Genomic DNA, 57671 nt, shown 5'->3' with positions numbered 1-57671 from the left:
GCCGCTCGCCGAGGTGCTGGCCGAACCCTTGCGCTGGCCGACATACAGGGTGATGCCGAAGCCCTGGTCGCGGTTGAACTCGACCGTCTCGACCTCGCCCTGGCGCACCGTGGTGGACAGTCCCTGCTCCAGCGACACCGCCACTTCACAGGCGCTGGCGCCCTGGCGACGCGCCTCGGCGATGATCTGCTCGACCTGCGCCTGCAGGTCCGGCAGGGCCTGTGGGCCCACTGCTTGTGCTGAACTCATGTTGCACTCCAACGACGGGCGGCCGGTCCGCTGCGGACAGGCCCTCCCTGACTGGTTATCATGGCGGCGTTTCCACTCGGACCGCCCCCATGGCTGATTCATACGACGAAGACTTCTCCGGCGAGAAGAGCAAGACCCAGATCAAGCGCGAGCTGCACGCCCTGCAGGATCTCGGTGCTCGCCTGACTACCCTCAAGCCCGACCTGGTCGCCAAGCTGCCGATCACCGACGGCCTGCGCAAAGCCCTGGCCGAAGCTCCGAAACACACGGCCAATGCCGCCAAGAAACGCCACGTCCAGTTCATCGGCAAGCTCATGCGCGACCAGGACATCGAGGGCATCCTCGCCCTGATCGACCAGGTCGACAGCTCCACCCGCGAGTACAACGAGCGCTTCCACGCCCTCGAGCGCTGGCGCGATCGCCTGATCACCGGTGACGACACCACCCTGGAGAGCTTCGTCGCCGAGTACCCGGACGCCGACCGCCAGCACCTGCGCAGCCTGATCCGTCATGCCCAGCACGAGGCGGCGCGGAACAAACCGCCAGCCGCTGCGCGCAAGGTCTTCAAGTACATCCGCGACCTGGACGAGGTCCAGCGCGGCCTGCGTTAAACCTTCCTTCCGGCCAGGATCACCGGGCGCGTAACGCGCCGGCGCCTCAGGCGCCGGTGCCACCCACGGTGATCGCGTCGATCTTCAGGGTCGGCTGGCCGACACCCACCGGCACCGACTGACCATCCTTGCCACAGGTTCCCACGCCGCTGTCCAGGGCCAGGTCGTTACCCACCATGGACACCTTGCTCATCGCCTCCGGGCCATTGCCGATCAGGGTTGCGCCCTTGACCGGCGCGGTGATCTTGCCGTCCTCGATCAGGTAAGCCTCGCTGGTAGAGAACACGAACTTGCCGCTGGTGATGTCGACCTGGCCGCCGCCGAGGTTGGCGCAGTAGATGCCCTTCTTCACCGAGCGGATGATTTCTTCAGGGTCACTCTCGCCGGCCAGCATGTAGGTGTTGGTCATGCGCGGCATCGGCAGGTGCGAGTAAGACTCGCGGCGGCCGTTGCCGGTTGGCGCCACGCCCATCAGGCGCGCATTGAGCTTGTCCTGCATGTAACCCTTGAGCACGCCGTTCTCGATCAGCGTGGTGCATTGGGTCGGCGTGCCTTCGTCGTCCAAACTCAGCGAGCCGCGGCGCCCGGCCAGGGTGCCGTCGTCGACGATGGTGCACAGGCTCGACGCCACCTGCTGGCCGATACGGCCGCTGTAGGCCGAGCTGCCCTTGCGGTTGAAGTCGCCTTCCAGGCCGTGGCCGACCGCCTCGTGCAGCAGCACGCCGGACCAGCCGGCACCCATCACCACCGGCAGGGTGCCGGCCGGCGCGGGAATCGCCTCCAGGTTGACCAGCGCCTGGCGCAGCGCTTCACGGGCGTAGCCCATGGCGCGCTCTTCGCCGCTGCCGTCGCGCTCGAGGAAGTAGCGGTAGTCGCTGCGCCCACCGCCACCATGGCCACCACGCTCGCGGCGGCCGTTTTGCTCGACGATCACGCTGACGTTGAAGCGCACCAGAGGGCGAATATCGGCGGCCAGGCTGCCGTCGTTGGCGGCCACAAGGACATGATCCCAAACCCCGGCCAAACTGACGGTGACCTGCTTGATGCGCGGGTCGAGGGTGCGGGTGAAGGCATCGATGCGCTTGAGCAGTTCGACCTTCTCGGCGCGTTCCAGCACCTCCAGCGGGCTGTCCTGGGCGTACAGCGCGGTCACCGTCGGGCTGGCGAAGGCCTGCACCTTGCCCTGCTGGCCCGCGCGGGCGATCGAGCGCGCGGCACGCGCCGCCTGGCCCAGGGCCTCGGCATGGATGGCGTTGCTGTAGGCGAAGCCGGTCTTCTCGCCGGACTGGGCACGCACGCCCACGCCCTGGTCGAGATTGAAGCTGCCTTCCTTGACGATGCCGTCTTCCAGCACCCAGGACTCGGAGACCTGGCTCTGGAAATACAGGTCGGCGGCATCGATGCCGGGCCCCACCACTTCCGCGAGAATGGCCGGCAACTGCTCGATGGAGAGGTTGCCGGGGCTCAGCAGGTGACCGCTGACGCGGCCGAGGATCTCGTTCATGACTGCTCCGTTGGCGCCGGAGCCGGTTGCTCGGGCGCGATGAATCTTCTGTGGCGGGCCACCGGCATACGCTGGCGGATCGCGTCCTGCTCGGCCGCATCGCGGCTGGCCAGCAGCACGGCCTCGCCAAAGGGCTGCTCGGCCAGCACGCGGCCCCAGGGGTCGATGATCGCCGAGTGGCCAAAGGTCTCGCGGCCTCCCGGATGGCTGCCACCCTGCCCCGCCGCCAGCACGTAACACTGGGTCTCGATGGCACGGGCGCGGGTCAGCACCTGCCAGTGGGCCTCGCCGGTGACGGCGGTGAACGCCGCCGGGGCGCTGATCAGCTCGGCACCGGCCTCGCGCAACCGGCTGTACAGCTCGGGGAAACGCAGGTCGTAGCATACCGTCAGGCCGAGCTTGCCGACCGGCGTATCGGCCACCACTACCCGCTCGCCGAAGGCGAAGTCATCCGACTCGCGATAACGGCCGCGGGCATCGGCCACGTCGACATCGAACAGGTGCAGCTTGTCGTAGCGCGCCGCGCACTGGCCCTGGTTATCGATCAGCAGCGAGCAGGCGTGCGCCTTGGCGTCGGCCTTGCCCTCCGGTGGCAGCGCAATGGTGCCGGCCACTATCCACAAGCTGAGGTCGCGGGCGGTGCATTTCAACCAGGGCAGGATCGGGCCGTGCCCCTCGGCCTCGGCGCGACCGAGAGCGGCGAGGTCGCGGCGGCCCATGGCGGCGAAGTTTTCCGGCAGCACGGCGAGCCGCGCGCCGGACTCGGCGGCCTGCTGCAGCAGGCGACGAGCGGCGGAGAGGTTGGCCAGGACATCGTCCTGGCTGACCATCTGGATTACGGCGAGGGACATGGAAGCTTCCGTCCGGTGATTACCTGCATGCTACCGCAAGTCACTCAGCGCGGCTTCTCGAACGGCTTGTCGAAGGTGATCTCGGGGTCGTGCCAGGGGCCGCTGACCTTGTACTGCACGCTGGCGAAGCGGGCGACACGGTCGCCCAGCAACTTGTCGGCAACGAACAGCGCACCGCCTATCGCTGGCGCGCCGACGATCAGTGCCGCCAGCGGCAGGTTGTTGGTCACCGGCAGGGTCACCAGCAGGCTCGCATCGATCTGGTTGCGCGCCATGTCCAGCTGGCCGTTCATCTCCATGGTGCTGGAGGGGCCAACCACGCGCAGCGGCTCGCGAGTGTCGAACACGCCGTTCTGGCCGACCAGCAGGGTCTTGGTGGTGTCATAGCTGAAGCCCTTGCCGAGCAGGTCGGAGAAGTCCAGGCGCAGGCGGCGGCTGATCGAGTTGAAGTTGAGCAGGCCGAAGACCCGCAGAGCCGAGGCCGAGCCCTGCACTTCGACGAACTGGCCCTTGCGCAGGCTGGCGTCGAGGCTGCCGGAGAAACGCTTGAGGCCGAACCAGGCCGGCGAGCCCGGCCAGCGACCATCGACATCCAGGCGGAAGCGTTCGCTGGTGGCGCTCGGCGCATAGTCCCAGGCACTGAGCACATCAGCCAGGTTCTTGCCCTCGATGCGCCCCTTGTACCAGCTGCTGCTGGCCCCCGGCGCGCCCTCCCAGCCCATTTCGCCGCCCAGCTTGAGACCCTTGAGATCGAGGTTCAGCTCGCTGAAACGCGCGCCCTGGGGCGTCGGCCGGGCCTTGAACGACCAGGCACCGACCAGCGCATCACCCTGCATGACCTTGGCGATGCGCACGTCGAGGGCGGGAATCTGCCGTGGGTCGACGGCGCCGAGCAGGTCGGGCTTGTCCGGCTCTGGCTCCGTCTCGGCGGCCTTGTGTGGCTCGGCCGGCGGGAAGCTCAGACGCGCCAGGTTGATGTCGATCGGCGCACCTGCCGCATCCGGCAGGCCGATGCTGCCCTCCAGCAACGCGCTGCTGAGGTCCAGCTGCCAGCCCGCCTGGGCCCGGGCCAGCTTGACGCCGAGATTGTCGACCTGGGTACCGAAACCGTTGAAGCGGCCGATGGCCAGGTCGGCGCCACGGAAGAATTGGCGATTCTGGCCATCGCCGGCCAGGCTCACGTAGGGCTTGGCCGCCGTTTGCCAGGCATTCCAGTCCAGCTCGGCCAAGCGTCCGTTCACGCGCAATCCCGCGTCCGACGGCAGCTTCGCGGGGTCACCGCCCAGGCGCAGCTCACCACGCCCCTGCAGGGTCTGCCCCGGTGCAGCAGCCAGGGCCAGGCTGGCCACGTTGCCGTAGTCCAGCCAGTAGCGCCGCTCCGCGCCTTGTAGGGTCATGCGCCAGCTGGTGTTGCGGGTCTCGTTGGCAGCCTTGGCGAAGGGCGCCGGCAGCTCCACGGCAAGGCCCTTGAGATCGGATTCGATGCGCAGCTGGCTGTCACTGCCGTCCAGCGCCAGGTTCAGCTTGTAGGGAATCTCGCCCTTGAGCGGCAGCGCCTGGGTCACACCGAGCCAACCGGTCAGTTGGGCCAGCGGAATCTTGCCGCTGGCCTCGATGCGCGTGCGCCCGGTACCGCGCGCGCCCTCGGCCAGGGCGCGGCCACGCACCGCATGCCCCAACACCTGAGCGCGGATATCCGGCGAACTGAGGCCGGATGCGGTGTTGAAGCGGAAAGCGCCCTTGAGCTGGCTGAGCGCCAGCTTGGGCGTGGCGATCTGCAGCTGCGCGCCTTCGGTGGCGAAGTCCACCTGCACCTGGGGCTTCGGGCCCTTGGCCAGTGGAATGTCGAGCTTCAGCTTGCCACTCAGCGGCCCCTGGCCTTGCCAGCCGGCGAAGATCTCGGCCGTGCCGATGGGCGCCTCCTGGAGAATCTTCAGCGCATCCGGCAGGCTGCTCTCCAGTTCGCCATCCAGCGCCATGCGTGGCGGCTGGCCGTGGGCCGCCTTGGGAATATTGGCCGTCACCTCACGCACTCGGCTGTCGAGTATTACACCCTCGGGCACCCGTACATCGACGCCATCGTCCTCGATCAGTACCTCGCCACGGGCCTCACGCAGTGCCGGCCAACCCGGCTGGAAGGCCAGTTCGGCGCCATCCACCTGGAAATACAGGCTGATGCTGCGCGCCGCATCTTCGGCGCCCTTGGCCAGCGAGCCCTGGTACTGGAACCAGCCATCTTCGATGTGCCCGGCGCGAATTGCCGTCTGCAGCCACTCGGCCAGGGCCGGGCTGAGGCCGGGCGAACGGGTCGGCAGATACTTCTTGGCCGGCAAGGCGTTGCCGTCCTTCAGGCCGACGCGCAGGTCCATGTAGTCCTCCAGCGCCGGGTCCTTCATCAGCCGCACCATGAAGTCGCCGGCGACATGCCCCTCATCGCCTTCCACCTGCAGGTAGGGGCTATAGAGGGTGAAGGCCTCGTCGGTGAGCTGCCAGCGCAGGGTGGCGCCGGCCTGGCGGTAGTGCCACATCTCGGGGAACAGGTTGGGGAAGTGCAGGCCGAAATTCTCGCTGGCCATCAAGCCTTCACCACCACCGAGATCGCCACGCACACTGCCGCTGACATTCTCCGCCGCGGGAATCCCGTTCCAGGCGCCGATGCCGACCTTCTCCAGGTTGACCGAGAACTGCACGCGCTTGGCGTCGGTCAGCTGCGGCAGGTAATCGATCTGCAGATTGCGCAGGTCGCCCCGCGGGTGCAGCGCGCCCAGCGCCTCCGCGGCCTTTTCCGGCAACGGCGCCAGCGCCTGCAGCACCGGGGTCAGCGGCGTCAGGTCGAGATGATCGGCACTCAGCCGCCAGCGCTCGACCTGGCCCTGGGCATCCAGCTGCTGGCGCAGGGCCAGCTGCACTTCACCCCAGCGGGTCTCGCCCAGGCTCAGGGCCAGGGCGTCGACAAGAAGATCGAAGCCATCGTCGCGGCGCTCGAAATAGGCACTCAGACCGAGATCGTCGACCTCGACCGGCGCACGCTGGGCGAAGGCGCCACGCACTTCCGGCGCATGCAGGCGGGCGGCGCCCCGCTGCACGGCGCCATCGGCCCAGTCCAGCCAGAACTCGCCGCCAGCCTGGGCCTTGCTCAGGCTCCAGTCGCGCATCAGCTTCTTCGGCAACCAGGCCGCCCAGTCGCTCTGCGGCAGGCTCAGATAGGCCTCGGCACGGCTCGCGCGCCAGTCCTTGGGCGCCAGGCGCACCTGCAGGTTGAAGGTCAGAGGCTGGCCGTCCGGCAGACGCAGGCGGCCGTCCAGGCGCTGGCGCACCTTGCCGCTGCGCAGCGTGATGTCGATGTAGGTGAGGCTGAGCGGTTCGCCGCCCTGCGGTTCGAACGTGAGCTGGCTGCCGAGCAGGGAGACCTTGCGCACCATCTTCAGGCCGTCGATCAGGCGCTGCGGGTCCAGCGGCCTGGCCGGGTCGCGCTGCGGCAGTCCCTCGACCGCCCAGTGCCCTTCGGCATCCTCGTGCAGACTGAGCTGCAGCCCCTCGACCTGCAGGTTGGCCAGGCGCGGCTGGCGCGCCAGCAGGCTGTCGAGCACCGCCGGTACCACACGCACCTGGTCCAGGCGCACGGCACTGTCGCCCTCGCCGAGCAGCACGTCGTGCGCGGTGAGCACCGGCGACAGGCCTTGCCAGCTGCCTTCCAGGCTGCCGATCGACAGCGGCATGTTCAGCGCATTGGCGGCGCGCGCCTGCACCTCGTCACGGTACTCGGCAACCAGCGGCACCAGCTGGCGCCCCAGGCTGACGTAAAGCGCGGCCAGCACCAGCACCAGGGCACAGAGCCCCAGTCCCCAGCGCAGCAATCTGCTCAGCAGGCTGGCGAGCATCGACCTTCAGCGCCCCGGCTCAGAGCAGCACGACATCGTACTGCTCCTGGGAATACATACTCTCTACCTGGAACTTGATGGTGCGCCCGATGAAGGCCTCCAGGTCGGCGACATTGCCCGACTCCTCGTCGAGCAGGCGGTCGACCACCTTCTGGTTGGCCAGCACCAGATAGCCCTCGGCCTGGTAGGCACGGGCCTCGCGCAGGATCTCGCGGAAGATCTCGTAGCAGATGGTCTCCGGCGTCTTCAGCTTGCCGCGGCCCTGGCAGGCGCTGCACGGCTCGCACAGCACCTGCTCGAGGCTCTCGCGGGTGCGCTTGCGGGTCATCTGCACCAGGCCCAGCTCGGTGATGCCGATGATGTTGGTCTTGGCGTGGTCGCGCTCCAGCTGTTTCTCCAGGGTGCGCAGCACCTGGCGCTGGTGCTCTTCATCTTCCATGTCGATGAAGTCGATGATGATGATCCCGCCGATGTTGCGCAGGCGCAGCTGGCGGGCGATCGCGGTGGCCGCCTCGAGGTTGGTCTTGAAGATGGTCTCTTCGAGGGTGCGGTGGCCGACGAAGGCTCCGGTGTTGACGTCCACCGTGGTCATCGCCTCGGCCGGGTCCACCACCAGGTAGCCGCCGGACTTGAGCGGCACCTTGCGCTCCAGGGCACGCTGAATCTCGTCCTCGACGCCGTACAGGTCGAAGATCGGCCGCTCGCCGGGATAGTGCTCCAGGCGGTCGGCGATCTCCGGCATCAGCTCGTCGACGAACTGGGTGATCTTGCCGAAGGTCTCCCGCGAGTCGATGCGGATCTTCTCGATCTTCGGGTTGACCAGGTCGCGCAGGGTACGCAGGGCCAGGGACAGGTCCTCGTAGATCACCGAGGGCGTCGGCGCGGTCTTCATCTGTGCGGCGATCTGTTCCCACAGGCGGCGCAGGTAGCGGATATCGACCAGGATCTCGTCGGCACCGGCGCCTTCCGCCGCGGTACGCAGGATGAAACCACCAACTTCCTCGATGCCTTCGGCGGCCACGCAGTCGGTCACAACCTGCTTGAGGCGCTCGCGCTCGGCCTCGTCCTCGATCTTCAGCGAGATGCCGACGTGCGCGGTGCGCGGCATGTACACCAGATAGCGCGAGGGGATGGACAGGTGGGTGGTCAGGCGCGCGCCCTTGGTGCCGATCGGGTCCTTGGTCACCTGGACTATCAGGCTCTGGCCCTCGTGGACCAGGGCGCCGATGGACTCCACCGCACTGCCTTCACGGGTGGAGATTTCCGCCGCATGGATGAACGCCGCGCGCTCCAGGCCGATGTCGATGAAGGCCGCCTGCATGCCCGGCAACACCCGCACGACCTTGCCCTTGTAGATGTTGCCGACGATGCCGCGCTTCTGGGTGCGCTCGACATGCACCTCCTGCAGCACACCGTTTTCCACCACCGCCACGCGCGACTCCATCGGCGTGATGTTGATCAGGATCTCTTCGCTCATGCGTCCTACTCTGCGCGTCGCGACTGCTGGCCAGGGGCCGCTGCCACTACTGACTATCTGTGGGCCGGCAGGTCAGACCTGCCAGCACGAAATCCCGAACTCCTCCAGCAGCTGTACGGTTTCGCACAGCGGCAGGCCGACCACGGCCGAATAACTGCCCTCGAGCTGGCTGACGAACACCGCCGCCAGCCCCTGGATACCATAGCCGCCCGCCTTGTCGCATGGCTCGCCGGTCGCCCAGTAGGCTTCCGCTTCGCCAGCGCGCAGCGCCCGAAAGCGCACGCGACTGGCCACCACCCGCGACTCGACCCTCTGCCCGGCGACCAGCGCCACGGCAGTCAGCACCTGATGCTCACGGCCGGACAGGGCGGCCAGGGTGGCCAGCGCATCGGCGCGATCCAGCGGCTTGCCGAGAATGCGCCCATCGAGCACCACGGCGGTGTCCGCACCCAGCACCACGGCATCGGCAGCAGCCGGCAACGAGGCCAGCCCGGCCAGCGCCTTTTCCCGAGCCAGGCGCTCTACATAGCGCTCGGCAGGCTCATCGGGCAAGGCCGTTTCATCAATCGAGGCGATTAGCGTGACGAAGGGCACGCCGACCTGCGCCAGCAACTCGCGCCGGCGGGGGGAACCCGAAGCCAGGTGAAGCGTGGCCATGCTGAGGTCTCCGGGTCAGGTGGGATGGCGTGTCAGCGAATGGCGAAACGCTGTTGCAGCCCACGCAGGATGGCGAACACCCAGGGCCAGAGCAAGGCGCTGATCAGCGCCGGCAGCACGAAGGCCAGGGTCGGCGGGCGGTTGCCGGTGAGGGCGTTGAGCCACAGCTGTACCAGCTGGGCGATACCGAGCACCACCAGCAGCACCAGGCTCTGCTGCCACATGGGGAACATCTGCAGGCGGCGCTGCAGCGACAGCACCAGGAAGATGATCAGGGTGAGGATCAGCGCGTTCTGCCCGAGCAGCGTGCCGAACAGCACGTCCTGCACCAGTCCCAGACACCAGGCGCTCACCATGCCGATGCGATGCGGCAGGGACAACGCCCAGTAGGACAGGAACAGGGCCACCCACAGCGGGCGGCCGACTTCCATGAACTGCGGCATGGGCGCGACGCTGAGCAGCAGTGCGAGGATCAGACTGGCCCAGATCACCCAGGCATTGCGCGCTCTGACCTGGACCATCACTGATTCTCCCGGGGTGCGGCAGGTGCCGGCGTTGCAGCGGGTTGGGCCGCCGGTGCGGCCGGAGCGGGTTGCGCCGGCGGGTTAGCAGGGGTTGCAGCGGGAGCAGGCTGCGCCGTTGCGCCATGGCTGTCGGCGGCGGCCTCACGATCGGCCGCCTCCTGTGCCTCGGCGGCCTCGGTGGCACGCTCCTCGGGGGTCCGTTCGTCGGTGAACACCAGCAGCATGTAGCGGCTGCGGTTGAGCGCCGCTGTCGGGACGGCGCGCACGATGGCGAAGGGCTGGCCGGAGTCGTGCACCACCTCGTTGACCGTGGCCACCGGGTAGCCGGCCGGGAAACGCTGGCCCATGCCGGAGCTGACCAGCAGATCGCCTTCCTTTATATCCGCCGTGTCGGCCACGTGGCGCAGCTCCAGGCGCTCCGGATTACCGGTGCCGGAGGCGATGGCGCGCAGGCCGTTGCGGTTCACCTGCACCGGGATGCTGTGGTTGGTGTCGGTGAGCAGCAGGACACGCGCGGTATAGGGCATCACCTCGACCACCTGACCCATCAGGCCACGGGCATCGAGCACCGGCTGGCCGAGGAACACGCCGTCACGCTCGCCCTTGTCGATGAGGATGCGATGGGTGAAGGGGTTGGGGTCGACGCCGATCAGCTCGGTGACCAGCACCCGCTCGTCCACCAGCGCGGCGGAGTTGAGCAGCTCGCGCAGGCGCACGTTCTGCTCGGTGAGGGTGGCCAGCTTCTGCAGGCGGCCCTGCATCAGCAGCGCCTCGGCCTTGAGCTTCTCGTTCTCCGCCGACAGTTCGCTGCGGCTGGTGAACTGCTGGGTCACGCCGTCCCACAGCGTCACCGGCAGGCGCGCCAGGCGGTAGGCCGGCTCGGTGATCACGCCGACCTGGGCGCGCAGCGGCTGGAGCACTTCGAAACGCGCATCCACCACCATCAAGACGGCCGAAAGCACGACCAGCACCAGCAGTCGTACGCCCAGCGAAGGTCCCTTGGCAAATAGCGGTTTGATGGCAGCTACTCCCGGCTGACAGCTAGAAAACACAAAGCCGGAAGGGTCACTTCCGGCTTCGGCTCACCACAGGAATCATCACTCGGTGGACAGCAGGTCCATGGAGTGGCGATCCATCATTTCCAGGGCACGGCCACCGCCACGAGCCACGCAGGTCAGCGGGTCCTCGGCGACGATCACCGGCAGGCCGGTTTCCTGGGCCAGCAGCTTGTCCAGGTCGCGCAGCAGGGCGCCACCACCGGTCAGCACCAGGCCACGCTCGGCGATGTCGGAGGCCAGCTCCGGCGGGGACTGTTCCAGGGCGCTCTTCACGGCCTGAACGATGGTCGCCAGGGACTCCTGCAGAGCCTCCAGCACTTCGTTGGAGTTCAGGGTGAAGCTGCGCGGTACGCCTTCGGCCAGGTTACGGCCACGCACGTCGACTTCGCGGACTTCGCCACCGGCGTAGGCGGTGCCGATTTCCTGCTTGATGCGCTCGGCGGTGGATTCGCCGATCAGCGAGCCGTAGTTGCGGCGCACGTAGGTGATGATGGCTTCGTCGAAGCGGTCGCCACCGACGCGTACGGATTCGGCGTAGACCACACCGTTCAGCGAGATCAGGGCGATTTCGGTAGTACCACCACCGATATCGACGACCATCGAGCCGCGAGCCTCTTCGACCGGCAGGCCGGCACCGATGGCAGCGGCCATCGGCTCTTCGATCAGGAACACTTCACGGGCACCAGCACCGAGGGCGGATTCGCGGATGGCGCGACGCTCGACCTGGGTGGATTTGCACGGCACGCAGATCAGCACGCGCGGCGACGGCTGCAGGAAGCTGTTCTCGTGAACCTTGTTGATGAAGTACTGCAGCATCTTCTCGCAGACGCTGAAGTCGGCGATCACGCCGTCCTTCATCGGACGGATGGCCGAGATGTTGCCCGGGGTACGGCCCAGCATGCGCTTGGCTTCGGTACCGACGGCGACCACGGATTTCTGGTTGCCACTGCTACGAATGGCGACCACGGACGGCTCGTTGAGGACGATGCCGCGCTCGCGGACATAGATCAGGGTATTGGCGGTGCCCAGGTCGATCGACAGATCGCTGGAAAACATGCCACGCAGTTTCTTGAACATGGGAAAGAAGCCCTAAACAGAGCGCGATGAAAAACGCTGGGTAAAAAGTGCGGCAAACTCTATCAACGAGCCGCCTTTTGGGCAAGGCGCCAGATATGCTAAATTGCCTGCTTTTCCGGGCCTTAGGGCCCAAAAATCGCGGCATCTGACCGCCACGCGCGGCATCCGTTCCCCCGCCCGTTTTCTGGAGACTCACGATGGCGCTCGAACGCTCCGACGTGGAAAAAATCGCCCATCTCGCCCGCCTGGGCCTGAACGAGGCGGAAATTCCGCAGACCACTGCCACCCTCAACAACATCCTCGGCCTGATCGACGCCATGCAGGCGGTCGACACCACCGGCATCGAGCCGCTGGCCCATCCGCTCGAGGCCACCCAGCGCCTGCGCGCCGACGTGGTGAGCGAAAAGAACCAGCGCGACGCCTACCAGGCGATTGCCCCGGCCGTCGAAAGCGGCCTGTTCCTCGTGCCGAAAGTCATCGAATAAAAGGAAAGGCCTGCTCATGCATCAACTGACCCTGGCCGAGATCGCTCGCGGCCTGAAGGACAAGACCTTCTCCTCCGTCGAGCTGACCGAGAGCCTGCTGGCGCGCATCGCCCAGCTCGACCCGCAGCTAAACAGCTTCATCACCGTCACCGAGGAGCTGGCCCGCGCCCAGGCGCAAGCCGCCGACGCCCGCCGCGCTGCCGGCGAGAATGGCGCCCTGCTCGGCGCACCGATCGGCCACAAGGACCTGTTCTGCACCAATGGCGTGCTGACCAGCTGCGGCTCGAAGATCCTTTCCGGCTTCAAGGCACCCTACGACGCCACCGTGGTCGACAAGCTGGCCGCCGCCGGCACCGTGACCCTGGGCAAGCTGAACATGGACGAGTTCGCCATGGGCTCGGCCAACGAATCCAGCCACTACGGCGCGGTTAAGAACCCCTGGGACCTGACCCGCGTACCGGGCGGCTCCTCCGGCGGTAGCGCCGCAGCCGTGGCCGCGCGCCTGCTGCCGGCCGCCACCGGCACCGACACCGGCGGCTCGATCCGCCAGCCAGCGGCGCTGACCAACCTCACCGGGATCAAGCCGACCTACGGTCGCGTCTCGCGCTGGGGCATGATCGCCTACGCCTCCAGCCTCGATCAGGGCGGCCCGCTGGCCCGCACCGCCGAGGACTGCGCCCTGCTGCTCGGCACCATGGCCGGCTTCGACCCGAAGGATTCGACCAGCGTCGACCAGCCAGTGGATGACTACCTGGCCGCCTTGCCCCAGCCGCTGGCCGGCCTGCGCATCGGCCTGCCCAAGGAATACTTCGGCGCCGGTCTAGACAGCCGCATCGCCGACGCCGTGCTGGCCGTGGTCGAGGAGCTGAAGAAGCTCGGCGCCAGCGTCAAGGAAATCAGCCTGCCGAACATGCAGCACGCGATTCCCGCCTACTACGTGATCGCGCCGGCCGAGGCCAGCTCCAACCTGTCGCGCTTCGACGGCGTGCGCTTCGGCTACCGCTGCGAGAACCCGGTCAACCTCGAAGACCTGTACAAGCGCTCGCGCGGTGAAGGCTTCGGCGCGGAAGTGAAGCGACGCATCATGGTCGGCACCTACGCCCTCTCCGCCGGCTACTACGACGCTTACTACATCAAGGCCCAGCAGATCCGCCGCCTGATCAAGAACGACTTCGTCGCCGCTTTCAATGAAGTCGACCTGATCCTCGGCCCGACCACGCCGAACCCGGCCTGGAAACTCGGCGAGAAGAGCGCCGATCCAGTCTCGGCCTACCTGGAAGACATCTACACCATCACCGCCAACCTCGCCGGCATCCCGGGCCTGTCCATGCCCGCCGGCTTCGTCGACGGCCTGCCGGTCGGCGTGCAGCTGCTCGCCCCCTACTTCCAGGAAGGTCGCCTGCTCAACGTGGCGCACCAGTACCAGCAAGTGTCCGACTGGCACACTCGCGCCCCGGCCGGATTCTGAGGAACACGCACATGCAATGGGAAACCGTGATCGGGCTTGAGATTCACGCTCAGCTCAGCACCCAATCGAAGATCTTCTCCGGCAGCGCCACCACCTTCGGCGCCGAGCCCAACACCCAGGCCAGCCTGGTCGACCTGGGCATGCCCGGCACCCTGCCGGTGCTCAACGCCGAGGCCGTGCGCATGGCCTGCCAGTTCGGCCTGGCCATCGACGCCGAAATCGCGCCGACCAACGTCTTCGCCCGCAAGAACTACTTCTACCCGGACCTGCCGAAGGGCTACCAGACCAGCCAGATGGACCACCCCATCGTCGGCAAGGGCTTCCTCGACATCACCCTGGAAGACGGCACCGTCAAGCGCATCGGCATCACCCGCGCGCACCTGGAAGAGGACGCTGGCAAGAGCCTGCACGAAGACTTCCACGGCATGAGCGGCATCGACCTGAACCGCGCTGGCACACCACTGCTGGAGATCGTCTCCGAGCCGGACATCCGTTCGGCCAAGGAAGCCGTGGCCTATGTGAAGGCCATCCACGCCCTGGTGCGCTACCTCGGCATCTGCGACGGCAACATGGCCGAAGGCTCGCTGCGCTGCGACTGCAACGTCTCGGTACGCCCGAAAGGCCAGGCCGAGTTCGGCACCCGCGCCGAGATCAAGAACGTCAACTCGTTCCGCTTCATCGAGAAGGCGATCAACCACGAGGTGCAGCGCCAGATCGAGCTGATCGAGGACGGCGGCAAGGTGGTGCAGGAAACCCGCCTGTACGACCCGAACAAGGACCAGACGCGCTCCATGCGCAGCAAGGAAGAAGCCAACGACTACCGTTACTTCCCCTGCCCGGACCTGCTGCCGGTGGTGATCGAGCGCAGCTTCCTCGATGACCTGCGCAGCCAGCTGCCAGAACTGCCGCCGCAGAAGCGCGAGCGCTTCGAGAGCCAGTTCGGCCTGTCCACCTACGACGCCAGCGTATTGAGCGCGAGCCGCGAGCTGGCCGACTACTTCGAGGCCGTCGAGAAGACCTGTGGCGACGCCAAGCTGGCCGCCAACTGGGTGATGGGCGAACTGTCCAGCCTGCTCAACGCCGGAAACCTTTCGATCGAGCAGTCGCCGGTTTCCGCCCAGCACCTGGGCGAGATGATCCTGCGCCTGAAGGACGGCACCATCAACGGCAAGGCCGCGAAGACCGTGTTCGCCGCCATGGCCGAAGGTGAAGGCTCGCCAGACGAGATCATCAAGGCCAAGGACCTGGTGCAGAACACCGACAGCGGCGCCGTCGAGAAGCTGCTCGACGACGTACTGGCAGCCAACGCCGAGCAGGTCGAGCAGTACCGCGCCAGTGATGAGGCCAAGCGCGGCAAGATGTTCGGCTTCTTCGTCGGCCAGGCGATGAAGGCCGCCAAGGGCAAGGCCAACCCCGGCCAGGTGAACGAACTGCTCAAGAAAAAGCTCGAAAGCTAAGAGCACAACGACGCCGGGGAAACCCGGCGTTGTTCTCTCCGGGAGCCGCCATGCGCAAGATTGCGACTTTCCTTCTGCCGCTGATGCTGCTGGCCGGTTGTGCCGGCCAGCCCGTAACCCCGCGCCCGAGTGCGCCAGCCGCGCCGCCCGAGCCGCAGGCGGCGCCGGTGATCAGTGAGCCGAGCAAACCCGTCGCCAAGCCCCAGGCGAAGCCAGGCTACGTCGCCAAGGGCAAAGCCTCCTACTATGCCGCGCGCCATCACGGCCGCCGCACGGCCAGCGGCGAACGCCTGAGCAACCACGACCTGACCGCGGCCCACCGCGAACTGCCCTTCGGCACCCGGGTCAAGGTCACCAACCTGAGCAACGGCCGCTCGGTGGTGGTACGCATCACCGACCGCGGACCGCATACCCGCGGCCGCCTGATCGACCTGTCGCAGGCCGCCGCCAAGCAACTGGACATGCTGCGCGCCGGTGTCGCCCAGGTACGCATCGAGACTGTGGATAACTGACGGAGCCTTCCATGAGTGACAACGCCAAAGCCGGCGAGCAGGTTCGCCGCGAAGTGATGGGCGACGCCTTCGTCGACCGCGCGCTGAACAACGCCACCGAGTTCAGCCAGCCGCTGCAGGAGTTCGTCAATGAACACGCCTGGGGCGGGGTCTGGACCCGCGGCGTGCTGGAGCGCAAGACCCGCAGCCTGATCACCCTCGCCGCGCTGACCGCGCTGAAGTGCCCGCAAGAGCTGAAGGGCCACGTACGCGGTGCACTGAACAATGGCTGCAGCGTGGAAGAAATCCGCGAGGCGCTGCTGCACTGCGCCATCTATGCCGGCGTGCCGGCGGCCATCGACGCCTTCCGCGCCGCGCAGGAAGTAATCGATGCCTGGCAGGCGCCTCAGGGATAACTGAAGCGCTTCACCAGCGTCAGCTCGCCCGGCGCACGCATCGGGATCAGGAAAGACTCCTGCTTCTCGTTGGCCGTGCCCTCCTCGCTGATCAGCGTCACCTGGGCGGTGGTCAGCTCCTGGGCCGGGTTGCCGCCATCGCCGTAACCGCCGCCGTAATAGTTGACGTAGACCAGGTACTCGCCCTTGAGCGGGGTCGGCGAGGCGATCATCTCCGGGCCGAAACCGCCGGTCACGTCCACATCCAGCGCCGCGCCGTTGGCCAGGGCGCGCTCGCCATACCAGGCGTGGCCGCCATCGGGTGTTACCAGGTGCAGGTCGAGGTCGGTGTTGTCGCTGTCCCACGACAGCACCACCCGCAGCCGCGCCGGCGTCTCGCCGCTGCCGCCGTTGTAGAACTGCACGCGACGCACCTGCTGACCATCGGGGCTGCGCACCTCGACATTGTTGCTGCCGGCCGGGAACACGAACGGCCGGTCGAAGCCGCCCTCCTCCTGCACCTTGAGCGGCATGCTGATGCCATTGACCACCAGGCGCGCCGGCGCGCCGCTGGGTGCCTTGTCGGTGGCGCTGATCTGCCCGCGGATACGTGCGCTGTCGCCCTGGTAGGGCGCGCTGTTCACCGCCGAGGCCGGGTAGTTGACCTCCTGCATGAAGTGCGCGCCCTCGTCCGAGCCGGTACGCCAGCCGGCGCGCGGCGTATCCAGAGTGATCCCGGCGAATGCGCCGAGCGGCATGGCGCAGGCCAGGAAGGCGACGGGGTAGAAACGATGATTCATGGCTGAGCTTCCAGCAGCAGATGGCGGGCGAGGCCCTCGATATAGGTTTCATCCTGGCCGCTCGGATGGGCGTCGAAAGCCAGGTGCAGGTATTCGTGGGTCAGGTCGAGGCGATCCTGCAGCGACTGCAGGCCACGCACGTAGATGCGCCGACGCTCGCGATCGACATGCGGATTGCCGCTGTACAGGCGGCACACGGCGAACTCGGCGGTCTCGGCGTAGCCCGGCTCGCTGTCCAGCAGCTCGCGCCAGCTGCGGCGCTGTTTGTGCAGCCAGTCCTCAGCGGCCGGCAGCGGATGGCAGGCGGCCACCGGCCGATCCCAACGGCTCAGGCTTGCACGCGGAAAGGCACGGGCGAGGATGGCGTCGTAGCGCAGACCGGCCTGCGCCTGCTCGACGGCCTGGCTCCAGGCCAGGCGATTCGCGCCAGGCTGGTCGGCGTGATAGGTGACGGGGCTGCCGGCCAGCACCAGGTCGGCGGTCCAGGCAGCGATCTCACGCGCGGCGGCACTGGCCGGGCGCGGCGCCATGCGCTGCTGGGCGCTGCTGTCGCGGATCGCCAGGCACTCGCCACGGCGTTCACCGTTCTGCAGCAGATAGCTGCGGATGCTCACCGCCAGGGCCTTGGCCGCCTCGGCCGGCTGCGCCGTCGCCTCGCGATCCAGTACCCGCGCCACGTATTCCTCGCGACTCAGGCGCGCCACCAGCCGCGGTTGTTCGCCAGCGAGCAGGAACAGCTCACCCTGGCTCTCGATCTCCAGGGCGTTGCCATTGGCGAACGCCACCCGGTAGTGCCCACGCAATGCGCCGGACTGATTCACCGCCCCGCCATCCGCGCGACTGAGCGCGCGCAGCGGATAGCGGTCGAACAGCGCCACCTCGACGCAGCCGCCCGGCTCCGCTGGCCATGGCGCCGGCAGTACCTTGCCGAGGGCTTCGGCATGGTGCTTGAGCACGCCCTGACTGGTACCAGACCCACCAGCCCAGAGCGGCGTGCCGTCGGCCAGCCAGCCGGCAAAACCACCCTGGCGCGCCAGGGCGTCGCCATCGGCCAGCCAGCTCCAGGTCTTCACCCGCAGGCGGCTGCCGAGCGGGCCAAGCAGAGAGCCGTCGGCGGCGCTCACCGATACGTCGAGCAGCACGCGGTGCGCTTCGGCCTGGGCCGGCAGCGTTGCCAGGCTGTCGAGCAGCTCGCCTACCGCCACCCGGCGCTGCGGCTGCAGGCCGTCGAGATCGAGCAGCCAGTTCGGCGCACGGCGCGCCTGCCAGTAGTCGCGCCACTCACCGGCCTGCAGGCCGAGGCGCTGCGGCGCGAAATACAGGCCGCAGGAGCGCACCAGAGCCTGGTCGCGGTCGATACGCTCACCGGCCTTGCAGCAGTACACCTCCTCGCGATCCTGACCGGTGCAGGCGTAGCCCGGATCAGGCAGGCCGCGGTCGACCTGGTAGGCGTAGACGAACAGCTTCCACAGGCTGCCCAGCGGCGCCTCCAGGCTCGCCGGCAGCGGCTCGCGGGAAAGCAACTGCTGCTCGTCCAGGCGCAGCAACTCGGCGCCCTGCGGCGCGTGCCAGGCCAGCTGCAACGGCGCCGGTCCAGCCGACGCCAGCAGCGGCGGCAACAGCGCCAGCCAGGCGAGTGCGCGCATCCTTACTCGACCTTCAGCTCGGCCAGTGCCGGCTTCTGCTCGAAGGCCTGGGCCTGCGGGTCATACATGCGCGAGTAGCGCGCCGGTGGCAGGTGGAACTCGCCTTTCTGCGAGAAGCGCACCAGGTGACGCAGCACCAGCTTGCCCTGCAGGCTGTCCACCGGCACCGCGTAGAGCAGCTGGCCCGGCTCGTGACGGGCCTTCTCCAGCGGCGCCGCCTCTTCCGAATCCAGACCGCTGACCTGCAGGCCCCAGGTGGTGCGCTCGACATCCGCGCCCGGCGGCAGCGGCACTTCCAGCAGGCCGTAGCGGCGCGGCGTCTCGGCCTCGCTCTCCAGGGTGATCTCGTCGAGATACAGCTGGTCGCCGGAGATCGGGCCATCGCCCACCTCTTCGGCGCTGAAGCTGAATGCCGCCTCACCCGGCACCAGGCGCAGCAGGCGACGACTGACCTTCACCTGCAGCGGCCCGCTCGGCGGCGTGGCGGCGCTGTCGTAGCTGACCGCCGCAACCAGCGGGCTGCCCAGCTCGGCCGGCAGTTCCAGGGCGCTCGGCGGCTGGCTGCCCTGCCACTGCCACCAGGTCTCGCCGCTGGCGCCTTCGCGAGCCTGCCAGCCGGCACCGGGTTGCGGTACGGCAACCGCCGGGGCATCGCCCAGGCGACGCTGCAGCCAGGTCAGCGCCAGGGCGCGCTCCAGGGTGGCCTGGGCCGGAGTCAGACGCTGCAGCAGCGCGTTGATCTGCAGCGGATCGACCGGACCGCGGGACAGGCGCACCGCCTCGGCGAACGGATGGGTGCTAGCCGCGACGCGCTCGCGTGCAGCTGCCAGGCCGACGGCGAAGCGCGGCGGCAGGCCGATCTTGCTGCCGGCCATATCGGCGGCCAGCACGCGGGCCAGGTCGAGGCCCTGGCGCGAGTCAGGGTAGGCCATCACCAGGCTGGTCTCGCCGGCGTCGTCCAGCGTCACGTCCTCGCCTTCGGCGGCGTCGGCCAGGTCGTCGAGCAGGCCCTTGAGCAGGGTCTCGGTGGGCAGCTGCATCTCGCGGGCGAAACCGAGGATCAGCGCGCGCTGCAGCAACGGCACGGCCGGCGCCTGCTGGGCGTAGATGTCCAACACACGTTGCCAGTGCTCCGGTGGCAGCTCGACAGCCAGGGCACGGCTGGCATGCCAGTCGGCGTAGTAGGCGTAGGCGGTAAGGAAGGCATCGGGATTCTCGCCCTCGCCCCACCAGGTGAAGGTCGCTTCCGGGCCGGCCATCTGCACCAGGCGCAGGCGGCTGTTCTGCATGATCAGGCGCAGGCGTTCGCCGATGCGCGCCTCCCCCTTGGCCAGCGTCGGGTAGGCCAGGCTCAGCGGCAGCAGGCGACTGGAGGTCTGCTCGACGCAGCCGTAGGGGTATTCCAGCAGGTCGTCGAGGGCCGAGCGGAACAGCGCCTGGGTGCCGTCACCGAGGCGCAGGCGGATGTTGCCAGCGTCCGCCGGCAGGCTCAGCGGGTTGCTGCCCGGGTTGAGCGCCATGTTCTGCACATGCAGGCGCTGCCAGCCTTCGCCGGCGACGCGCAGGCCGACGACCAGGGCGTCGATCGGCTTGCCGTCCTGCACCAGCTCGGCAGTCAGCTCGCCGGCGGCCAGGGCCGTCGGTGGCAGGGACAGGTAGTTGGCGCCACGCGCCAGCTCCACCTTCTGCCGCTGTTCCTGGCCGGCGAAGCGGGTGACCAGCTCGGCCTCGGTCTCCTCCTCGCCCTGGTTGAAGGCGAACAGGCCCAGTTGCGGTTTGTCGCCGTCACGGAACAGGGTCGGCCCGCTCCACTTCAGGTACAGCGGCTTCTCGGAACGGATGAACTGCTTCTTCTGCCCTACTTCGCCGCCGTCGTTGACCGCACGCACGGTGATGCGCCAGCGGGTCAGCGAGTCGGGCATGCGGAAGCTGAAGCGCGCCTTGCCGTCAGCATCGGTGACCAGGTCCGGCTGCCAGGCAGCGGTATCGACTTCCTCGCGGCGCGGCCGCTCCAGCACCTTGACCCCACGCTCGCTGCGGTTGGCCCGCCCCGGCGCGGTGGCGTCGCCCGGCAGGGCCACGTCGTAGCTGATGAACGACAGGCTGGCGCTGGTGCGCACGTTGTTGCGTCGCGGGTGGTAGAAGAACTGGTCGATGCCCGGGGCGATCTCCGGCTGCAGGGCGTAGATCATCTCGTCCACCACGCTCACGGTCAGGCGGCTGGCGGCCGGCTGGCCCTTGAACAGGGTGGCGAGGTCGACGGTGACCGTCTCGCCCGGTGCGTAGAGCTCCTTGTCGGTGCTCACAGCGATCTCAATCTGCGCCTTGGCCACCTTGATCCCGGCGTTCTGGAAGCTGTAGTCGCCGCCCTTGGTGTAGAGCACCGAGAAGGTCAGGTTGGGCGCGAAGTGGTCGTCTACCGGGATGCGCGCGCGGTACTGGGTGTCGTTGAGCTTCTCCAGCTTGAGCCAGTCGCCGCCGCTGGACAGCAGCGCGGTGGCCTCGACCTTGTCGCGCTCCAGGCTCAGCAGTGCATCACCCACTGGCTCGGGGAAGGTGATCAGCGCCAGGGCCTCGTCGCCCGGCTGGTACTGCTCGCGGTCGAACACCATCTCGACGGTGCCGGCAACCGCCTTCAGCCCGCTGCCGCTGACCGAATGACCGGTGGCGCCGAGGATCAGGCCGTGTTCGTCCTTGAGGGTGATGTTGTAGGTGCCGGGATGTTCGAAGCTCAGGCTGAAGCCCTGCTCGTCCTCGCCCAGGCTGTCGCTGTGCTTGCTCTGATCTTCCAGGCGTATCCACTCGTAGCTGGCCGGCTTGAGTTCGGTCGGCTGCTCGCTGCGGTAGCTGAACTGCACGGCCTCGCCGGCCGCGCTGAAGCGCTGCGGCGCTTCCAGGCGGTAACGGGCGGCGCCGCGTTCGATGAGAATTTCCTTGCTGGTCTTGACCCGGTAAGCGGCGCCATCACTGGCGAACACGGTCAGCAGGTAGCGGCTGGGCTTGTCGGCGGCTGGCAGCTCGAAGGCAGCGCGGCCCTTGTCATCGGTGGCCAGTTCGCTGCTGGAGAGTTCCACCGGGAACTGCCCGAGGTACTGCAGCTCGTTGTCGATCATCGACAGCTGCTGGGCGCGCAGGCTCAGCTGCAAGCGCGCGCTCTTCACCGGCTTGCCGTCCGGGTAGAGCAGCACCAGGTTGCCGGTGACCTTGTCGCCGGTGCGGAAGTCCGGCTTGGCCAGGTCGAGGGCGATCTCGAAGTGCGGCTTGATGTAGTCGGCGACGCGGAAGGCGCTGCTGTACAGCTGGTCGCGATAGAGGAAGCGCAGTTCGTATCCACCGGCCACGGCGTTGTCCGGCAGCTGGAAGCGGCCCTGGGTGCCGGCCTGGGTATCCAGATTGAGGTCGAGGGTCTGCAGGGTGGTGCCGTTGGCGTCGAGCACCGCCAGCTTGATCGGCGCGGCCTCGGCAGCCTTGGAGTCACGCGCGCTGGTGAACTCGCGGCCGACGATCTTCACTTCGACCCAGTCGCCGGGGCGGTACAGCGGGCGATCGGTGAAGGCGTAAAGCTTGGTGTCATAGATCTCGCTGTCGTAATAGAAGTTTTCCGAGACGAACACGCCGCCCTCGGCGTCCTCGCCAAGCAGGTAGGAGCGCTCCGGGCTGGCGTGCTGCAGGCGCAGCAGGCCCTGGCCGTCGGTGCTGCCGCTACGCATCACGCCCAGGCCGTCGGTCCATAGCACCTTGGCGCCGGCCACGGCGCTGCCTTCATGCTTGCGTGCGGTCCACACCAGCAGCTCCTGGCCGGCGATCTTGCTCACCGCCACGGTGTTGGAGACGAACAGCACGGTGGTGGCGCGGTACTTGCCGACCAGCGCCTCGACCAGGTACAGGCCGGGCTTGAGCTTGCCCAGCGGGATATAGACGTTGCCCGGGTTGACGGTGACGAAGGAGCTGGACGAGCCAGCCAGCTCGACGCCCTTGGGCGGCTGGATGGCCTTGGCGTCCCACAGCGGGTAGCGGAACTGGGTCACCAGCGGCACGCCTTTCATCGGCGCATACTGCGGCTGGGCCTCGAAGGGGGTCGGCGCCTTGATCGCGTCGCCCATCTTCAGCTCCGGCGCTTCCTCGGTCACCTGCACCCGCGACTCGTAGGAGAAGGCCCGCTGCATCACCCGACGCGACTTGCGGTACCAGTTGTCCCACAGGTAGGCCAGGGTGTTGGACAGCCCCTCGCCCTTGTACTGCCCCTCGGCTACCACCCGGTGCAGGTTCTTCTGCCGCTTGAGGAACTCCAGCGGCTGCTCGATGCGGTACACGCGCACGTCCACGCCGCCGTAGGGTTCCATCATGTAGCGACGGTAGTCGCGGCCCGGCGCCTCCAGGCGCACCTTGGCCACCTCGTCGCTGGCGAAGCTGCTGTCGGCCAGGAGGAAGAACGACTGCCCCGCCACCGGCGTGTAGCCGCTGGGCTCGACGCTGTCGTCGGCCTGGGCGGCCAATGGCAGCACGACGGCCAGCAGGGCCGTGGCGGCGAGACGCAGCAGGTGCATGGGCCGGCTCTTCATCGAACGAGTCATCGGCTGAGAAAATGCAGCCGGTAGACGCCAATGAAGTTGGGGTTGGATGCGTCGGGAATCCATCGGGTGTCCTTCCATGTCATCAGTTGCTGCAGGCTCACGGAGCGCATGCCGTTGTCGGTCGGGGTGGTAGTGCCGGTGTGGTAGACGATGTTGCGGCCCATCCAGATCATCAGGTGCTGGTCGTCGCCCTGATCGAAGAAGATCAGGTCGCCGGGGCGCGCCTGGTTGAGGTCGCGGCCCACCAGGGTGCTGTTGAACTGGATCAGCTTGATCGCGTTGACGTAGGGGCCGAGCTTGCCGCCGCCCTGCTGCCACTGCTGGGCCAGGCCGCGCTGGGCCTCGCTCAGCTGCGGTTCCGGCGGCAGGTAGCGATTGCTCAGGCCGTTGGCGTGCAGCCACTTGGCGTCGTGGACCTTGAGCGCCTCGTTGGCGGCGAAACGCACCAGGCCGGCACAGTCCTGCTGGTGCCAGCGCGGGCTGGGACCCTGGCGCAGCTGCTCCTGGGCGATGCGCACGAACCAGGCGCGGAACACCTGGGACTGCTGCACGTCCAGCGCCGGCGCCTGCTCGATGGCGAGCGCCGGCCCGCCCAGGGCGAGCAGCAACGCGCCGATAAGCAATCGTTTCACAGGGCGCGCCATTGCAGGGGCAGCCATTGCCAGGCCTCGTCAGCCTCGGCGTCGGCCGGCAGGCTGAGGGCGTATTTGCCATGGCCGGACAGCGAACGCAGCTTGGGCAGCAGGTTGGCCTGGGCCGCGTTGCGGAACACCGGTTCGATGTCTTCCGGCAGGCTGTCCAGGGTCTCGCGCTCGAGCAGCGCGGCCAGGCTGTCCGGCGCCAGGTAGGCCGGCACCAGGGCATTTTCCGGCAGCACTTCGGCCAGCGGCGGGAAGCGCTTGTCGAGGGTCTGCAGCGCCTTGTCGAGCAGGCGGTCGTCCAGCGAGAACAGCAGAGTCGAGCCGTGGCGCGCCAGACCGATGCGGAAGAAGCCGCGCGAGGCCAGGGCGTCTGGCTGTGCAGCCAGGTCCGCCGGGTACTGGCCGAAGTTGGAGCCGACCTGGCGCTGCCACTTGTGCAGGTCACCCTGGGCGCTGTCCTGCACCGGGAAGCTGCCGCCCTCGGCGTAGGGCTCCCAAGCACCGATCAGGCTGTCGAACAGTTTGCCCAGCTCGGCGTCAGTCTGCGCGCCGGGCTTGTCCTTGAGGGTGCCGACCAGCAGTGGCGAGTGCAGACGCGAATCCGGGTACCAGCACAGGCCGGCGCTGCCGCTGAGCTGGCCGGCCAGTTCGGCGGCAGCCTTGGGCTCGGCGCCGACCTTGGTCAGCAGGCGCTCCGGCAGGCCGGGGGCCACCGGCAGCGCCACGCAGGCGCTGGCGCCCATGGGCATGGCGCGCCACACCGGGGCGAAGTCGAAGGCGCCTTGGCCCTCCACCTCGTCGAGGGCCAGGAAGCTGCCCCAGCCCTTGTCGTTCAGCTCGAAGCGCAGGCCGGCGAAGGCCGGCAGGAAGCGCCGGTAGCCCAGGGCGAGGAAGTCCGCGCCAAGGGTGACGCGCTGCTGCAGCGCGCCGCGCTCGGCCAGGCCGAAGCGCTCGGGGAACGGATGGTGGCCGGCCAGCAGGGCCTCGGCGGCCTCCACCGAGACCTTGGCCATGCTCGGCGCCGGCGGCTCGGTCGGGATCACCTCGCCGTTCTCATCGGTGGCGACCGCCGCTTCGGGGTCCACGGCGGGCACCTCGACATCATCGTCCGCCGCCTCGGGCTCGGGGACCGGGCCGAACAGCATGTCGGCGCTGGACATCAGCAGCAGCTGGTCGCCGTGCGAGGCGAACAGGATCGAGCGGTCGCCGTTGTAGCGCAGGCTGTAGAAAGGTACCGATTCGCCATCGACGAGGAACTCGCCGGCCTGGCTCAGCTGGGTGTCGTCCAGCGCCACCTTGGCCAGCGGCTCCAGCACCTTGGCCAGGCCACCGCGCTGGATCAGCACCACGAAGTGGCGCAGGCGGCCACCGGCGTCGCGCCACAGGGCCACTTCAGCCGGCTGGTCGAGCAGTTCGTCGAGCAGGTTGTCGCGCAGCTGCAGGTCATGCTCGTAGATGATGCGGCGCAGGCTGCCGGTCAGGCCGAGGCGGTCGGCGTTGTTCTCGTAGTAGAACACCAGGTCCTCGGTGAGGGTGTCGCGCAGCAGCGGCACCTTGAGCACGTCCTTGGGCAGGCGGCCCAGCGAGGCGCTCTCGATCAGTACGTCCGGGCGCGCCAGGTCGAGGCCCAGATGGTTGGCCTCGACCAGCTGGCGCTCGCCCTGCGGCTCGTACTTCAGCCAGGCGAACAGGCCGGCGGCCGTCACCGGCAGGGCCACGGCCAGGCCCAGCAGCAGCGGGCGCCAGCGGCGCGGGCCCGGCTTGGCAATGGACTCGACGGGAGTGGTGTTCTCGCTCATAGGTAAAGACTCCGCAGGAGCGTTCAGTAGTTGAAGGACTTCACCGGCAGCAATTCGCCGATGGTGCGCAGCGGCACGACGAAGGTCTCGCGCCGCTCGTTGACGGTGTTCTCGTTGAACACCAGGCTGATCTGCGAGGTGATCACCTCGTTCTGGTTGCTGCCGGCCTGGAAGTTGTAGCCCTGGCTGCCCAGGTTGCCCCAGTAGTTGACGTACACCAGATAGGTGCCGTGCAGCGGCGCGGTCATCGTGAACATCTCCGGCCCGGGGCCGTCGACGCTGTCCACATCGAGGCCGCCGCCGTTGCTCATCACCGGGTCGGCCCAGAAGGCGTGCTGGCCGTCGGGGGTGATCACGTGCAGGTCGAGCTCGGCCTTGGGATCGTCCCAGCCGAGGACGATGCGTACCCGCGCCGGGGTCTTCAGGTTGTTGGCTTCATAGAACTGCACGCGACGCAGCGGCTTGCCGTCGGCGCGCAGCTCGACGCTGTTGGAGCCGGCGCCGAAGTTGTAGGGGCGGACGAAGCGGCCTTCGGCGTCGGTATACAGTGGGAGAGGATTGCCGTTGACCGCCAGGGTGTGCGGCTGGCGCAGGCCCTGAGTGCCTTCGAGCTTGCCGGCGATCAGGCTGCGGCCACGCTGGCCGCCACGATCGATGGGCGGCGTCGGGTAGGCGACGCGGGCGTCGGCAGAACGGTCCAGCAGGCCGTCATGACGCCAGCCGCCGGTGGGACCTTCCAGATTGGCAGAGGGGTCTGCGATGGCGACAGACGCGGGGAGCGTCATGAGTGCCAACAGCTGCAGCAGGGTGCGCATGATTAATCCTTTAACGGCGCGAGGCAGATAGGCTAGCGGGCCGCCCCTTGCCAGGCAATCGGCGCAGTGACCGGCCGTCCGGAGATTGGCGGCGGATCACATTTAAGTCTGGATCCAGCCACCCCACTGCAGCACGAACAGGCCAATGTTGGTGGTGACCACCGCCAGCAACGTGGTGATGACGATGATCGCTGCCGCCAGTTCGTGGTTGCCGCCGGAGGCGCGGGCCATCACGTAGCTGGCCGCCGCCGTCGGGCTGGCGAAGAACAGGAAGAGGATCGCCAGCTCGGCATTGCGGAAACCCACGAAGAAGGCGCCGGTGGTGCCGAGGATCGGCAGCCAGAGCATCTTCATCAGGCTCGCCCCTACGGCCACCGCACCACTGGCACGCAGCGAGGCCAGCGAAAGGGTGCCGCCGATGCAGATCAGCGCCATCGGCAGGGTCAGCTGCGCCAGGTACTCGCCCGAGGTGGTCAGCCAGGCCGGCAGGCGTACCTGCCAGTAGGCGAAGGGAATGGCCGCCAGCACGCCGAGGATCAGCGGGTTGCCGAGCACCCCCTTGAGGATGCTCCAGGGGCTGGCCTTGGAGTTGGGGTTGTACACCTCCAGCACGATCACCGAGAGGGTGTTGTAGCTGAGGATCACCACCCCGCCGAGGATGCCGCCGAGCGACAGGCCGTAGTCGCCATACAGGCTGGTGGCCAGGGCCAGGCCGACGATGCCGTTGTTGCCGCGGAACGCGCCCTGCACGTAGATGCCACGGTCGACCTGCGGCACGCGCAGGATGGCCCAGCCCCAGGCCAGCAGGAAACCGAGCACGGTGGCCAGCAGGAAGTAGCCGAGCAGTGCCGGCTGCAGCGCGGCGTTGAGGTCGGCATGCAGGATGGCGAGGAACAGCATGACCGGCATGCTGACGTTGAACACCAGCGCCGAGGCGGTGTTGATGAAGTGGGTGTCGATCAACCCGAGGCGCTTGAGCGCCACGCCGAGGAACAGCATGGAGAACACCGGCGCGGTGATGGCGAGGGTCTGCTGGAAGACGGCAAGCATGGCGGGCCCGACTACATGGTTAGGAGGCTAATGATAGCCGCTCCAGTCGGGAAATTGCTTTCTACAGGCTTTCAGCGGGGCAAATAGCCCCGCCGGAGTCTGGCTTCAGAGCCTGCTCAAAGGCTCGTGAGCTAGAGCCAAACGGTGGAGGAAATAGTCGAGGGTGCGGAGTTTACGAGTAGTAAATGAGCAACCCGAGGCTGTTTCCAACGCCGTTTGGCCGACGCGCAGCAGGCTTTGAACAGGCTCTCAGCGCCGAACCGGGCGCTTCTGCAGCTTGCGCTGCAGGGTGCGCCGATGCATGCCGAGGGCACGGGCGGTGGCGGAGATGTTGCCATCGTGCTCGGCCAGCACGCGCTGGATGTGCTCCCACTGCAGGCGGTCCACCGACATCGGGTTTTCCGGCACCAGGGTGGTGAGGTCGGCATGCTCGGAGAGCAGTGCGGTGAGCACGTCGTCGGCGTCGGCCGGCTTGCACAGGTAGTTGGTGGCGCCACGCTTGATCGCCTCCACCGCAGTGGCGATGCTCGAGTAGCCGGTGAGGATCACCACGCGCATCTCGGCGTCCAGCTCTAGCAGCTTGGGCAGCAGCACCAGGCCGGAGTCGCCCTCCATCTTCAGGTCGAGCACGGCGTAGTCGGGCAGGTCGTCCTTGGCCAGCACCAGGCCCTCTTCCGCCGAGTTGGCCACGCTCACGCGCAGGCCGCGGCGCTCCATGGCACGGGCCATGACACGGGTGAAGGTGGGATCGTCGTCCACCAGCAGCAGGTGTGGCTGTTCTTCCTGCTCGTTGAGCTGTTCGTCAGACATGTTGGGCTCCCTTGGCCAGCCTGGGCAGACGCAGTTCCGTCAGCGTACCGCCCTCTTCATGGTTGTAGAGTTTCACCGAACCGCCGGCCCGCGTCACGCTGGCCTGGCTGAGGAACAGGCCGAGGCCGAAACCCTTGCCCTTGGTGGTGAAGAACGGCCGGCCGATCTGCTCGGCGATGGCCAGCGGCACGCCGGCACCGTGGTCACGGATGCCCAGATCGATCCACTGTTCGTCCCAGTCGAGACGAATGTCGAGCTTGTCCGGGCAGGCGTCGGCGGCGTTGTTGAGCAGGTTGAGCAGGGCCTGGGTCAGGTCGGCCGGCGGCTGCAGGCGCGGCACCGCGCCGGAACCCAGGCACTGGAAGCGGTAGGTGGCCTCAGGGCGCATCAGATGCCAGCGGTTGAGGGTCGCCTCCAGCCACTGCACCACGGTCTGTTCATCCACAGCCTGGCGGCGCTCCGCCTCGGCGGCGCGCACCAGCTGCTGCAGGGTGTCCTTGCACAGCTTGACCTGCTCCTGCAGCAGGGCCAGGTCGTCCTGCAGCGCCGGCTTGTCGCGATATTCCTGGCGCAGCTCCTTGAGCAGCACGCTCATGGTCGCCAGCGGCGTGCCCAGTTCATGCGCGGCGCCAGCGGCCTGGGTAGCCACGGCCAGCAGCTGCTGATCGCGCATGCCTTCCTCGCGACGCAGCGCCTGCAGCTCGTCCTGACGGCGCAGAGCGCCGGCCATCTTGACCACGAAGAAGGTGATGAAGGCCGCCGACAGGGCGAAGTTCAGCCACATGCCGAACAGGTGCAGGCTGATCAGCATGGCCTCGTGCTGCACGTTGTTCAGGTGCAGCGGGTGGTACCAGATCAGCAGTGCCGTGTAGCCGGTCAGCGCCAGCCCGGCTAGGAACATCGAGTAGAACCAGGGCAGGGTCGCCGCGGCGATGGTCAGCGGCACCAGGTAATAGGAAACGAACGGGTTGGTCGAGCCACCGGAGAAGTACAGCAGCAGGCTGTGGATCACCAGGTCGCAGGCCAGCTGCACCGTGTACTCCAGCTCCGTGACCGGCCAGGGGCCGCGCAGGCGCAGGGCGGTGAGCAGGCACAGGCCGAGCGACACGCCGAGGGTGATGCACAGCGGCAACCAGGGCAGCGGCAGCAGGTCCGACAGATAGGCGATGCCCACCGAGCCGGCCTGGGCGGCCAGCACCAGCAGGCGGATCAGCGTCAGGCGCCAAAGGTTCTGGCGGCTGGCGGAGAGCAATTGGACGGGGGCGTACATGGAAGTCTGTGGCATGCCGCGAGTATAACCAGAGGTCCGGGGTGACCGTCTGCATGCGGCAACGCGACGCAGCGCGCAAACATGCGGCAACAATGGCCGCGAAAAATCTGCGAACCAGGCTTAACCCGAATAGTCTGCCCCCCTCGTCAAAGATCAGGACAACCACCCGCAAGGAGTTCCCATGCACGCATTCAACCGTCTCGCCGCCACCATCGCCCTCGGCCTGGCCACTGTCGCCAGCCTGCCGGCCATGGCCGACGAGCCACGCTACAACCAGGTGTCGCTGCGCGCCGAAGTCAGCCAGGAAGTGGCCCATGACCGCATGTACGTCACCCTCTACACCGAGGCGCAGAGCGATGACCCGGCCGAGCTGGCCGTCAGCGTGACCAAGACCCTCAACGCCGCCATCGACAAGGCGCGCAAGGTGCAGGGCGTGAAGGTCAGCCTGGGCAGCCGGCAGAGCTACCCGGTGTACGAGAACGAAGGCACCAAGATCAGCGCCTGGCGCGAGCGCGCCGAGCTGCGCCTGGAAAGTGCCGAGTTCGCCCGCCTGTCGCAGCTGTCCGCCGACCTGCTCGGCGAGCTGAAGATGGCCGACATGAGCTTCGCCGTGGCCGAGGACTCGCGCAAGACCAGTGAGGACCAACTGATCAAACAGGCCGTCGAGGCATTCAAAGCCCGCGCCCAGCTGGCCACCGATGCCGTCGGCGGCAAGGGCTACAAGCTGGTCAGCCTGAACCTCAACAGCGGTGGCTTCCAGCCGGTGATGCCGATGCGCGCCATGGCCATGGATCGCGGCAGCTTCAGCAAGAGCGAAGCAGCACCGCAGATCGAGGCCGGCACCAGCCGCGTGAGCATGAGCGCCGATGGCGTGATCGAGGTGCAGCTGCCCTGATAGGCAGCGCGGCGCCACTGCGGGCGGCAGTGGCGCCTCCCTCTTCTGTCTGTGGCAGGACAGGCATTCTCTGCAACGAATTGCACCTGCATCACAGCTTCTACACTCAAGGGCGCTCTTCGCTTGTCCACGGCACATGCCGTGCATAGCCTCACCCGGTGCCGGCATGGTGCTCAGGGATAAAACCAAGAACGAACATGAGGTCAACATGCGCAATCACGCCGCCCTTCAGGCGCTTCTCGCGGCCGGGCTGATCGCCGCCGCCCCGCTCGCCAGCGCCGCCAGCAACCTGGTGTTCTGCTCAGAAGGCAGCCCCGCCGGCTTCGACCCCGGCCAGTACACCACCGGCACCGACTTCGATGCCGTGGCGGAAACCATGTTCAACCGCCTGACCCAGTTCGAGCGCGGCGGCACTGCCGTAGAGCCGGGCCTTGCCGAGAAGTGGGAAGTCACGCCCGATGGCCTGACCTACACCTTCCACCTGCGCCAGGGCGTGCAGTTCCACGCCACCGACTACTTCAAGCCGAGCCGCGCATTCAACGCCGACGATGTGCTGTTCACCTTCCAGCGCATGCTCGACAAGCAACACCCGTTCCGCCAGGCCTACCCGGCCGAATTCCCCTACTTCACCGACATGGGCATGGACGCCAACATCGCCAAGGTCGAGAAGCTCGACGAACACAGCGTCAGGTTCACCCTGAACAGCGTGGACGCCGCCTTTATCCAGAACCTGGCGATGAGCTTCGCCTCGATCCACTCCGCCGAATACGCCGAGCAGCTACTCAAGGCCGGCAGGGCCGCCGACATCAACCAGAAGCCGATCGGCACCGGCCCCTTCGTGTTCAAGCGCTACCAGAAGGACGCGCAGATCCGCTTCACCGGCAACCAGGCGTACTGGAAGCCGGCGGACGTGAAGATCGACAACCTGATCTTCTCCATCAACACCGACGCCTCGGTGCGCATGCAGAAGCTCAAGAAGGGCGAATGCCAGGTCAGCCTGCTGCCGCGCCCGGCCGACCTCGAAGGGCTGAAGAAAGACCCGAACCTGAACATGCCCTCGCAGCCGGGCTTCAACCTCGGCTACATCGCCTACAACGTGCAGCACAAACCCTTCGACCAGCTCGCCGTGCGCCAGGCGCTGGACATGGCGGTGAACAAGCAGGCGATCATCGACGCCGTGTACCAGGGCGCCGGCCAGCTGGCGGTGAACGGCATGCCGCCGACCCAGTGGTCCTACGACACCAGCATCAAGGACCCGGCCTACGACCCGACCAAGGCCCGTGAGCTGCTCAAGGCCGCCGGCGTGGCCGAAGGTACCGAGATCACCCTGTGGGCCATGCCGGTGCAGCGCCCGTACAACCCCAACGCCAGGCTGATGGCCGAGATGCTGCAGGCCGACTGGGCCAAGGTCGGCATCAAGGCCAGGATCGTCAGCTACGAGTGGGGCGAGTACATCAAGCGCGCCAAGGGCGGCGAGCACGACGCCATGCTGATCGGCTGGAGCGGTGACAACGGCGACCCGGACAACTGGCTGGGCACCCTGTACGGCTGCGATGCGGTCGACGGCAACAACTTCTCCAAGTGGTGCGACAACGACTACGACAAGCTGATCAAGCAGGCCAAGGCCAGCACCGACCAGGCCACCCGCAGCGAGCTGTACCGCCAGGCCCAGCACATCCTCAAGGCCCAGGTGCCGATCACCCCGATCGCCCACTCCACCGTCTACCAACCGATGCGCAAGACCGTGCAGGACTTCCGCATCAGCCCGTTCGCCCTCAACTCCTTCTACGGTGTGAGCGTGGGTAAATGACCCCTCGGGTAGCGGGCCGCTGCGGCCGCCCGCTGCTCGCGCACAAGGATCGATTCATGCGCAGTATCCTCATGCTCGTGGCGCTCGGCGTCAGCCTGCCGCTATTCGCCCAGCAGTCGCTGGTGGTCTGCTCCGAGGCCAGCCCGGAAGGTTTCGACATCGTCCAGTACACCGCCGCGACCACCGCCGATGCCTCGGCCGAGACGGTCTACGAACGCCTGGTGCAGTTCGCTCCCGGCAGCACGCGCATCGTCCCAAGCCTGGCCGAAAGCTGGGAGATCGGCGCCGACGGCCTGACCTACACCTTCACCTTGCGCCAGGGCGTGAAGTTCCATGAAACGCCCTGGTTCAAGCCCACCCGCGAGCTGAATACCGACGACGTGCTGTGGAGCTTCGAACGCCAGCGCGACAAGGAGCATCCCTGGCACGAACTGGCGCCGCGCGGCTTTCCCTATTTCGAGGCCATGGGCTTCGCCGAGCTGATCGACAAGATCGAGGCGCTCGACGAGCACCGCGTGCGCTTCACCCTCAAGCACCCCGAGGCGCCCTTCCTCGCCGACCTGGCCATGGGCTTCACCTCGATCTATTCCGCCGAGTACGCTGAACAGCTGCTCGACGCCGAGACGCCGGAGAAGCTCAACAGCCAGCCGATCGGCACCGGCCCGTTCGTCTTCGAACGCTATGCCAAGGACGCCCAGGTACGCTTCGCCGGCAACCCGAACTACTGGGGCGGCAAGCCACCGCTCGACCGCCTGTTGCTGGCCATCACCCCCGACCCCAACACCCGCGTGCAACAGCTCAAGGCCGGCGCCTGCCAGGTCGCCGTGTTCCCGCGCCCCAGCGACGTGCCGGCGCTGCGCGAGAACAAGAACCTGCAGGTGCTGGAGCTGGACTCGCTGCTCACCGCCTACGTCGCCATCAACACCCGGCACAAGCCGCTGGACGACGTGCGCGTGCGCCACGCCATCAACCTGGCCTTCGACCGTCAGGCCTACCTGCGCGCGCAGTACGGCGAGGGCAACGCGACTCTGGCGGCAGCGCCCTACCCGGCCACCCTGCTCGGCTACGACGAGCGCCTGCAACCCTGGCCACGCGACCTGGACAAGGCACGCAAGCTGCTGGCCGAAGCCGGCCACGATAAGGGCCTGAAGCTGTCGATCTGGACCCGTCCCGGCGGCGGGCCGACCAACCCCAACCCGGGCATCGGCGCACAGATGCTGCAGGCCGACCTGGCCGCCATCGGCATTCAGGCGGATATCCGCGTGTTCGAGTGGGGCGAGCTGATCAAGCGCGCCAAGAACGGCGAGCACGACCTGGTGTTCATGGGCTGGGCCGGCGACAACGGCGATCCGGACAACTTCCTCACCCCCAACCTGTCCTGCGCCGCCGCCGCGAGTGGCGAGAACCAGGCCGGCTGGTGCAACCAGGAATTCGACCAGCTGATCCGCGAGGCACGCCGAATTGCCGACCCGGAGCGGCGCGCGGCGTTGTATCGTGAGGCCCTGGCGATCTTCCAGCGCGAAGCGCCGTGGATCGCCCTCGCCCATCCCAAGCAGTTCGCCGTGCTGCGCAAGGATGTCGAAGGCTTCGTCCTCAGCCCGCTGGGCTCGAACAATTTCGCCCATGTACGGCGAACACAACCATAAGAAACCTGTTCCAAGCTGCGTGCACCGGAGGCCGGCCTCGACACGGCCGGCGCGCAGCGGACCTCGAACAGGGACTAAGCCCGAACAGGGCAACGACCTGATGATGCGGAGTACCACCACGCGATGCTGTCCTTTATCGCCCGACGCCTGGCGTTGCTAATCCCGACGTTCTTCGGCGTCACCCTGCTGACCTTCGCGCTGATCCGCCTGATCCCCGGCGACCCGGTGGAAGTGATGATGGGCGAGCGCCGCGTCGATCCGCAGATGCATGCCGAAGCCATGCACCGCCTGGGCCTGGACAAGCCGCTGTCGGCGCAATACCTGGACTACATCGGCCAGCTGGCCCGCGGCGACCTGGGCCAGTCGCTGCGCACCCGCGAGGGCGTGTGGGACGAATTCCTCACCCTGTTCCCGGCGACCCTGGAACTGTCCCTGGCCGCGCTGCTGTTCGCCGGCACCCTGGGCGTGATCGCCGGGGTAGTCGCCGCGCTCAAGCGCGGTTCGCTGTTCGACCACGGGGTGATGGGCCTGTCGCTGACCGGCTACTCGATGCCGATCTTCTGGTGGGGCCTGCTGCTGATCATGTTCTTCTCGGTCTACCTGGGCTGGACGCCGGTGTCGGAGCGCATCGACCTGCTCTACGACATCGAACCCAGAACCGGCTTCATGCTGATCGACACCCTGCTCAGCGACGAGGAAGGCGCGTTCAAGGACGCCCTCATGCACCTGATCCTGCCGGCCATCGTGCTCGGCACCATTCCGCTGGCGGTGATCGCGCGCATGACCCGCTCGGCCATGCTCGAAGTGCTCGGCGAGGACTACATGCGCACCGCCCGCGCCAAGGGTCTGTCACCGGCACGCGTGGTGTTCGTGCACGGCCTGCGCAACGCGCTGATCCCGGTGCTCACCGTGTTCGGCCTGCAGGTCGGCAGCCTGTTCGGCGGCGCCGTGCTAACCGAGACCATCTTCTCCTGGCCCGGCATCGGCAAGTGGCTGATCGAGGCCATCGGCGCGCGCGACTACCCGGTGGTGCAGAACGGCATCCTGCTGATCGCCTGCCTGGTGATCCTGGTCAACTTCGTCGTGGACATCCTCTACGGCCTGGTCAACCCACGCATTCGCCACCAGCGCTAAGGAGGCCCGGACATGACGCAATCCAACGCTTCGCCGGTCGCCGACCAGGCCCTGCTCTACCCCTCGCCGCTCAAGGAGTTCTGGCAGGCCTTCCGCCACAACAAGGGCGCCGTCGGCGGCCTGGCCTTCATCCTGCTGATCGTGTTCTGCGCGCTGTTCGCCCCCTGGGTGGCGCCGTTCGACCCCAGCGAACAGTTCCGCGACGCCTTCCTCACCCCGCCGGCCTGGCTCGAGGGCGGCCAGGCGCGCTTCCTGTTCGGCACCGACGAGTTAGGCCGCGACCTGCTCTCGCGGCTGATCCACGGCGCGCGCCTGTCGCTGCTGATCGGCCTGGCCTCGGTGGTGCTGTCACTGATCCCCGGCGTGCTGCTGGGCCTGGTCGCCGGTTTCTTCCCGCGCCTGCTCGGCCCCTCGATCATGCGCCTGATGGACATCATGCTGGCCCTGCCCTCGCTGCTGCTGGCGGTGGCCATCGTCGCCATCCTTGGCCCCGGGCTGCTCAACACGGTGATCGCCATCGCCATCGTCTCGCTGCCGTCCTACGTGCGCCTGACCCGCGCCGCGGTGATGGGCGAGCTGGGCCGTGACTACGTCACCGCCGCCAGACTGGCCGGCGCCGGCCTGCCGCGACTGATGTTCGTCACCGTGCTGCCCAACTGCATGGCGCCACTGATCGTGCAGGCCACCTTGAGCTTCTCCTCGGCCATCCTCGACGCCGCCGCGCTGGGCTTCCTCGGCCTCGGCGTACAGCCGCCGACTCCCGAGTGGGGCACCATGTTGGCCTCGGCGCGCGACTACATCGAGCGCGCCTGGTGGGTGGTGACACTGCCGGGGCTGACCATCCTGCTCAGCGTGCTGGCGATCAACCTGATGGGCGACGGCCTGCGCGATGCGCTGGACCCGAAGCTGAAGCATGCGCAGTGAGGAGCCGCCGATGAGTCTTCTCGAGATCAACAACCTCAGCGTGCGCTTCGGCGCGGCGGATGCCGTGCCGGTGGTCGACGGCCTCGACCTGGCCGTGGACGCAGGCGAGGTGCTGGCCATCGTCGGTGAGTCCGGTTCCGGAAAATCGGTGACCATGCTGGCGCTGATGGGCCTGATCGACACCCCCGGCATCGTCCGCGCCGACAGCCTGCGCTTCGCCGGCCACGACATGCTCGCGCTCAAGGGCCGGCAGCGGCGCAAGGTGATCGGCAAGGACCTGGCCATGGTATTCCAGGACCCGATGACCGCGCTCAACCCCAGCTACACGGTCGGTTACCAGATCGAGGAAGTGCTGCGCCAGCACCTCGGCCTCAAGGGCCGCGCCGCCCGCGCACGCGCCCTGCAGTTGCTGGAGCGGGTGGAAATCCCCGGCGCCGCCAGCCGCCTCGACGCCTACCCGCACCAGCTCTCCGGCGGCATGAGCCAGCGCGTGGCGATTGCCATGGCCATCGCCGCCGAACCCAAGCTGCTGATCGCCGACGAGCCGACCACGGCGCTGGACGTGACCATCCAGGCGCAGATCATGGAGCTGCTGCTCGGCCTGCAGCGTGAACAGGGCATGGCCCTGGTGCTGATCACCCATGACCTGACGGTGGTCGCCGAGACCGCCCAGCGCGTGTGCGTGATGTACGCCGGGCAGGCGGTGGAAGTCGGCAGCGTGCCGGCGCTGTTCGACGCACCGACCCATCCCTATACCGAAGCACTGCTCAAGGCGATTCCAGAACACAGCCTGGGCGCCGCGCGCCTGGCCACCCTGCCCGGCATCGTGCCCGGCCGCTACGACCGCCCCGCAGGCTGCCTGCTATCGCCACGCTGCCCCTATGCCCAGGCGCACTGCCGCGAACAGCGCCCGGCGCTGGAGGCACATGAGCGCGGCGCGGTGCGCTGCTTCTATCCGTTGAATCTGAGCGCGGAGGTCGCCTGATGAGTATCGTCCTCGAAGCCCGCGAGCTGACCCGCCACTACGAGATCTCCCGCGGTCTGTTCAAGCCCAGCGCCCTGGTGCGCGCGCTCAACGGCGTGTCGTTCTCGCTGCAGGCCGGCAAGACCCTGGCAGTGGTCGGCGAATCCGGCTGCGGCAAGTCGACTCTGGCCCGCGCCCTGACCCTGATCGAGCAGCCGACCTCCGGCAGCCTGCAGATCGCCGGGCAGGAAGTCGCCACTGCCGGCAAGGCCCAGCGCAAGCAGCTGCGCCGCGACGTGCAGATGGTGTTCCAGAACCCCTACGCCTCACTCAACCCACGGCAGAAGATCGGTGACCAGCTGGCCGAGCCACTGCTGATCAACACCGGCCTGTCGCGTGCCGAACGCCGCGAGAAGGTGCAGGCGATGATGCAGCAGGTGGGCCTGCGCCCCGAGCACCACCAGCGCTACCCACACATGTTCTCCGGCGGCCAGCGCCAGCGCATCGCCCTGGCCCGCGCCATGATGCTGCAGCCCAAGGTGCTGGTCGCCGACGAGCCGACCTCGGCGCTGGACGTGTCGATCCAGGCCCAGGTGCTCAACCTGTTCATGGACCTGCAGGAGCAGTACGAAACCGGCTACGTCTTCATCTCGCACAACCTGGCGGTAGTGCGCCACGTGGCCGACGAGGTGCTGGTGATGTATCTCGGTCGCCCGGTGGAGATGGGCCCGGCCGAGGCGATCTACCTGCGCCCGCTGCACCCCTACACCCGCGCCCTGCTCTCGGCCACACCGAGCATCCATCCGGACCCGGCCCGGCCGAAGATCAGGATCGCCGGCGAGCCACCCAACCCGCTCGCCCCGCCCGCCGGCTGCGCCTTTCACCAGCGCTGTCCGCACGCCAGCGAACGTTGCCGCGTGGAAGTGCCACAGCTACGCCTGCTCGATGCACGCCAGGTGGCCTGCCACCACGCCGAACAGATCGCCGGCTAGCGGCCGACGGCCACCGGCACCGCACGGCCGCGCTCGACGCGGGTGAGGTAGACCGCGTCCGAGCCCTGGTGATCGTTGGGGCCGAAACGCACGGGGAAGCCGCCGAGGTTGATATCCAAGGACTGCAGCGCCTTCACCAGGCGCCCGCGGTCCACCTGCGGCCCGGCGCGGCGCAGCGCCTCGACCAGCACCGCAGCGCCGATGTAGCCCTCCAGCGAGGCATAGCCGAGCGTGCCGCGCATGTCCTTTTGGTAGTCGCGCACCAGGCGCAGCGAGGCATCCTCGGGCGACGGCACCACTTGCGAGATGTACACGCCGTCCGCCTCCGCACCGGCCTCGGCGATCAACCGCTCGGTGCCGACGAAGGACACGCTGAAGAAGCGTGCCTGTATGCCCTGGGCACGCGCCTCACTCATGGCCCGCGCCAGCTGCCGGTAGGTACCGACGAAGAACACCGCTTCCGGCTGCACCGCGCGCAGCTGTGCTACCGCGGCGCCGACCTCCAGGGAATTTCGCAGGATGCGCGCCTCGGCCTCGACCTGCAGGCCACGCTTGGCCATCGCCGCCACCAGGCCACCCTTGACCGTTTCACCGAAGGAGTCGTCCTGCATCAGCAGGGCCACGCGCTTGAGCTGCAACGCCTCGGTCATGTGCTTTACCAACAGCTCGGATTCGGCAAAGTACGAGGCCCGCACGTTGAACACCCAATGGTGCGGCGGGTTGCGCAGCACTTCGGCGCCGGACAGGGGGAACAGGTATGGCACGCCAGCGGCCTGTGCCACCGGCATCGCGGCGCGGGAGGTCGGCGTGCCCACGTAGCCGAACAGGGCGAAGACGCTGCGCGAATCGATCAGCTCTTCGGTGAGGCGTGCGGTGCGCGAGGGCTCGTAGCCATCGTCACGGACGACCAGGGTCAGACGCCGGCCATGCACGCCGCCCGCGGCATTGACCCGATTGAAGTAGGCCTGGGCGCCGTCGCGCATGCCCTGGCCCAGCCCGGCCGCCAGCCCCGTCTGCGCGTTGACCATGCCCAGCAGCACCTCGTCGGCCTCGACCCCGGCCTCGGCCCTCGCCTGGGCGCCACAAAGCAACATGGCGGGAAGGGCCAAACAGCACACCAGCTGTCGCAACATCATCACACTCCAGTACCCGCTTCTTCTTGTTTGCGGTTCGTCATGAACCTGGCAGACGGGATGCATGCCGCCAGCTTAGCCCTATTGATCCGACCCGGCAGCCTTGGCGAACGCTCTCCTGATGCGAGTCAGCCCCTGAAGAAACAGTAGAACTCGCGCAGGTCGGCCTGGGCGTCGCTGACGCTGACCTGGGTGAAATGCAGCGGATGACGCGGCGTGCACTGGGCCAGGCGCCACTGGTCCAGCGGGTGCAACCAGCCGAGCACGGGGTAACCGCCCATGGTCTGCCGGTCGGCCTGCAGGATGATCGGCTGGCCGTCCGGCGGCACCTGGATCGCACCACGGCTCATGCCCAGCGACCACTGCCGCTGCGGCGGTGCCAGCGGCTCGCCGAGCAGCCGCGCGCCCATGCGGTCGGACTGCGGGCTGAGCTGCCAGGCCTGGGCGAAGAAGCTCTGCAGCTGCTCGGCGGCGAATTCCACCGCATCGCCGCCGGTGATTACCCGCAGCAGCGGTATGGCCCGGTAATCCGGCTGGAATGGCCAGGGCACGCTGGCGGCGCGCTCGCCCGTGGCGGTCCCACAGGGCAGCAGATCGCCCGCGAGTAAGCGCCCGCCGCGCCCGTTCAGGCCACCCAACTCCTCGCGGACCTGGGTGCTGACGCTGCCCAGCACCGGCAGCGCCTGAAAGCCACCCGCCGCAGCCAGATACAGGCGCTGGCCGCTGCGGGCGAAGTCGATATGCAGGCGCTGGCCGGCGCGCACGGCGAAGCGCGACCAGGCCAGCAGCGGCGCATCGTCCAGGCGGGCTGTCGCCGGCGCGCCGGTCAGCGCCAGGCAGGTGTCGACCTCGGCCAGCAACTCCACGCCGCCCAGGGCAATCTCCAGCAGCGGCGCCCCCCAGGCATTGCCCAGCAGGCGATTGGCCCAGGCCGCCGCGTGCCCGTCCTGCGCGCCGCTCGGCGACACACCCAGGTGTTGCCAGCCCTGCCGGCCGGCATCCTGCAGCAGGCTCAGCGGCCCCGGCTTGAGTACGCGCAGGCCGCTCACCCGGCCAGCTCCCGGCGATAGGTCGCCTCGTCGATGGGCAGGAAACGCACCCGGTCGCCCAGCGTCAGCGGACAGGGCGGCGTGCTGGTCGCCGCGAACAGGCGCCAGGGGCACAGGCCCAGCAGGTGCCAGCCACCCGGCGAGGCCTGTGGATAGATGGCGGTTTGCCGTTCGGCGATGGCCAGGCTGCCGGCTGGCACCGCGGTACGGGGCGAAGCCCGGCGCGGCAGGGCCAGGCGTTCGTCCAGCTCACCCAAGTAGGCGAAGCCCGGCGCGAAGCCGATGGCGCCGACGCGGTACTCGCGCCCGGCGTGTAGCTCGATCACCTGCGCGGTGGACAGGTTGCAGGCGCGCGCCACCTCGGCCAGGTCCTCGCCGGCGTACCACACCGGGATCTCGTGCAAGCGCCCAGCGCAGGCTGGTGCCGGCGCGACCAGCCAGGCTTCCAGCAGCGGCGCCAGGCGCGCGGCCAGTTGCTGGTGGTCGGTGCGCAGCAGGTCGTAGTGCAGCAGCAGGGTGGTCCAGCCGGGCACCAGGTCGAGCAGCAGCTCGCCAAGCTCGGCGCGGATACGCTCGGCCAGGGCGGCGATGCGCAGCGGTAGACCGTCATCCGGTTGTTCGGCCAGCACCAGCAGCAAGGCCTCGGCGCCAGCCGGCTCCAGACGGATCACAGGGCGTCCAGCTTGGCCCGCAGACGCCGCAGCACGGCCAGCGATTCGGCATTGTCGCCATGCACGCAGAGGCTGTCGGCACGCAGCTGCAGCCGCTTGCCATCAATATCGGCGAACGGCTCGCCAGCGGCGATGGCCAGGGCCTGGGCGAGGATGCGCTCGGGGTCATGATGCACCGCGCCGGCCAGGCGCCGCGGCGCCAGTTGGCCGTCGGCGAGGTAGGCGCGGTCGGCGAAGGCCTCGAACAGCAGCGGCACGCCGGCCGCCTCGGCCAGGCGCCGTTCGCGGCCGTTGTCGGCCAGCGCCAGGACCATCAGCGGCAACCCGGGACGGTAGGCGGCGCAGGCCGCCAGCACCGCTTGCAGCAGTGCGTCATCGCGCACCAAGTCGTTGTACAGCGCGCCATGCGGTTTGACGTAGGCGAGTTCGGTGCCGGCGGCGCGGCAGAAGGCGTCCAGCGCGCCGAGCTGGTACAGCACCAGCGCCGTCACTTCCTCTGGGCTGCAGCTCAGGTGGCGACGGCCGAAGCCCTGCAGGTCGGGATAGGACGGATGCGCGCCGATGGCCACGCCGTGCTGCACGGCCAGGGCCACGCTGCGCTGCATGATCAGCGGGTCGCCGGCGTGGAAGCCGCAGGCCAGGTTGGCCTGGTCGACCAGCGGCATGGCGTGTTCGTCGTCGCCCATGCGCCAGGCGCCGAAGCTCTCGCCCATGTCGCAGTTGAGAAGGATGCGTGTGTTCATGCCGGCAGCTTAAAGCCGGCATGCGCATTGGAAAAGGCGAAGGGGGCCGCAGCGCCCTTCGTTTCATCGCTGGCGACCGTCAGTACACGTCGCGGCGATAACGCCCCTCTTCCACCAGCGCCTGCACTGCTTCGCTGCCGAGCAGCTCGTGCAGCACCGCGTCGACGCCGCCGGCCATGCCCTCCAGGCTGCCGCAGACGTACAGCGCGGCGCCGTCAGCCAGCCAGCGACGCAGCTCCTCGCCCTGCTGGCGCAGTAGGTCCTGTACGTAGACCTTCTCCGCCTGGTCGCGGGAGAAGGCCAGGTCCAGGCGCTGCAGCTCGCCGCTGGCCAGCGCGGCATCCAGCTCGGCGCCGCAGTAGTAGTCGTGCGCGCGGTTGCGCTCGCCGAACAGCAGCCAGTTACGCGTCAGCCCCGCCACGCGGCGCGCCCGCAGCAATGCGCGCAGGCCGGCCAGGCCGGTACCGTTGCCGATCAGGATCAGCGGGCACTCATCCTCCGGCAGGTGGAAACTGCCATTGCTGCGCAGGCGCGCCTGCAGCGCAGCGCCCACACGCAGGTACTCGGTCAGCCAGCCGGAGCCAAGGCCCAGCTCGCCGTCGCTGCGCCGCTCCTGGCGCACGATCAGCTCCAGCTCGCCATCGCTGGCCAGCGAGGCGATCGAGTACTCACGCGAACCCAGGGGCGCCAGTGCCTCGACCAGCGCCTGCGCATGCAGGCCGACCAGATGGGCGAAGCTGTCCGGCAGCAGGCGCTCGCACAGCGCTTCGGCGAGGGTCAGGTGGCGGCCGGCCAGCTCGACCGCTTGCGCGCCATCGAGGTGATGCCGGGCCAGCCAGGCCTCGACTCGTGCACGCGGGTGGCGCGGCAGGATTTCCAGGATGTCGCCGGCCAGCCAGTTCTGGCCTACAGGTGGCTGCAGGCCGATCAGGTAGGTCGGCGCGCCCTGGCTGCCCGGGTTGAGCTGCGTGCGCCGGCTCAGGGTCCAGCCTTCCCAGGGTGTCTCGCTGAAGGCCAGCGGTGCAGCGCCGGTCAGAGCGCCGAGCTGCTGCTGCCAGTGCTGCAGGGCCAGGCGGTCGTCGCCGTCGACCTCCACCGCATCGAACAGGCTGCGCGCGCCCTGGCGCCCGAGCCAATCGTCGAGACGCCGGGCGAAGCCGCAGAAGTGCGGGTACTGGCGATCGCCCAGGCCCAGCACCGCGTAGCTCAGCTGCTCCAGTGCCAGGCTGCCGCCGAGCAGCTTGCGCTCGAAGCCACGGGCACCGTCCGGAGCCTCGCCGTCGCCGAAGGTGCTGACCACGAACAGCGCTCGTTTGGCCTCACCGAGGTTTTCCTCGTTCAGGCGCGCCAGCGGTTCCACGCGCACCGGCAGGCCGGCTGCCTGCAGCTGCCCGGCGGTCTGCCAGGCCAGCTGCTCGGCGAAGCCGCTCTGGCTGGCGAAGCCGATCAGCCAGGGCTCGCCCTCGCCACTCGCACTGGCGCCCAGGCGCGCGGCCTGCACTGCCTTTTTCTTGCGCCGGCGGTCGAGGTAGAGCAGCCAGCCGGTGATGAAGAACAGCGGCATGGCGGCGCTGGCCAGCATCATCAGGGTACGCCCGGTCAGGCCGAAGTATTCGCCCACGTGCAGGGCGTAGACGCTAGCCAGCAGCTGCGCCTTGAAGCTCAGGTCATCGTAGAGCTGGTGCTGGCTGACCGCTCCGGTCTTGAGATCGATCTGCAGCTGGTTGAAGGCGCGCACGTGATCGGCGCCCTCAAGCATGTAGAACACCGTGCCGGGCTGGCCATCGACCGGCGGCAGGCGCAGGTTCCAGGCCACCATGTGCGGGCCGGCGGCCTGCTGCAGACCGTCCCACACCGCCTGATAATCGACCTGCGGCGGCGGGCCGGAAGGCTCGCCAGGGCCGCCGCCACGCTTCTGCTGCTCGGCCGGTGCATCGGACAGCAGCCGGTTGAGGCCCTCGCGATACCAGTCGTAGGACCAGAACAGCCCGGTCAGCGCCACGCACAGGTAGAACAGCAGCGCCCAGGTGCCGGCCACTGCGTGCAGGTCCCAGTTGAAGCTGCGGCCCTTCTTGGCCCAGTCGAAGGTCAGCCAGGCACGCCAGCTAGCAACCTGGCGCGGCCAGCGCAGGTAGATGCCGGACAGGCAGAAGAAGATCAGCGCCAGGGTGCTGGCCCCGGTCAGCTGGCCGCCGAACTCGCCCATCGCCAGCCAGCGGTGCAGCTGCAGGATGAACTGGAAGAAGTCCTGGCCGGTCGGCTCGCCGAGCAGCTCGCCGGTGTAGGGATCGAAGTAGCGCACCGGCCCGCGCCGCTCGCCCGGTGGCGGAGTGAGGAAGACCACCGCGGCATCGTCGGCGCGGCCATCCACCCAGAGCCGGGTGACCTTGTCGGCGCTGGCGGCCTCGATCTTCGCCACCAGTTCGGCCGGCGCCAGCATGCCCTCCTCGCGCACCTGCACGCGCAGGGTATCCGGGTTGAGTGCGCGCATGATCTCGCCCTCGAAGCTGTACAGCGCGCCGGTGATACCCATGATGGACAGCACCAGGCCGGCGGTGATGCCGAAGAACCAGTGCAGCTGGAAAACGACCTTCTTGAACACGACTCGCACCCTGAACGGCCGGGCGGATTCCCGGGGCGGGCCATTCTAGATGGGAAACATTCTCCGCTACCGCGTTTTTACCGAGTATTTACATCTGTTTCATTTGCCCACCGCAGAAACGAAAAACCCCGGCAAACCGGGGTCTTCGCATTACGCCAGTTACCAGGCGCTAAGAACCGTCCACGATCTCCTGGCTCGCGGCCATACGGCGTTAAAAACGCCCTCGGAATGCTCATTTACCACTCGTAAACTGCGCTTCCTCGGGCGTTTTTGCGGGGCCGCCTAGGCCTTGTCTGGCTCTAATCCAAAAGATCGTGAACAGGTTCTTACAGGTAGAACGCCTTCAGCGGCGGGAAGCCGTTGAATTCCACCGCGCTGTAGCTAGTGGTGTAGGCGCCGGTGGACAGCCAGTACAGGCGGTCCTCGGCGGCCAGGTTCAGCGGCAGGCCGTACTTGTAGTTCTCGTACATGATGTCGGCGCTGTCGCAGGTCGGGCCGGCGATGATGACTTCTTCCATCTCGCCCTTGCGCTCGGTCCAGATGGGGAACTTGATGGACTCGTCCATGGTTTCGATCAGGCCGCTGAACTTGCCCACGTCGGTGTAGATCCAGCGTTCCACGGCGGTACGCGACTTGCGCGCGATCAGGACCACTTCGCTGACCAGGATGCCGGCGTTGGCGATCAGCGAACGGCCCGGCTCAAGGATGATTTCCGGCAGGTCGTCACCGAAGTCTTCCTTGAGGAAGCGGGTGATTTCCTCGGCGTAGGTTTCCAGGTCATTGGTGCGCTGGATGTAGTTGGCCGGGAAGCCGCCACCCATGTTGATCATCTGCAGGGTGATGCCGTCTTCTTCCTTCAGACGCTCGAAGATCACCTTGACCTTGGCGATGGCGGCGTCCCAGACGTCGATGTCGCGCTGCTGCGAGCCGACGTGGAAGGAGATGCCGTATGGCACCAGGCCCAGCTGCTTGGCCAGGATCAGCAGGTCCAAGGCCATGTCCGGGTTGCAGCCGAACTTGCGGCTCAGCGGCCAGTCGGCCGAGGTCGAGCCTTCGGTGAGGATACGCACATAGATCTTCGAGCCCGGCGCGGCCTTGGCGATGTTGCGCAGGTCGGCTTCCGAGTCGGTGGCGAACAGGCGCACGCCCTTGTCGAAGAAGTAGCGAATGTCGCGGGCTTTCTTGATGGTGTTGCCGTAGCTGATGCGCTCCGGGCCGACGCCGGCGCTCATGACCTTGTCCAGCTCGTAGATCGACGCGATGTCGAAGTTGGAGCCCTTGTCACGCAGCAGCTCGGTGATCTCGATGGCCGGGTTGGCCTTCACCGCGTAGTAGATCTTGGCGAAGGGGAAGCAGTTGACCAGCTGATCGTAGGAATTGGAGATGGTCTGTTTGTCGATCACCACGAAGGGGGTTTCCTGCTGATCGGCAAACGCCTTCATGCGCTTGAAAGTTTCGGGTGCGAAATAGTCTTCGACCTTGATCGACATGCTCGGGACTCCAAATGGCAAAACACGTTATTGAAATGAGGGAGTGGCTCTAGGTTCGAGCCGCGAACGCCTGATCAGTTTCCCCACTTTGGTTCGCCTACTTCCCAAGGCATGTCGCCGATGACTCTCGCGGTGCGAAAGCCTCTCGTCGTCAGTACTTGAGCCGGATGGATCGTTTCCAGCATGAGCGTTCGGGCGCGAACTTTAGGACCAAGATTCCGTGTTAGCAATCAAAAGTTGCCGCAGTTTTGCACTCGTTTGTCGCTTGTCCGATTGATTGTTTTTTATCCCAAACAAAACGTCAGAAATGCTGCACAAAAAAGGCCCGCAGGCGAGCGCCGGCGGGCCTTGGCACAACGTGATGGGGTCAGATGCGCAGGGCCACGCCCAGGCGCAATTCGCGACCCGGCTCGTCGGAGCCGCGCACACCCTCGTAGTCGGTGATGTGCTCGAAGTCCTCGTTGCTGGCGTGATCCAGGTAGGTCTTGTCGAAGACGTTCTTCAGGGTCAGGGTCAGCGCCAGGCGGTCGTCCTGCATCGGCTGCCATTCGGCATACAGGTCGTGCACGCCGTAGCCCGGCTTGTCGATCTCGCCGACGCCGGTGTCGAGGTCTTCGATGGCCTGCACGAAGCGGCCCTGCCAGCCGAACGACAGGCTGTCGCTCATGCGGTAGTCGGCGAAGGTGGTCCAGGTGTCGCCGATGCTGGTACCCAGGCCGTTGTACTCGTAGACGTTGAGGCGCTCGCCATCGACGCGGGCGTCATTGTGGTGGTAGCTCAGGCCGACGCTCAGGCGCTGCCAGTGGTAGGCGCTCTGCAGCAGCACACCCTTGCTCTTCAGGTCGCCGACGTTGACGTACAGGTTGGGCCGGCCGAGCGGGTCGGCGATGGCGTCTTCGATGCGGGTGACGTAGCCCTTGGCCGACAGCTCCAGGCCGCCGAGGCGGTATTCGGCGCCGACTTCGCTGGTCTTGGCCTTCTCCGCCTTGAGGTCCGGATCGTTGCCGGAGGAGTCGAGCTTGAACGCGTCGCGCACCTGCGGGCCGCGCAGGGCCTCGGCGTAGCCGGCGAGCAGGGCCAGCTCCGGGGTCAGCTGGTAGCGCAGGCTGAGGTTGGGGCTGACGCCGTCGTCGTCGAAGCTCTGCTCGTCGCGGTCATCCAGCTCGTAGCGGTCGTAGCGCAGGCCGGCGCCAAGCAGCAGGCGCTCGGTGACCTGATAGGCGTCCTGCAGGTAGAGGCCGGTGACGTTGCCGGTCTCGCTGTCCAGCGAGCGATCGCCGGCCGGGCCGAGGGTGCCCTTGTCGTCGCGGTAGTCGACGCCGTAGGTCAGGCTGTGACTGCCGATATGGCTGGTGTTGCGCAGGTCGAAGCCGTCGCTGCGGGTGGTGCCGTAGTACAGGCCGAAGCGGCCGTCCTGCTCCAACTCGGTCTCGGTGTGGTAGGCGGTCAGCTCGGCGTCCAGAAGCGGGTTGTCCTTGGACTGGAAGGCGTAGTTGAGGGTCCAGGTCTCGCGCTCGGTGCTCAGCGGGTACAGCGGGTTGAAGCCGCTGACGATCCACTGCGGGCGCTGGGTGCGCTCGCCGTCGTCGTGGCGCTGCTCGTAGCTCAGGCGCAGGGTCTGCTCCTCGCTGAGCTTGCCGACCAGCTTGGCGTAGCCGAGCTTCTGCCGCGCGGCGGTGCCGAACACGTCGTCGTTGTCGCCGTTCTCGTAGTCGTTCTGGTCCTGGTAGCTGCCCACGGCCAGGGCCGACCAGTCCTCGTTGAAGCGACCGAACACGCTGGCGCTGGTCTTGTAGCCCTCGCCGTTGCTGAAGTAGCCGCTCTTGAGCAACGCGCCGGCCTGCTCGCCCTCGCGCAGCAGATCGTCCGGGTCCTTGGTCACGAAGCGGATCGAGCCGCCCAGGGCGCCGGGGCCGGCGGTGGCATCACCGGTGCCGGCCTGCACCTCGGCACGCTTGAGCAGCTCCGGCTCGATGCCGATGCGCCCGGTGTGGTGGAAGGTCTGTCCGGCCTGCTGGGCACCATCGATGCTGATGTTCAGCATGGTGTCTTCCATCCCGCGCAGGTAGAGCTTCTGCGCCACGCCGGCACCACCGCCGACGGTGACTTCGGGGTTGGACTCGAACACGTCCTGCAGGTCGGTGGCCTGGAGGTGCTCCAGTTGCTCGGCCTCGACCGTCTCGGCGCGGTCGGTCTGGCCGCTGATTTCGACGGCATCCAATGCCAGGGCCGGGTCTTCTGCCTCGGCGGCCTGGGCCAGACCGGCCGCCAGCATAGCGGCGGCGAGCAGGGAAAGACGGAAGGGGCGGTACTGCATGGGTGGTGGCCTCGACTTCAGATGTGAATATTTCTCAACTGAGAAATATTCGCCTCAAGCCGAGCGGGAGGAAATCACTTTTACAACTGTTACGCGCCTGGTAACTGCAGCTCCAGCTGCAGGCCGCCGCCCGCCAGGTTGCGCGCCAGGATGCGCCCGCCGGTGGCCTGCACCTGGCGCTCGGCCAGGGCCAGGCCGAGGCCGAAGCCGGCGCGCTCGCCGGACACGCGGAAAAACGGGCTGAATATCCGCTCCAGCCACTGCTCGGGCACGCCTGGGCCCTGGTCGGTGACGGTCAGGCGGAAGCCGCGCTCGCCATGCTCCAGCGCCACCCGCACCTCGCCGCCTGGCGGGGTGTGGTCCAGAGCGTTGCGCACCACGTTCTCGATGGCCTGGCCCAGCGCCCGCTGGCTGGTGCCGGCCAGCGGCGCCTCGCCCGGTAGCTCGGCGACCAGGCGGCGGTCGGGGAATTCGAAACGCGCATCGTCGAGGATGCTGTCGACCAACTCGGTGAGGTCGAGGGTCTCGTCGCGCAAATCGGGGCGCTCGTTCTCCAGCCAGCCCAGGGTCAGGGCGTCTTCCACCAGGCGGCGCATCTCGCCGCACTCACCACGAATACGCTCGAGCAGGCGGTCGTTGCCCGGGTCCTGCTCGGCCAGGCTGACCGCCATCTCGATGCGGGTAAGCGGCGTGCGCAGCTCGTGGGACATGTCGGCCAGGCGCTGGCGCTGGTCGATGATCAGCTGACCGGTGCGCTCGGCCATGGCGTCGAAGGTCTCCGCCAGGTTGGCCAGCTCGTCGTTACGCGAGCCGAGCAGCGAGCGCACGCGCACGCCGTAGCCGCCCTCGGCGAACTGCCGGGTCGCCTGCTCCAGGCGCCCGAGCGGCTGCATCAGGTGGCGATAAAGTAGCCAGCACACGCCCACCAGCATGGCCAGCGGTACGACGAACTGCAGCAGCAGCCAGACCTGGTGCCAGTACAGGCCGGGGCGCATGCGCTGCGGCAGGATGATCAGAAAGTGGGTTTTGCCGTCGGCGAACGGCAGATCCATGATCGGGTTCTCCGGGAAATACAGGTGGATCTTCCAGGACACATCACGGCCCAGGCTGAAGCCCTCGGTGAAACGCTCGTTGAGCACGCTGCCGGCCAGCGGATGCACCTCGGACTCGACCACCGCCGCCCAGGTCTGCTCCTGTTCCTGCAGGGTGGTCAGCCAGCGCGCCAGCGCATCGTGATCACCGGCGCGGTACAGCGCCTCGGCCTGGGCGCCGTAGTGGCGCAGGGTCTGCTGGTGCTCGGCGTCGATGAAGCTCATGCGCTCCTCGGTCTGCCAGGCCAGGCGGGCGATCAGCCAGAACAGCAGCACACTGCCGACGGCGATGACGATGCACAGCTTCCAGAACAGTTGCCGTTTCATGCGAAGGCGTACCCGCGGCCGTGCAGGGTCTGCAGGCGGTCGGCGCCCAGGCCAGCCTCGACCAGGCGCCGGCGGATGCGGCTGACGTGCATGTCCAGGCCGCGGTCGTAGCTGCTGTATTCGCGCTCCAGCACCACGCGATACAGGTACGGTTTGCTCAGCGCCTCGCCACGCTGGCTGACCAGTTGCCAGAGCAGGCGGAACTGGATCGGCGTCAGCGTCAGCTGGCATTCGCCAACCCGTGCCTGCTGGGCATGGCGATCCAGGTGCAGCTCATCGATCTGCAGGCTGCTCGGCTGCACGCCCCGGGCGGCCTCGACCGGGCGGGTACGGCGCAGCACCGCGTCGATGCGCAGCTGCAGCTCGGTAATGTTGAACGGCTTGGGCAGGTAGTCGTCAGCGCCGTGGCGCAGGCCACGAATGCGTTCCTCCTCGGCACCGCAGGCGGTGAGCATGATCACCGGCGTCTGCTGCTGTTCACGCAGGCGGCGCAGCACCACCAGGCCGCTGATGTCCGGCAGCAGCACGTCGAGCAGCACCAGGTCCGGCTGTTCTTCCAGCGCCATGGCCAGGCCGTCCTCGCCCAGGTGGCTGCAACGGGTGGCATAGCCCTGGCCGCGCAGCAGCTCGCCGAGCTGGGCGCACAGGGTGGTGTCGTCCTCGATGATGAGGATGCGGGCCAGGTTGGCCGACATAGGGAACTCCCCCGCCACCGGGAAACCGGCGGCATACATAATAATAATTCTCAAATAGATTACGACAGATGAGCCCGCAGCGAAATCGACGAATGCCGGCTCGCCTGCGCCGTTACGCCTCACCTGACCGAGCCGGCAGTTTCTGACCACTTGCCGTTTTCGGCGGAGAAAGCCGCTACAGAGCCCGTGCAGCAACCTGGCCGTTTCGCCAGGAAACGACCGCTCATCCATAAGCGCCGCCATCGACTTGCGTGGTGGCGAAATGACTCTAGGTTGGAAACATAACCACTCGAACAAGAACGTGGATTACAGGGTGTCTTTAAGCAGTGCGCCGGTCGTTCGCTAGGGCGGAAATCCCCTGCCGGGGGGAGTCAGTAAATGGACTTTTGGCAATCGACATTGCTGCGCGATTCGAAAAGATGCCCTGCGCAGCTCTCATTGCTGTTTGCCGCCTTCCTGGCGGCGAGCGGGGCTCAGGCGGATTGCGTTCTACCGCTCGGTAGCACCACCGTCACCTGCGCCACGGTAGCCAGCGGGCTCGCTCCGTTCTCCAGCACCAAGGACAACCTCACCGCCACGGTCAACAACGGCGCAGGGGCATCGGCCCTGCTCGGCTTGCTCGGCACGGCGATGACCATGACCGGCAACAACGTCACCCTGCACAACGCCGGGATCATCAACCCGAGCCTGCTCGGCCTGTCGGTGCTCAACAATGGCGTGGTGATCGGCAACACCAACGCCAGCACCGTCACCATCAACAACCTCAGCACCGGCACCATCAACGGCACCACCGGCGTCGCCGTTGACCTGCTCAACCTCTCCGGCTTCGCCATCCGCGTGCAGAACGGCGCCGGCGGCGTAACCAACATCAACAACGCCGGCATCATCGGTTCCAACGTGCTGGCCAACGTCACGGTGCTGCAGGCAGACACCCCGCAGGTCGCCATCTACGGTGGCGGCCAGGTCAACATGATCAACACCGGCACCATCAATGGCCGGGTCGGTTTCCAGGCATCGCTACCCGGCAACACCTTCATCAATGCCGGCACCATCAACGGCAGCGTGAACATGGGCGCAAACAGCGCCAACACCTTTACCGCCGTCACCGGCTCGACGGTGTCCAACGGCGCCAGCGCCAACCTCAACATCCTCAACATCGCCGGCCTCGGCCTGGGCTTCTCCGCTCCCGGCGTGATCGATGGCGGCGCTGGCGGCAACAACACGCTGATCCTGCAGAACGCCGTCAGCGGCACCGGCAGCGGTATCAGCGGCAGCGGCGTGATCGACGGCGCCAACTACATCAACTTCGGCAACCTGCGGGTCAACAGCGGCACCTGGACGCTCGGCGGCACACCGGTTTCCGGCAGCAGCCTGCTGAATGGCGGGTTGGTCATCTTCAACAACGCCGGCGCCTTCGGCAGCGGCCTGCTGACCGGCAACGGTGGCGCGATCCAGGCCGGCAGCGCCGGGCTGGTACTGACCAACGTGATCAGCCTGGACAGCGGCGGGCTGACCGCCCAGGGCAGCAACGACTTCGGCCTGAGCGGTGCGATCAGCGGCAGCGGCGCACTGGTGAAGAACGGCAGCAGCGTGCTGACCCTCTCCGGCGGCAACAACTACAGCGGCGGCACCATCCTTGGCGCCGGCGGCCTGTTGCTGGGCAACGACCTGGCGCTGGGCACAGGCACTCTGTCCGTCACCGGCGCCAGCAACCTGGCCGGCACCGCGGCGCGCACGCTGGCCAACAATGTGGTGCTGAGCAATGCCCTGAGCCTGCCGGGCAGCAACGACATGACGCTGAACGGCGTGGTCAGCGGCACCGGCTCGCTGACCAAGATCGGTGGCGGCACCCTGGCCCTGAACGGCGCCAATACCTTCCAGGGCGGCATCATCCTCAACACCGGCACCGTCAGCGCTGGTAATAGCGCCGCACTCGGCAGCGGCGTGCTGACCGTCAACGGCCCCGGCAGCCTGAGCAGCTCGCAAGCGCTCAACCTCGGCAACAACGTGCTGCTCAACGATGCCCTGACCGTCAACAGCGCCTACAACCTCGGGCTGACCGGGGCGATCACCGGCACCGGCCAGCTGGTCAAGAGCGGCAACAACACCCTGACCCTGTCCGGCCTCAACAGCTACTCCGGCGGCACCACGCTGAATGCCGGCACCCTCAACCTGGGCAGCAATGCCGCCCTCGGCCTCGGTGCGCTGACCGTCGCCGGCAACGCCACCCTGACCGGCACCGCCGCACGCGTGGTCAACAACACCATCGCGCTCAACGCGGCGCTCGGCCTGACCGGCGCCCAGGACCTGACCCTCAATGGCGCCATCAGCGGCAACGGCAGCCTGGTCAAGAATGGCGCCGCCAACCTGACCCTCAACAGCGCCAACAGCTATGCCGGCGGCACCACGCTGAACGCTGGTAGCCTGACCCTCGGCAACGCTGGCGCCCTGGGCAGCGGCGCGCTCAACGTGGCTGGCGCCAGCTCCCTGGACAGCAGCGCGGCGCTGGCCGTGAACAACGCGGTGGTGCTCGGCAATGCGCTGACCCTGGTCGGCAGCCATGACCTCGGCCTCAACGGCGTGGTCAGCGGCGGCGGCAGCCTGGTCAAGAACGGCAGTGGCGTGCTCTCGCTCAACGGCGCCAATATCTACAGCGGTGGTACCACCCTCAACGCCGGCACCCTCAACATCGGCAGCAACGGCGCGCTCGGCAGCGGCCCGCTCAACGTCGGCGGCGCCGCCACCCTGACCGGCAGCGGCGACTACAGCCTGAGCAACGCCGTGGCCCTAGGCGCTGCGCTGACTCTGGACAGCGGCGCACACGCGCAGACGCTGAGCGGCAACATCAGCGGCGCGGGCAGTCTGATCAAGAACGGCAGCGGCAGCCTGACCCTCTCCGGCAACAGCAACTACGCCGGCGGCACCACCCTGAATGCCGGCACCCTGATCCTCGGTGGCGACGCCGCGCTCGGCAGCGGCGCCCTCACCGTGGCCGGCAACTCGACCCTGAGCAGCACCGCCAACCGGGTGATCGCCAACGCCATCGCCCTCAATGCCACCCTGGGCCTGACCGGGGCCAACAACACCACGCTCAACGGCGTGCTGTCCGGCAGCGGCGCGCTGGTCAAGAACGGCAGTGGCGTGCTCACCCTCAGCAACGCCAACACCTACGCCGGCGGCACCACGCTGAACAACGGCGGCCTGGTGGTCGGCAGCGCCACGGCGCTCGGCAGCGGCCAACTCACCGTCGGTGGCGCCGCCACATTGGACAGCAGCAGCGCCCTCGCGCTGGGTAATGCCGTGCAGCTCAACGGCACCCTCAGCGTGCCCGGCAGCCATGACCTCGGCCTCACCGGGGCAATCGCCGGCAGTGGAGCGCTGGTGAAGAACGGCAGCAGTACCCTGACCCTCTCCGGCAACAACAGCTACGCCGGCGGCACCACGCTGAGCGGCGGGCGCCTGAGCCTGGGCAGCAACACCGCCCTCGGCCTCGGCACGCTCAACGTCGCCGGCACCGCCAGCCTCAACGCCAACAACACCGTCGCGCTGGCCAACAACCTCAGCCTCGGCGCAGGCCTGACCATCGATGGTACCCAGGCGCTGACCCTCAACGGCGTGCTCGATGGCAGCGGCAGCCTGATCAAGAGTGGCGCCGGCGCACTGACTCTGAACGCCGCCAACACCTACTCAGGCGGCACCAACCTGGCGGGCGGCAGCCTGACCCTGGGCAACAACGGCGCCCTCGGCAGCGGCGCACTCACTGTCAGCGGCGCCGCCACCCTCGACGGCAACCGCAACCTGAGCCTGGCCAATACCATCGGCCTCGGCGCCAACCTGACCCTCGCCGGCAGCCATGACCTGGGCCTGAGCGGCGCGCTCAGCGGCAGCGGCACACTGATCAAGAACGGCGCCGGCAACCTGCTGCTCAGCGGCAGCAACAGCCACGGCGGCACCCAGCTCAACGCCGGCACCCTGACCCTGGGCAACGCCAACGCCCTGGGCAGCGGCGCACTGGCCGTGGGCGGCAATGCCACCCTCAGCAGCAACGCCGACTACAGCCTGAACAACGCCGTGCAGCTGGGAGCAGGACTCAACGTAAACACAGCCGGCCATGCCCTCGCCTTCGGCGGCGTGCTCAGCGGTGCCGGCAGCCTGAGCCAGAGCGGCGGTGGCAGCCTGACCCTGAGCGGCAACAACACCTATGCCGGCGGCACCAACCTGGCCGGCGGTGACCTGATCCTCGGCAGCAACACCGCACTGGGCAGCGGCGCGCTGACGGTCAACGGCGTCTCGACCCTCAGCACCAGTAGCCCGCTGACCCTGGGCAACGCCGTCGCCCTGAACGCCGAGCTGAGCCTCAACGGCAACAACAACCTCGGCCTCAATGGCGCCCTCAGCGGCAGCGGCGCGCTGATCAAGAACGGCAGCGGCACGCTCACCCTCGGCGGCAGCAATGGCGGCTACGGCGGCACCCTCGCGGTCAACGCCGGCACCCTGCAGGGCGGTGCGCAGAACCTGGTCAACAACATCGTCAACAACGCCCTGGTCAACATCACCCAGGCCGCCAACGGCACCTATGGCGGTCTGATCTCCGGCAGCGGCAGCGTGATCAAGAGCGGCGCCGGCACCCTGACCCTGAGCGGCAGCAACAGCTTCACCGGCGGCCTCGATGTGCAGGCTGGCAGCGTCGCGCTGAATGGCGGTACGGCGGTGGCCGACAACCTGGCGATCAACCTGGCCGGCGGCAGCGGCCTGCTGATCAATGGCAACGAAACCATCGGCTCGCTGACCGGCACCGGTGGCGTGACCCTCGGCAACACCTTCACCCTCGGCCTGGGCGGCAACAACCAGAACAGCACCTTCGGCGGCGTCATCGGTGGCGCCGGCGGCCTGGACAAAGTCGGCAGCGGCAGCCTGACCCTCAGCGGCGCCAACACCTACAGCGGCGGCACCAACGTCAGCAACGGCACCCTCAACGTCACCGGCGCGCTGGGCAGCGGCGTCGCGGTCGGCAACGGCGCGACCCTGACCGGCACCGGCACCATCGCCGGCGCGGTGAACGTCGCCAACGGCGGCGCACTCGCCGCCAGCAGCGGGCAGACCCTGACCGTCGACAGCCTCAGCCTGAATGCCGGCTCGCAACTCAATGCCACCCTCGGCGCCCCCACCAGCCAGAGCCTGGTGCGGGTCAATGGCGCCCTGGTACTCGACGGCACCCTCAACGTCAACGCGGCCGGCGGCTTCGGCCTCGGCACCTACCGCCTGTTCGACTACGCCGCGGGCCAGCTCACCGACAACGGCATGGCGCTAGGCTCCCTGCCTGGCAGCAACCTGGCGACCATCCAGACCGCCATCGATGGCCAGGTCAACCTGGTGCTGCAGGACGGCAGCAGCACCCTGCAATTCTGGGACTCCGCCGCCGACACCCTCGGCGGCATCCTCGGTGGCAGCGGCACCTGGGGCGGCCTGAGCACCTGGACCAACCAGGCGGGCATCACCCAGGAAGTGTGGAACAACGGCTTCGCCGTGTTCACCGGCACCGCCGGCAACGTCAACGTCGTCGGCAACCAGGTCACCACCGGCCTGCAGTTCGTCAGTGACGGCTACACCCTCGGCGGCAGCGGCAGCCTGGCCGCGGCGGGCAGCAGCCTGGTGGTGCGGGTCGACCCCAACGCCACGGCCACCATCGCCACGCGCATCACCGGCAGCGGCGGCATCAACAAGCGCGACTTCGGCACCCTGATCCTCGGCGGCACCAACGACTACCTCGGCGACACCACCCTCAGCGAGGGCGTGCTGCAGGTCGCCAGCGACGCCAACCTGGGCGATGCCGGCGGCGACCTGCTGTTCAACGGCGGCACCCTGCGCGTGACCGGCAACACCTTCACCGGTACCAGCCGCGACATCACCTGGCAGGCCGGCGGTGGCGGCTTCGACATCGCCAGCGCGAGCAACGTCTTCACCCTCGGCCAGAGCCTCGGCGGCAGCGGCGGCCTGAGCAAGGACGGCGCCGGCACCCTGGTGCTCAACGGCGCCAGCAGCTATGGCGGCGGCACCACGCTGAATGCCGGCAGCCTGATCGTCGGCAACGCCTCGGCGCTGGGCAGTGGCGCCCTGACCGTGGCCGGCGCCGCCAACCTGGGCAGCAACACTGCGCTCAGCCTCGGCAATGGCGTGCAGCTGAACGACACGCTGACCATCGTCGGCGCCAGCAACCTCGGCCTCAACGGCATAGTCGCCGGCAACGGCTCGCTGGTGAAAAACGACGCCGGCACCCTCACCCTTTCCGCGGCCAACAGCTATGCCGGCGGCACCACCCTCAACGGCGGGCGCCTGACCCTCGGCAACAACACCGCCCTCGGCACCGGCGCGCTCGCGGTCACCGGCGCCTCCAGCCTCAACGCCAGCACCGGCATTGCCCTGGGCAATGCCATCGGCCTGGGCAACACCCTGACCATCGACGGCAGCCAGGCCCTGGCGCTGGGCGGCGTGGTCAGCGGCAACGGCGCGCTGATCAAGAATGGCGCCGGCAACCTGACCCTCAATGGCGTGAACACCTATGCCGGCGGCACCACCCTTGGCAGCGGCAACCTGATCGTCGGCAACGGCAGTGCCCTGGGCAGCGGCACGCTGAATGTCACCGGCGCCGCTGGCCTCGACGCTAGCCAGACGCTGAATCTGGGCAATGCCATCGCCCTCGGCAACACCCTTACTCTCGGCGGCAGCCAGGACCTGGGCCTGACGGGCGTACTCAGCGGCAGCGGCGCACTGATCAAGAATGGCGCCGGCAGCCTGACCCTCAACGGCAACAACAGTGGCTACAGCGGCAACACCAGCCTGAATGCCGGCAGCCTGCTGCTCGGCAACGCCAATGCGCTGGGCAGCGGTGCTCTGACGGTCGGCGGCCCGGCCAACCTCAGCACCAGCGGCGCGATGAACCTGGGCAACGATATCGCCCTCAATGGCGCCCTGACCCTCAATGGCAACAATGCTCTCGGCCTGAACGGCAACCTCAGCGGCAACGGCGCGCTGATCAAGAATGGCAACGGCGTACTCACCCTCGGCGGTAGCAACGGCGGCTATGGCGGCACCCTGTCGGTCAACGCTGGCACCCTGCAGGGCGGCGCGCAGAACCTGGTCACCGACATCGTCAACAACGCCCTGATCAACATCACGCAGACCGGCAACGGCACCTACGCCGGCAGCATCTCCGGCAGCGGCGGCGTGACCAAGACCGGTGCTGGCACCACCACCCTCAACGGCAGCAACAGCTTCACCGGGCCGCTCAGCGTGCAGGCCGGCAACCTCGAAGTCAGTGGCGGCAGCGCACTGGCGGATACCACCCAGGTCGACCTGGCCAGCGGCACCCAGCTGCTGGTCAGCGGCAACGAGACCATTGGTGCGCTGGCTGGCGCGGGGGGCGTGACCGTCAACAACGGCTTCACCCTCGGCCTGGGTGGCAACAACCAGAACAGCAGCTTCGGCGGCGTCATTGGTGGCGCCGGCGGCCTGGACAAGGTCGGCAGCGGCGCCCTGACCCTCAGCGGCGCCAGCACCTACGGCGGCGGCACCAGCGTCAGCAACGGCACGCTGAACGT

The 57671-nt window shown here is 67.8% G+C and carries 41 protein-coding genes (1 of these 41 running past the window's edge); 14 read left to right on the top strand and 27 right to left on the bottom strand.

What is annotated here, in order from left to right; all coding sequences use genetic code 11:
- Positions 1 to 249: the 5' portion of a metalloprotease PmbA gene (pmbA, locus tag PTT45_RS21745; protein ID WP_273816082.1), read on the bottom strand. The gene continues 1098 nt to the left of window position 1, outside the view; only the first 249 of its 1347 coding nucleotides appear in the window; its start codon is at positions 247 to 249; its stop codon lies beyond the left edge, outside the window.
- An 89-nt stretch (positions 250 to 338) separates the two neighbouring features.
- Here pmbA and yjgA point away from each other — a divergent pair, with 89 nt between their 5' ends.
- Positions 339 to 860: a ribosome biogenesis factor YjgA gene (gene yjgA, locus PTT45_RS21740; RefSeq protein ID WP_273816081.1), complete on the top strand. Its 522-nt coding sequence runs from the start codon at positions 339 to 341 to the stop codon at positions 858 to 860.
- Between the two features lie 46 nt (positions 861 to 906).
- Here the strand turns inward: yjgA and tldD are convergent, their stop codons facing one another.
- The 8 genes from tldD to mreB all read right to left on the bottom strand — a co-directional run bounded on the left by tldD (position 907) and on the right by mreB (position 11889).
- Positions 907 to 2364: a metalloprotease TldD gene (gene tldD, locus PTT45_RS21735; RefSeq protein WP_273816080.1), complete on the bottom strand. Its 1458-nt coding sequence runs from the start codon at positions 2362 to 2364 to the stop codon at positions 907 to 909.
- On the bottom strand, positions 2361 to 3215 hold the full coding sequence (locus PTT45_RS21730) for a carbon-nitrogen hydrolase family protein (RefSeq protein WP_273816079.1): 855 nt from the start codon (positions 3213 to 3215) through the stop codon (positions 2361 to 2363). The genes tldD and PTT45_RS21730 overlap by 4 nt, the downstream gene beginning before the upstream one ends.
- A gap of 44 nt (positions 3216 to 3259) precedes the next feature.
- Positions 3260 to 7096 (bottom strand): YhdP family protein, encoded by a 3837-nt coding sequence (locus PTT45_RS21725; protein WP_273816078.1) that lies wholly within the window; start codon positions 7094 to 7096, stop codon positions 3260 to 3262.
- Between the two features lie 19 nt (positions 7097 to 7115).
- Positions 7116 to 8573, bottom strand: a complete 1458-nt coding sequence (gene rng, locus PTT45_RS21720) for a ribonuclease G (RefSeq protein WP_273816077.1) — start codon at positions 8571 to 8573, stop codon at positions 7116 to 7118.
- 72 nt (positions 8574 to 8645) lie between these two features.
- Positions 8646 to 9230, bottom strand: a complete 585-nt coding sequence (locus PTT45_RS21715; protein ID WP_273816076.1) for a Maf family protein — start codon at positions 9228 to 9230, stop codon at positions 8646 to 8648.
- A 32-nt stretch (positions 9231 to 9262) separates the two neighbouring features.
- Positions 9263 to 9751 carry a rod shape-determining protein MreD gene (mreD, locus tag PTT45_RS21710; protein WP_273816075.1) on the bottom strand — a complete coding sequence of 163 codons (489 nt, stop codon included), beginning with the start codon at positions 9749 to 9751 and terminating at the stop codon, positions 9263 to 9265.
- Complete coding sequence (gene mreC, locus PTT45_RS21705) at positions 9751 to 10725, bottom strand: rod shape-determining protein MreC (protein ID WP_443218226.1); 975 nt, start codon at positions 10723 to 10725, stop codon at positions 9751 to 9753. The genes mreD and mreC overlap by 1 nt, the downstream gene beginning before the upstream one ends.
- A 126-nt stretch (positions 10726 to 10851) precedes the next feature.
- Entirely contained in the window at positions 10852 to 11889 is a 1038-nt protein-coding gene (mreB, locus tag PTT45_RS21700) for a rod shape-determining protein MreB (protein WP_043309161.1), read from the bottom strand.
- 197 nt (positions 11890 to 12086) lie between these two features.
- On the opposite strand from mreB, the gene gatC reads away from it, so the two are divergent.
- From gatC to PTT45_RS21675, 5 genes are read left to right on the top strand one after another with little or no spacing between them, the layout of a single operon-like run.
- The gene (gatC, locus tag PTT45_RS21695; protein WP_273816074.1) at positions 12087 to 12374 is read left to right on the top strand and encodes an Asp-tRNA(Asn)/Glu-tRNA(Gln) amidotransferase subunit GatC; all 288 of its coding nucleotides are present in this window, start codon (positions 12087 to 12089) and stop codon (positions 12372 to 12374) included.
- A gap of 16 nt (positions 12375 to 12390) precedes the next feature.
- Entirely contained in the window at positions 12391 to 13842 is a 1452-nt protein-coding gene (gene gatA / locus PTT45_RS21690; RefSeq protein ID WP_273816073.1) for an Asp-tRNA(Asn)/Glu-tRNA(Gln) amidotransferase subunit GatA, read from the top strand.
- Positions 13843 to 13853: 11 nt separating this feature from the next.
- Positions 13854 to 15299 carry an Asp-tRNA(Asn)/Glu-tRNA(Gln) amidotransferase subunit GatB gene (gatB, locus tag PTT45_RS21685; RefSeq protein ID WP_273816072.1) on the top strand — a complete coding sequence of 482 codons (1446 nt, stop codon included), beginning with the start codon at positions 13854 to 13856 and terminating at the stop codon, positions 15297 to 15299.
- Between the two features lie 50 nt (positions 15300 to 15349).
- Complete coding sequence (locus tag PTT45_RS21680; RefSeq protein ID WP_273816071.1) at positions 15350 to 15811, top strand: septal ring lytic transglycosylase RlpA family protein; 462 nt, start codon at positions 15350 to 15352, stop codon at positions 15809 to 15811.
- Between the two features lie 11 nt (positions 15812 to 15822).
- A complete protein-coding gene (locus PTT45_RS21675) occupies positions 15823 to 16206 on the top strand; it encodes a carboxymuconolactone decarboxylase family protein (RefSeq protein ID WP_273816070.1) in 384 nt (127 codons plus the stop codon).
- Here the strand turns inward: PTT45_RS21675 and PTT45_RS21670 are convergent.
- The 9 genes from PTT45_RS21670 to PTT45_RS21630 form a co-directional block, all read right to left on the bottom strand.
- Entirely contained in the window at positions 16197 to 16985 is a 789-nt protein-coding gene (locus PTT45_RS21670; protein WP_273816069.1) for a YfaP family protein, read from the bottom strand. The two genes, PTT45_RS21675 and PTT45_RS21670, sit on opposite strands and share 10 nt — an antisense overlap.
- A complete protein-coding gene (locus PTT45_RS21665) occupies positions 16982 to 18631 on the bottom strand; it encodes a DUF2300 domain-containing protein (RefSeq protein WP_273816068.1) in 1650 nt (549 codons plus the stop codon). Before PTT45_RS21665 ends, PTT45_RS21670 begins: the two co-directional genes overlap by 4 nt.
- Positions 18632 to 18633: 2 nt before the next feature.
- Positions 18634 to 23178, bottom strand: coding sequence for an alpha-2-macroglobulin family protein (locus PTT45_RS21660; protein ID WP_273816067.1), 4545 nt, complete (start codon positions 23176 to 23178; stop codon positions 18634 to 18636).
- Positions 23179 to 23201: 23 nt separating this feature from the next.
- Positions 23202 to 23837 carry a DUF1175 domain-containing protein gene (locus PTT45_RS21655; protein WP_443218225.1) on the bottom strand — a complete coding sequence of 212 codons (636 nt, stop codon included), beginning with the start codon at positions 23835 to 23837 and terminating at the stop codon, positions 23202 to 23204.
- Positions 23834 to 25645 carry a DUF2138 domain-containing protein gene (locus PTT45_RS21650; RefSeq protein ID WP_273816066.1) on the bottom strand — a complete coding sequence of 604 codons (1812 nt, stop codon included), beginning with the start codon at positions 25643 to 25645 and terminating at the stop codon, positions 23834 to 23836. Before PTT45_RS21650 ends, PTT45_RS21655 begins: the two co-directional genes overlap by 4 nt.
- A gap of 23 nt (positions 25646 to 25668) precedes the next feature.
- Positions 25669 to 26460, bottom strand: a complete 792-nt coding sequence (locus PTT45_RS21645; RefSeq protein ID WP_273816065.1) for a YfaP family protein — start codon at positions 26458 to 26460, stop codon at positions 25669 to 25671.
- A gap of 102 nt (positions 26461 to 26562) precedes the next feature.
- A complete protein-coding gene (locus tag PTT45_RS21640) occupies positions 26563 to 27510 on the bottom strand; it encodes an AEC family transporter (protein ID WP_273816064.1) in 948 nt (315 codons plus the stop codon).
- 249 nt (positions 27511 to 27759) lie between these two features.
- Entirely contained in the window at positions 27760 to 28320 is a 561-nt protein-coding gene (locus PTT45_RS21635; RefSeq protein WP_043309174.1) for a response regulator transcription factor, read from the bottom strand.
- On the bottom strand, positions 28313 to 29590 hold the full coding sequence (locus PTT45_RS21630) for an ATP-binding protein (protein WP_273816063.1): 1278 nt from the start codon (positions 29588 to 29590) through the stop codon (positions 28313 to 28315). Before PTT45_RS21630 ends, PTT45_RS21635 begins: the two co-directional genes overlap by 8 nt.
- Before the next feature lie 181 nt (positions 29591 to 29771).
- On the opposite strand from PTT45_RS21630, the gene PTT45_RS21625 reads away from it, so the two are divergent.
- The 7 genes from PTT45_RS21625 to PTT45_RS21595 all read left to right on the top strand — a co-directional run bounded on the left by PTT45_RS21625 (position 29772) and on the right by PTT45_RS21595 (position 37955).
- The gene (locus PTT45_RS21625) at positions 29772 to 30485 is read left to right on the top strand and encodes an SIMPL domain-containing protein (RefSeq protein WP_273816062.1); all 714 of its coding nucleotides are present in this window, start codon (positions 29772 to 29774) and stop codon (positions 30483 to 30485) included.
- A gap of 208 nt (positions 30486 to 30693) precedes the next feature.
- Entirely contained in the window at positions 30694 to 32295 is a 1602-nt protein-coding gene (locus PTT45_RS21620; RefSeq protein ID WP_273816061.1) for an ABC transporter substrate-binding protein, read from the top strand.
- A 56-nt stretch (positions 32296 to 32351) separates the two neighbouring features.
- A complete protein-coding gene (locus tag PTT45_RS21615; protein WP_273816060.1) occupies positions 32352 to 33941 on the top strand; it encodes an ABC transporter substrate-binding protein in 1590 nt (529 codons plus the stop codon).
- Between the two features lie 123 nt (positions 33942 to 34064).
- Positions 34065 to 35075 carry an ABC transporter permease subunit gene (locus PTT45_RS21610; RefSeq protein ID WP_273816059.1) on the top strand — a complete coding sequence of 337 codons (1011 nt, stop codon included), beginning with the start codon at positions 34065 to 34067 and terminating at the stop codon, positions 35073 to 35075.
- A gap of 12 nt (positions 35076 to 35087) precedes the next feature.
- Positions 35088 to 35999 carry an ABC transporter permease subunit gene (locus tag PTT45_RS21605; protein WP_273816058.1) on the top strand — a complete coding sequence of 304 codons (912 nt, stop codon included), beginning with the start codon at positions 35088 to 35090 and terminating at the stop codon, positions 35997 to 35999.
- A 10-nt stretch (positions 36000 to 36009) separates the two neighbouring features.
- Positions 36010 to 36984: an ABC transporter ATP-binding protein gene (locus PTT45_RS21600; protein WP_273816057.1), complete on the top strand. Its 975-nt coding sequence runs from the start codon at positions 36010 to 36012 to the stop codon at positions 36982 to 36984.
- Entirely contained in the window at positions 36984 to 37955 is a 972-nt protein-coding gene (locus PTT45_RS21595) for a peptide ABC transporter ATP-binding protein (protein WP_273816056.1), read from the top strand. Before PTT45_RS21600 ends, PTT45_RS21595 begins: the two co-directional genes overlap by 1 nt.
- Here PTT45_RS21595 and PTT45_RS21590 read toward each other — a convergent pair.
- From PTT45_RS21590 to PTT45_RS21550, 9 genes are all read right to left on the bottom strand, one after another.
- Positions 37952 to 39088, bottom strand: a complete 1137-nt coding sequence (locus tag PTT45_RS21590; RefSeq protein WP_273816055.1) for an ABC transporter substrate-binding protein — start codon at positions 39086 to 39088, stop codon at positions 37952 to 37954. The two genes, PTT45_RS21595 and PTT45_RS21590, sit on opposite strands and share 4 nt — an antisense overlap.
- A 128-nt stretch (positions 39089 to 39216) precedes the next feature.
- Positions 39217 to 40137, bottom strand: coding sequence for a biotin-dependent carboxyltransferase family protein (locus tag PTT45_RS21585; RefSeq protein ID WP_273816054.1), 921 nt, complete (start codon positions 40135 to 40137; stop codon positions 39217 to 39219).
- Complete coding sequence (gene pxpB / locus PTT45_RS21580; RefSeq protein WP_273816053.1) at positions 40134 to 40808, bottom strand: 5-oxoprolinase subunit PxpB; 675 nt, start codon at positions 40806 to 40808, stop codon at positions 40134 to 40136. The genes PTT45_RS21585 and pxpB overlap by 4 nt, the downstream gene beginning before the upstream one ends.
- Positions 40805 to 41551: a 5-oxoprolinase subunit PxpA gene (locus tag PTT45_RS21575; protein WP_273816052.1), complete on the bottom strand. Its 747-nt coding sequence runs from the start codon at positions 41549 to 41551 to the stop codon at positions 40805 to 40807. Before PTT45_RS21575 ends, pxpB begins: the two co-directional genes overlap by 4 nt.
- Positions 41552 to 41630: 79 nt before the next feature.
- A complete protein-coding gene (locus tag PTT45_RS21570; RefSeq protein WP_273816051.1) occupies positions 41631 to 44153 on the bottom strand; it encodes a sulfite reductase flavoprotein subunit alpha in 2523 nt (840 codons plus the stop codon).
- A gap of 326 nt (positions 44154 to 44479) precedes the next feature.
- Entirely contained in the window at positions 44480 to 45643 is a 1164-nt protein-coding gene (locus PTT45_RS21565; protein WP_273816050.1) for a type III PLP-dependent enzyme, read from the bottom strand.
- 367 nt (positions 45644 to 46010) lie between these two features.
- The gene (locus PTT45_RS21560; protein ID WP_273816049.1) at positions 46011 to 47960 is read right to left on the bottom strand and encodes a TonB-dependent receptor domain-containing protein; all 1950 of its coding nucleotides are present in this window, start codon (positions 47958 to 47960) and stop codon (positions 46011 to 46013) included.
- Between the two features lie 89 nt (positions 47961 to 48049).
- A complete protein-coding gene (locus PTT45_RS21555) occupies positions 48050 to 49378 on the bottom strand; it encodes a sensor histidine kinase (protein WP_273816048.1) in 1329 nt (442 codons plus the stop codon).
- Complete coding sequence (locus PTT45_RS21550; RefSeq protein ID WP_273816047.1) at positions 49375 to 50073, bottom strand: response regulator; 699 nt, start codon at positions 50071 to 50073, stop codon at positions 49375 to 49377. The genes PTT45_RS21555 and PTT45_RS21550 overlap by 4 nt, the downstream gene beginning before the upstream one ends.
- Before the next feature lie 378 nt (positions 50074 to 50451).
- Between PTT45_RS21550 and PTT45_RS21545 the strand changes: the two genes are divergently transcribed.
- Positions 50452 to 57671 (top strand): beta strand repeat-containing protein (locus tag PTT45_RS21545; RefSeq protein ID WP_273816046.1); only part of this gene is annotated, 7220 nt, incomplete at its 3' end.

The sequence above is a fragment of the Pseudomonas sp. Gutcm_11s genome (assembly GCF_028649395.1).
Taxonomy (GTDB): domain Bacteria; phylum Pseudomonadota; class Gammaproteobacteria; order Pseudomonadales; family Pseudomonadaceae; genus Aquipseudomonas.
The sequence above is the reverse complement of the archived record's forward strand: the minus strand, read 5'-3'. Positions and strand labels throughout refer to the sequence as shown.

Bases quoted from the DNA above. Each gene is read 5' to 3' on its own strand.
- tldD (WP_273816080.1), bottom strand. From the start codon at position 2,364: ATGAACGAGATCCTCGGCCGCGTCAGCGGTCACCTGCTGAGCCCCGGC.
- PTT45_RS21730 (WP_273816079.1), bottom strand. From the start codon at position 3,215: ATGTCCCTCGCCGTAATCCAGATGGTCAGCCAGGACGATGTCCTGGCC.
- PTT45_RS21725 (WP_273816078.1), bottom strand. From the start codon at position 7,096: ATGCTCGCCAGCCTGCTGAGCAGATTGCTGCGCTGGGGACTGGGGCTC.
- gatA (WP_273816073.1), top strand. From the start codon at position 12,391: ATGCATCAACTGACCCTGGCCGAGATCGCTCGCGGCCTGAAGGACAAG.
- PTT45_RS21650 (WP_273816066.1), bottom strand. From the start codon at position 25,645: ATGAGCGAGAACACCACTCCCGTCGAGTCCATTGCCAAGCCGGGCCCG.
- PTT45_RS21620 (WP_273816061.1), top strand. From the start codon at position 30,694: ATGCGCAATCACGCCGCCCTTCAGGCGCTTCTCGCGGCCGGGCTGATC.
- PTT45_RS21600 (WP_273816057.1), top strand. From the start codon at position 36,010: ATGAGTCTTCTCGAGATCAACAACCTCAGCGTGCGCTTCGGCGCGGCG.
- PTT45_RS21660 (WP_273816067.1), bottom strand. From the start codon at position 23,178: ATGCACCTGCTGCGTCTCGCCGCCACGGCCCTGCTGGCCGTCGTGCTG.
- yjgA (WP_273816081.1), top strand. From the start codon at position 339: ATGGCTGATTCATACGACGAAGACTTCTCCGGCGAGAAGAGCAAGACC.
- PTT45_RS21590 (WP_273816055.1), bottom strand. From the start codon at position 39,088: ATGTTGCGACAGCTGGTGTGCTGTTTGGCCCTTCCCGCCATGTTGCTT.
- PTT45_RS21680 (WP_273816071.1), top strand. From the start codon at position 15,350: ATGCGCAAGATTGCGACTTTCCTTCTGCCGCTGATGCTGCTGGCCGGT.
- gatB (WP_273816072.1), top strand. From the start codon at position 13,854: ATGCAATGGGAAACCGTGATCGGGCTTGAGATTCACGCTCAGCTCAGC.
- PTT45_RS21555 (WP_273816048.1), bottom strand. From the start codon at position 49,378: ATGAAACGGCAACTGTTCTGGAAGCTGTGCATCGTCATCGCCGTCGGC.
- PTT45_RS21595 (WP_273816056.1), top strand. From the start codon at position 36,984: ATGAGTATCGTCCTCGAAGCCCGCGAGCTGACCCGCCACTACGAGATC.
- PTT45_RS21675 (WP_273816070.1), top strand. From the start codon at position 15,823: ATGAGTGACAACGCCAAAGCCGGCGAGCAGGTTCGCCGCGAAGTGATG.
- rng (WP_273816077.1), bottom strand. From the start codon at position 8,573: ATGAGCGAAGAGATCCTGATCAACATCACGCCGATGGAGTCGCGCGTG.
- PTT45_RS21635 (WP_043309174.1), bottom strand. From the start codon at position 28,320: ATGTCTGACGAACAGCTCAACGAGCAGGAAGAACAGCCACACCTGCTG.
- PTT45_RS21565 (WP_273816050.1), bottom strand. From the start codon at position 45,643: ATGTCGATCAAGGTCGAAGACTATTTCGCACCCGAAACTTTCAAGCGC.
- PTT45_RS21625 (WP_273816062.1), top strand. From the start codon at position 29,772: ATGCACGCATTCAACCGTCTCGCCGCCACCATCGCCCTCGGCCTGGCC.
- mreB (WP_043309161.1), bottom strand. From the start codon at position 11,889: ATGTTCAAGAAACTGCGTGGCATGTTTTCCAGCGATCTGTCGATCGAC.
- PTT45_RS21670 (WP_273816069.1), bottom strand. From the start codon at position 16,985: ATGAATCATCGTTTCTACCCCGTCGCCTTCCTGGCCTGCGCCATGCCG.
- PTT45_RS21615 (WP_273816060.1), top strand. From the start codon at position 32,352: ATGCGCAGTATCCTCATGCTCGTGGCGCTCGGCGTCAGCCTGCCGCTA.
- PTT45_RS21630 (WP_273816063.1), bottom strand. From the start codon at position 29,590: ATGTACGCCCCCGTCCAATTGCTCTCCGCCAGCCGCCAGAACCTTTGG.
- PTT45_RS21605 (WP_273816058.1), top strand. From the start codon at position 35,088: ATGACGCAATCCAACGCTTCGCCGGTCGCCGACCAGGCCCTGCTCTAC.
- PTT45_RS21575 (WP_273816052.1), bottom strand. From the start codon at position 41,551: ATGAACACACGCATCCTTCTCAACTGCGACATGGGCGAGAGCTTCGGC.
- PTT45_RS21665 (WP_273816068.1), bottom strand. From the start codon at position 18,631: ATGCGCGCACTCGCCTGGCTGGCGCTGTTGCCGCCGCTGCTGGCGTCG.
- PTT45_RS21715 (WP_273816076.1), bottom strand. From the start codon at position 9,230: ATGGCCACGCTTCACCTGGCTTCGGGTTCCCCCCGCCGGCGCGAGTTG.
- mreD (WP_273816075.1), bottom strand. From the start codon at position 9,751: ATGGTCCAGGTCAGAGCGCGCAATGCCTGGGTGATCTGGGCCAGTCTG.
- PTT45_RS21645 (WP_273816065.1), bottom strand. From the start codon at position 26,460: ATGCGCACCCTGCTGCAGCTGTTGGCACTCATGACGCTCCCCGCGTCT.
- PTT45_RS21550 (WP_273816047.1), bottom strand. From the start codon at position 50,073: ATGTCGGCCAACCTGGCCCGCATCCTCATCATCGAGGACGACACCACC.
- PTT45_RS21560 (WP_273816049.1), bottom strand. From the start codon at position 47,960: ATGCAGTACCGCCCCTTCCGTCTTTCCCTGCTCGCCGCCGCTATGCTG.
- gatC (WP_273816074.1), top strand. From the start codon at position 12,087: ATGGCGCTCGAACGCTCCGACGTGGAAAAAATCGCCCATCTCGCCCGC.
- PTT45_RS21640 (WP_273816064.1), bottom strand. From the start codon at position 27,510: ATGCTTGCCGTCTTCCAGCAGACCCTCGCCATCACCGCGCCGGTGTTC.
- PTT45_RS21610 (WP_273816059.1), top strand. From the start codon at position 34,065: ATGCTGTCCTTTATCGCCCGACGCCTGGCGTTGCTAATCCCGACGTTC.